A 56443-nucleotide genomic window follows, 5' to 3' on the forward strand; every position below is an offset into this window, starting at 1 on the left:
CCGTCCTCGGCCAGGATGCGTTCCAGCGAGCGGCCCCTGACCAACTCCATGACGATCCACAGGCGTTCGCCCTCGTCGACCACGTCGTAGACGCGGACCACGTTGGGGTGGTCGATGCGGGCCGTGGCCCTGGCCTCGCGCAGGGTGCGTTCGCGGCGGGTGCGCGTGTCCTCGGCGTCCATGCCGTCGATGCGGATCTCCTTGACGGCCACCGGGCGGTCGAGCATTTCGTCCGCCGCCCGCCACACCCGCCCCATTCCCCCCTGCCCGATACTTTCGACCAGCCGATAACGACCCGTCACCAGCAGCCCCTGAACACCACCGCTCCTCGCATTCCCCGGCAAATCCACGGCGCCCCCTCGACCAACTGAAACAACCCCTGAAACCCGAGACGACCTCGGTAGCACTGAGACCCGCCCCCACTGAAACACAATGGTCACACTTCATGCCGTACCAGCATAGTGCGGAGAAATCTTGTGGTAGCTCTTCAAGTACTGCGATTTCAGGCGCAGCCAGGGGGAGTCAAGGGGGATGCGAACATGAGTACTCGCCGCAGTACGGTCATCACGGGATCGCTGGTCACGGCATCTTTTTCGGCGGTGATGATCCTTTCCTGCACCGCCAGCGCGGACGACCAGGGCCCCGGGAGCAGCAAGGGGGGAAAGGTCATGGACAAGGCACCGGCGGGCGTTGAACTGACCACACTCCTTCCCTCGAAGATCTCGGTCGACAACAGCACGAAGAAAACGGCGATCACCGCCACGGTCAAGAATCAGGGGAACAAGGACAGCGGAAAGATCCAGCTTTTGGTCGTCGGTTTCGACGGCCTCACGGTGAAGAACGTCGACGGCTGCTCGGCGATCGACAAGAACAGTCTTCCGAAAGGCTCGAACAGCGGTTTCTCCTGCACCGTCGACAATCTGGCGGCCGGTAGGTCGAAGTCGTACGCCGTCGACGCGACGTACGACCTGGGCAAGACGGGGAAGATCTGTCTGCCCGTGCAGAGCGGCGACGGGAAGAAGACGTACTGGCAGCAGGGGCCGGTCCCGTTCGGCACCAACAACCCGTCTCCGAACGCGCCCGCCACCCCGCTGCTCCTCGGCACCGACAACAAGCCGGTGGCGCCGGGCGGCGAGACCGAACTGCCGAAGACCGGCGTCGGGCGGGACGTCCTGCCGCTGGGCGCGGCGGGCGCGACGCTGGTCGCGGCCGGGGCGGCCGGGCTGTGGTGGTCGACCCGGCGGCCGACCGGTCCGCTGCGGCCGCGCGGCTGAGCGGGTCACGGGACGGAAGGGCTTGGCGGGAGTGATCGCTCCCGCCGGGCCCGTCTCCCGAAAAGCTGACGGCGGCTGTCAGGTTATGCGGGGACAGTGCGGGTCATGGACCTCGCCGAGAACACCACCGACCCGCTCGTCCTGCGCCCGGGCGACCCGGGCTACGACGGCGAACTCTCCGGTTTCCAGACCGGGTTCGACCTGCGGCCGGACGCGGTCTTCGCCGTCTCCTCGGCCGACGACGTGAGCGCAGCCGTGCGCCACGCGGCCGGGCACGGCCTGCCGGTGCGTGTCCAGGCCACCGGTCACGGGCTGCCCGGGGCCTCGCGGGGCGGGGTGCTCGTCACGACGCAACGGATGGACGGCGTCGTCGTGGACGCCGGTGCCCGAACCGTCCGGGTGCAGGCGGGCGTGCGCTGGGGACAGGTCGTCGCGGCGGCCGAACCGTACGGGCTCGCACCGCTCAACGGCTCCGCGCCGGGCGTCGGCGCCGTCTCGTACACCCTCGGCGGCGGACTGGGCATCCTCGCGCGGGAGTTCGGGTACGCGGCCGACCATGTGCGCTCACTGGACGTGGTGACGGCGGACGGGCGGCCGAGGCACGTGACCTGCGAGTCCGACCCCGACCTGTACTGGGCGCTGCTGGGCGCCGGCCACGACTTCGGCGTCGTGACCGGTCTGGAGATCGGCCTCGTGCCGGTGCGCCGGCTCTACGGCGGCTCGCTCGCCTTCGACGGGCGCGAGGCCGACCCGACGGCCCTGCTGCGGGCCTACGAGGCGTGGACCCGGACCGTGCCGGACGGGCTGACCTCGTCCTTCGCCGCCGTACCATATCCGGACCTGCCGGCGCTCGAGCCGCATCTGCGCGGGCGGTACGTGATCTCGGTGCGGGTCGCGTACACCGGCGGCGACGGTGACGCGGTCGTGGCCGCGCTGCGGGAGTCGGGGCCCGTGCTCGCGGACTCGCTGCGCTGGATGCCGTACTCGGAGAGCCACACCATCCACAGCGACCCGGACTTCCCGCACGCCTACTACGGCGACAGCGCGGTGCTGGGCGAACCGGACCTCGCCGCGGCCGGCGAACTCCTCGCCCGCACCGGGCCGGACGCGGGCGGCCCGATGTGCGTGGTGCAGATCAACCATCTGGGCGGCGCCCTCGCGCGGCCCGCGCCGAACTCGGTGCCGTACCGCGAAGGACGGTTCCTGCTAAGGCTGTTGAGCGTCGGGGAGCGGGAGCAGGCGCGTGCGGTGGTGGACCCGGCGCTCGCACTGCTCGCGGACGCGACTCTCGGGCGGGCCCGCAACTTCTCGTTCGGGGCCGGCGACCGGAGCGAGGGACTGTACGACCCCGCGACGCACGCGAGGCTCGCCGGGCTGAAGTCGCTCCACGACCCGGCGAACCTCTTCGGTGGCCCCTACGAACTCAGCGCCGGCCGACGAACTTCCAGGCGGCCGGCATGAGGCCCATGGCCAGGGCGGCCTTGAGGGCGTCGCCGATCAGGAACGGGGTGAGGCCGGCGGCGATCGCGGCGGAGGCGGACAGGCCGGCGGCGTAGGCCAGGTACGGGACACCGACGGCGTAGATGAGGGCCTCGCCCAGCAGCATCGTGCCCGCCATGCGCCACACGGAGCGGTCGGCGCCGCGGCGGGCCAGGGCGCCGACGGCGGCGGACGCCAGCAGCATGCCCAGGATGTAGCCGAAGGAGACGGAGACACCGGAGGTGCCGCCCGCGAACCACGGCACACCGGCGAGACCGGCGAGCGCGTACAGGACGAGCGAGGCCAGGCCACGGCTCGCGCCGAGGCTCGTGCCGACCAGCAGCGCGGCGAAGGTCTGGCCGGTCACCGGCACCGGGGAGTGCGGGACGGGGACGGAGATCTGGGCCGCGAGGCCGGTGAGCACGGCACCGCCGACCACGAGGGCCACGTCCCGGACGCGGGAGGCGGGGAGGAGGTCGGCGAGGACCTGTCCGGGGCGGGCGGGGGTGACGGCAGCGGTGCTCATGGGGGCTCCGGGATCGGAACGGTCGGGGACACCGTGACGCTAACCCGGAGTGCTCGCCGCGATCACCGTCAGCGCTCGACAAAGGCTGCGGCCGGGCCTTCGTGGGCTCCGGACAAAGGATGCGAGTTACACGGGTCTCCGCGTGACACCGGTCACGGAGGCGGGGTGACCTGGGTTTCGTCGTCTCGCCCAGCGGTCGCCGTCTGGGCAGCGTCGGCCGGTTTTGCTAGCTTCGGCCGCATGGTCGCCCAGTCCCGGAACTTCTCGTCGCGTCGCCATGTCGACCTGCGACGAGTTGGCGCGTCCGCCTGTCGCCGCGGTTAGGGCCTGTCGTCGAATTGCCGCCGGGCAGGCGGGAATTCGACGACAGGCCCTCGTAGCGGGGCGCACGGACCGGATTCGGCACGCCCCGCCGCACGAGACGGCGCTGTGTCGGAACCGTTCTTCGAGGATGATCGCCATGCCCCGTACCGCGACCACCACTCTCACCTCCCCTGCTCCCCGTCATGACCGTCCCCGCGGCGACGACCGGCGCCGTACGAGCGCCAGCATCGTGCTGCGCTCCGTGCTGGAGCACGGGCCGGTGGCCCGCTCCACCATCGCCCGGCTGACCGGCCTGTCGCCGGCGTCGGTGACGGACTACTGCGCCCGGTTCACCGAACTCGGCCTGATCCGGGAGGCGTCCGAGCCCCGGCGCTCGGGCGGCGTCGGGCGCCCGCACGTCCCCCTGGACCTCGACGACTCGCGGTTCGTGGTCGCCGGCGTGCACGTGGCGGTGCCGTACACCACCGTGGCCCTGCTCGACCTGCGCGGACGGGTGCTGGTCAGCCGCGAGCTGAAGCACGGGAGCACCGAGCCGGGGCGGGTGCTGGCGCGGGCCGCCGAGGGGCTGACCCGCCTGCTCTCGAAGGCGCCGGGCTGTCGGCCGCTCGGCGTCGGCGTCGCCGTCGGCGGCTGGGTGGACCGGGAGTCGGGAACCGTCGTGGAGCACCCGCTGCTGGGCTGGCGGGAGGTCGCGGTGCGGGACGTGCTCGGCGAGCGCATGGGGCTTCCGGTCCATGTCGACGGGCACGCAAGGGCGTTGGTCAACGCGGAGCGGCTGTTCGGGCCGCCCCGGGACGGCGCCGGCATGCTGCATTTGTTCGTCGGCAATGTGGTCGACGCGGCGTTCGCCACCGGCGACGAGGTGCATCACGGGCCCCGGTCGCAGGCCGGGGCGATCGCCCATCTGCCGGTGCCGGGCGGCACGGAACCCTGCGACTGCGGGCGGACCGGCTGTCTGCAGGCCGAGTTGAGCGAGCGGACGCTGTGCCGGCGGGCGCGGGCGGCGGGCGTGCCCGCGGGTACGAACCCGATGCGGGTGGTCGCGGCCGCGGCCGCGGGCGATCACCGGGCGACGCGGTTGCTGGTGGAGCGGGCGGCTGCCGTCGGGCGGGCGGTGCGGCTGCTGCTGGACGTGCTCAACTCGGAGACGGTGGTCGTGACCGAGGTGGGGACCATTCACCGCGACGACTGTCTGAGCGCGTTGCGCGACGGGGTCGGCGTCGATCGCGCGGCACATGTGGTGCCGACGAGTTTCCCGGATTCGGTGCTCGCGGTGGCGGGTGGTTCGGTGGTTCTGGACGTGCTCTACCGGGATCCGCTGGCGATGTCACCTCGGGCTATTTAATTCAGAAACTCCGAATGTTGACAGCGGTGGGACCCGACCAGGAACATCCTGGTCATGAGCCTGTTCGTGAGCTGTCGCACCTCTTGTTGCTGACACGTTGCCGCGTGTGAAGCGCTCATTTCCCCCTGCGTGAAATCTGTGTGAATTCCTTTTCCCGGCGTCTGCCGACTGGAATTCCGCATGCGTTCTTTCCTTCTCGACCCACGGAGTTCTGCCATGCCTTCCTCGCCCGTGTCGGGTGTCGACCGACGGCTCTTCCTCACCTCAGTGCTCGGCGCCGCGGCCGGGGTCGCCGGCCTGAGCGGCTGCGCGAACGGCAGCGCCGCCGCCGACACCCGCGGCGCCACCTCGGCCCCGCTCGCCGACAAGGTCCCGGCTGGCACCAGCCTCAAGGTCGCTTCCTATCTGAACGCCCAACAACTCCAGTTCCTGCTGGCCGGGTTGGGCGGGCTGCCGTTCAAGGTGTCGAGCTGGGTGAACATCGGCGCGGGCCCCGACGTCATCAACGCCTTCCGCGCCAAGTCCCTGGACCTCGCCAACAACGCGGGCATACCTCCGATCCAGGCCCACTACCAGGGCTTCGACGCGAAGATCGTCGCGATCGACATCACCCGCAAGCCGAACTACCTCTTCGCCACCAGGCCCGGCAGCGACATCCACGCGGTCGCCGACTTCAAGGGCAGGAAGCTCGCCTTCTCCCAGGGGCAGGCGCAAGGAGTCGTCCTCCTGCGGGCGTTGAAGCAGGCGGGACTGAAGTACGACGACGTGCAGCTGGTGCCGCTGACCAGCAACCAGTTCCTGACCGCCCTGCAGTCCGGGCAGGTCGACATCGCGCCGCTCGCCAACAGCCAGGCGCCCGCCTATCTGCAGCAGTACAAGGCCAAGGGCGCCCGTGTGATCGCCACGGACGTCGTCGACCTGCTCAACCTGCTGTGGGCCCCGTCCTCGGTCCTCGCCGACTCCGCGAAGGCCGCCGCCGTCGCCGCGTACATCCCGTACTGGGCCAAGGGCCAGGTCTGGCAGTACGAGCATCCCGACACCTGGAACGAGGAGTTCTACGTCAAGACCCAGAACCTGACCCTCGCGCAGGCCAAGGGCATCTCCGACCTCGCCAACAAGCCGCTGTTCCCGCCGAGCTGGGACGAGGCGATCAGATGGGAGCAGGAGACCGCCGATCTGCTGGCGGAGGGCGGCTTCGTGAAGAAGTTCGACGTCTCCTCGCTCTTCGACCACCGGTTCGAGTCCATCGCCGCGAAGGCCGTACCGGCGGAGTACCGGAGGTGAGCGCCGTGACCACGACCACCGCCGCGCCGACGACGGCACAGCACGAGAGCCGTCCCGTACGACGGCGACGCCGGGGCCTCTCCCCGGGCAGGCGGCTGCCGGCCACCCGACTGGTCGGTCCCGCCGTCCTGATCGCCGTGTGGGCCGCCGCGTCCGCCGCCGGCCGGCTCGACCCCGGCGCGATCCCCGCGCCCTGGGCGGTGCTGCGGACCGCCGGACGCCTGTGGAGCGCCGGGACCCTGCGCACCGACATCGCCACCTCTCTGGAGCGGGCCGCCCTGGGCTTCGCGATCGGCCTCACTGCCGGGGTCGTGCTCGCGCTGGCGTCCGGGCTCAGCCGCGTCGGCGAGGTGCTGATCGACGGGACCGTGCAGCTCAACCGGGCGATCCCGACGCTCGGCCTGATCCCTTTGTTCATCCTCTGGCTGGGCATCGGCGAGGCCTTCAAGATCGCCATCATCGCCATCGTCGTCTATATCCCGATCTACCTGAACACGCACGCCGCCCTGTCCGGCATCGACAGCCGGTTCGTCGAACTGGCCGAGGTGCAGGGCCTGTCGAGGGTGCGGTTCGTCCGGCAGATCGTCATCCCCGGCGCCCTGCCCGGATTCTTCGTGGGACTCCGGCTCGGGGTGACCGGCTCCTGGCTGGGCCTGGTCGTGCTGGAGCAGATCAACGCCACCAGCGGACTCGGCTACATGATGTTCCAGGCCCAGAACTACGGCCAGTCCGACGTGATCCTCGTCGGGCTGCTCGTCTACGGGGTCTTCGGCCTGGCCTCCGACAGCGCTGTCCGCCTCGTCGAACGGAGGGTGCTGTCATGGCGCCGCACACTGAGCAGCTGACCCGGCCCGCCGTCCAACTCTGTAGCCTGACCCGGTCGTTCGAGGAACGGACCGTCCTCGACGGCATCGACCTCGACCTGCCGGCCGGACAGTTCACGGCGCTCCTCGGCCACAGCGGCTCCGGCAAGAGCACCCTGCTGCGGGCGATCGCGGGACTGGACCACGACGTCACCGGGAGCGGCCGGCTCACCGCGCCGGAACGGATGTCCGTGGTCTTCCAGGACTCACGCCTGCTGCCGTGGCGGCGGGTGCTGGACAACGTGGTTCTCGGCCTCGACGGCAGGGACGCCGAGCGCAAGGGGCGCGAGGCGCTCGCCGAGGTGGGGCTCGAAGGACGCGAGCGGGCCTGGCCCAATGAGCTGTCCGGCGGCGAGGCCCAGCGTGCCGCGCTCGCCCGGTCGCTGGTCCGCGAGCCCGAACTGCTGCTGGCCGACGAGCCGTTCGGCGCCCTGGACGCGCTGACCCGGATCAGGATGCACACCCTGCTGCGGGAGCTGTGGAAACGGCACCGGCCGTCCGTCCTGCTCGTCACCCACGACGTCGACGAGGCGATCGTCCTCGCCGACCGGGTCCTGGTCCTGGACGAGGGGCGCATCGGCCTCGACCTGACCGTCGACCGGCCCCATCCGCGCTCCTACCGGGACCCGTTGCTCGGCGAGTACCGGGAGCGGCTTCTCACGGCCCTCGGAGTCACCGAGGCCCCCGCATGACCACCGGCCTCGGAGTCACCGAGGCCCCCGCATGACCACCGGCCTCGGAGTCACCGAGCCACGCACGACCACCGACCTCGGCTCCCCGGAGGAACACCGATGACCCGCCGGCTCCACCTCAACGCCTTCCTCATGAACACCGGTCACCACGAGGCCTCGTGGCGGCTGCCCGAAAGCGATCCGTTCGCGCACGTCGAACTGGACCACTACGTACGCCTGGCCAGGATCGCCGAGCGCGGCACGTTCGACTCGCTCTTCCTCGCCGACGGCCCCCAGCTGTGGAGCAACCTCGCCCAGCGCCCGGCCGGCGCCCTGGAACCGCTGACGCTGCTCACCGCGCTGGCGACGGCGACCGAGCACATCGGGCTGATCGCCACCGCCTCGACCTCCTACAACTCGCCCTACAACCTGGCCCGCAAGTTCGCCTCGCTGGACATCATCAGCGGTGGCCGGGCGGGCTGGAACATCGTCACCACGGCGGGTGCGGAGGCCGCCCGGAACTTCGGCCTGGAGCACGAGCCCGCGCACGCGGAGCGGTACGCCCGGGCCGCCGAGTTCCTCGACGTGGCGCTGAAGCTCTGGGACAGCTGGGAGGACGACGCGGTCGTCGCCGACAAGGCGGCCGGCGTCTGGGGGGACGACGGCAAGATCCATCCGCCCCGTCACAAGGGGACGTACTTCAGTGTCGAGGGCGCGCTCAACGTCCCCCGCTCACCGCAGGGTTACCCGTTGCTCGTGCAGGCGGGGTCCAGCGAGGACGGCAGGGCGTTCGCGGCCCGGTACGCGGAGGCCGTGTTCACCGCGCAGCAGACCATCGAGGACGCGCAGGCCTTCTACGCCGACCTCAAGTCCCGTACGAGGGCGGCCGGCCGGGATCCCGAGCAGATCAAGGTGCTGCCCGGGATCGTGCCGGTCCTCGGGTCGACGCAGGCCGAGGCGCGGGCGAACGAGCAGCTGCTGCAGGACCACATCGTGCACCGGCACGGCGTAGCCAACCTGGAACGGCTGCTGCAACTTCCGGCGGGAACGCTGGAACTGGACGCCCGGCTCCCCGCCGATCTGCCGCCCGAGGAGGCCGTCGAGGGCGCCAAGAGCCGCTACACGCTCGTGGTCGAGCTGGCCCGGCGCGAGCGGCTCACCGTCCGGCAGCTGATCGGGCGGCTCGGCGGCGGGCGCGGGCACCTCACCTTCGCCGGCACGCCCGAGCAGGTCGCCGACCGGATCGAGAGCTGGTTCACCCGCGGCGCCGCCGACGGCTTCAACATCATGCCGGCCGTCCTGCCCTCCGGCCTCGACGCCTTCGTCGACCACGTCGTCCCGATCCTGCGCGCCCGCGGCCTGTTCCGCACGGAGTACGGCAGCCGCCGGACCCTGCGGGAGCGCTACGGCCTCCCCCGCCCCGCCAACCAGTACCTCCAGCCCGCACTCGTCTGAAAGGACCCCGCACACCATGTCCGAGATCGAGATCCAGAAGGTCACCGCGAACATCGGCGCCCGGGTGTCCGGCGTCGACATCTCCCAGCCTCTCGACGCGGAGACGGTCACCGTGATCCGTGAAGCCCTCAACGTCCACAAGGCGCTCGTCTTCGACGACGTGAACCTGGACGACGAGGGCCAGCAGGCCTTCGTCCGCCACTTCGGCGACGTCACCACCGCCCATCCGACGGTCTCGTCCGTCGACGGCGTCCCGAACGTCCTGCCGGTCGACAGCGAGCGCGGCCGGGCCGCCAACCACTGGCACACCGACGTCACCTTCGTCCTCAACCCGCCGCAGGCCAGCACCCTGCGCTCCCTGACGATCCCGCCGTACGGCGGCGAGACCCTGATCGCCAGTTCGGCCGCCGCCTACCGCCAACTGCCCGACGCACTGCGCGCTTTGGCGGACACGCTGTGGGCCGAACACACCAACGACTACGACTACGCCGTACCGGAGGAGGAGATCGACGAGCGGCAGGCCGCGCAGCGCGCCCAGTTCACGTCCATCAAGTACCGCACGGTCCATCCGGTGGTCCGCGTCCACCCGCTGACCGGTGAACGCGGGCTGTTCATCGGCGGGTTCGCCCAGCGGATCGTCGGGCTCTCCCCCGGCGAGTCCCGCAAGATCCTCGACCTGCTCCAGGCGTACGTGACCCGGCCGGAGAACGTCCTGCGGCACCGCTGGTCCGAGAAGCAGCTCGTCCTGTTCGACAACCGCATCACCCAGCACCACGCCGTCGACAACTACGACGGCCTGCCGCGCCGACTGCACCGGGTGACCGTCGCCGGTGACATCCCGGTCGGCGTCGAGGGCAAGGAGAGCTACGCGATCGAGGGCGACGCCTCGCACTACACGTCCGTGGCCGCGTAGTCACACCGGGCCTACGCCGCTCCGCGGTCACAGGGCACGTTCAGCGAGAGCAGACTCACCTGGTCGGGCTCCATGCGGAGTTCGGTGACGGCGGCGTTGCGCAGCTGCGGGAAGACGCGTCGGTACTCGCCGAGCGGGATGGACAGCAGGCGGCACAGCACCAGCCGCAGCAGGGTGTTGTGGGCGACGACGAGGACGCGTTCGCCGTCGTGGGCGGCGGCGATGCGGCGCAGGGCGGCGGCGCCCCGGACGGCGGCGGCGGCCGGGTCCTCGGCACCGGGGAAGGGGTGGGCCGCCGGGTCGGCGCCGAAGGCCGCCGCCGCGTCCGGGTCCTCCCGCGCGAACTGCGCGAGAGTGCGGCCCTCCACCACGCCGAAGTCGCATTCGCGCAGGTCGGGTTCGCGGCTCGGGGTGAGCCCGAGGGCCCGGCAGGCGGGCTCGGCGGTGACGACCGCCCGGGACAGGGGTGAGGTCCACACGGCGTCGACGGGGTGGGCGGCGGCCCACCGGCCGAGGGCTGCCGCCTGCGCGTGCCCGGTCTCGGTGAGCGGCACGTCGCTGATCCCCGCGTATCGGTTCTCGGCGTGCCAGACGGTCTGGCCGTGGCGGGCCAGGAGGAGGGTGGCGGTCATGAGTCCGCAGTATTCCGGGTGAGGCGGGCGTGCGCGTGCGCCGCGACAGGGGGCGGGAGCCAGCCGCGTGCCGTCAGTTCGTCGACCAGCCGGGCGTACGGCCCGGCGAACAGGGCGGTCCGGTCCGGGCGGGGTTCCACGACGGTACGGACACGGACCATACGCTCGGCGACGTCGGCGAGCCCGAGGGAGGCGTTCACACCGTGGGCGGCCAGTGCCGCCATGCCCAGCGCCGGTTCGGTCTGGTCCGGTACGCGGGCCGGGCGGCCCAGGATGTCGGCGCGCAGCTGGTTCCAGTACCGGCTGCGGGCGGCACCGCCGGTGAAGGTGAGCGGGCCGTCCAGCGGGGCGCCCAGGTGGTGCAGGTAGTCCAGGCAGAGCCGCTCGGTGAAGGCGACGCCCTGCAGCAGGGCGGCCCACAGATCGGCGTCGTCCTCCGGTTCGCCGAGGACGAGGGCGACGGCCTGCGGGGCGTGGAAGGGGAAGCGTTCACCGGGTGAGACCAGCGGGTAGGCCACCGCGCCGGACGGTTCGTGGGCGGCCGCCCGCTCGTCCATGACCGCCGGGTCGGCGCCCGCGAAGGCCGCCGTCAGCACCCCCGCGCCGACGCTGGAGGCTCCGCCGGGCAGCCAGGTCCGGTCGGGGGCTCGGTGGTTGTAGACCACTCCGGTGGGGTCGTGGACCGGTGCGGTGGAGGCGCCCTTGAGGACCAGGGTGGTGCCGAGCACCGAGTTCCAGGCGCCGGGGCGCAGGGCGCCGGACGCGATCTGGGCCGCGCAGCCGTCGGTCATTCCGGCGACGACGGGGGTGCCGGCGGGGATGCCGGTGGCCTCGGCGGCGGCCCGGCAGACCTCGCCGAGCCGTGTTCCGGGGCGTACGACGTCGGGCAACAGGCCGTCCGGGAGGCCGAGTTCGGTGAGGGCGGAGTGCGGCCAGGCGTCGTGTTCGAGGTCGTAGCCCGTCTTGAGGGCGTGGGAGGAGTCGGCGGGCGGGGGCTCGCCCGTGAGACGGGCGACGATCACGTCGGGCTGGTGGGCGAGCCGGAAGCGGGGCGCCCGGGCGACGCGGAGGTAGAGGTGGGTCCCGCGGGGTGTCTCGGAGAGGCCGCCGTGCTCCGCCACCAGCCACATCGCCTTCGGCAGCGCCCAGGTGTCCTGCACCGCGAGTCCAGCCGCCCGCGCCCGTGCCGCCTGCGCCGAGGCCCGCCGGTCGTCGTACATGAGCCCGGGGCTCAGCGGCCGCCCCGCCACGTCCGTCAGCAGGACCGTTCCGGACGTCCCGCACACCGCGAGCCCGCCGATCCGCACCCCGCGCGCCTCCCCCACCGCCTGCCGCGCTGCCGCGCACACCCCCTCCCACCACTGCTCCGGATCCTGCTCGTGCCGCTCCCCCTCGCGCCGCCCGCCGAGCGGGGCCGAACCCCGCCCCGCGACCGTCCCGTCACCGGTGACGGCCAGCACGCGGACACCCTGCGTGCCCAGGTCGATCCCCAGCCACGCCTCCTGCTCGTCCGGCATCCGGACCTCCCGGGCATCGCGATCCAGTCTGTGAACTTCACACCTACCCACGATATTGACCCGGGATTTTCGCTTGCGCGAGGGATTGACGCGCAACTTCCGCCGTTACACCCTCTGTTAGCGAGTCGACTCGACGTGTTACCCCACCCAGCGCACCGGGCCCGACCCCACTCGGAGGTCACGGATGGACACGCACGCGCACGACCGCCGGCACTTCCTCGCCCTGACCGCCGGGGCCGCCGCGACCCCGTTACTGGCGGCCTGCGGCGCCGGATTCGGCGGCGGTGACGACAAGGGCGGCGGTTCGGCCGCCGACGACGTCACCGGCTCCTTCGACTGGAAGCGGGAGAAGGGCAGGACGGTCAAGGCCCTGCTCAACAAGCACCCGTACACCGACGCCCTGATCGCCGACCTGAAGTCCTTCACCACGAAGACGGGCATCAAGGTCGAGTACGACGTCTTCCCCGAGGACAACTACTTCGACAAGCTCACCGTCGACCTGTCCAGCGGACGCGCCTCCTACGACGTCTTCATGCTCGGCGCGTACATGGTCTGGCAGTACGGCCCGCCGGGCTGGCTGGAGGACCTCGGCCCCTGGATGCGCAACTCCTCGGCCACCGGCGCCGAATGGGACCAGGCGGACTTCTTCCCCAACCTCCTCCAGGCCGACCAGTGGTCGCTGAAGGACGGCGCTCCGCTCGGCCGGGGCGGGCAGTACGCGCTGCCGTGGGGCTGGGAGACGAACGTGGTCGCCTACAACACCGAGGTGTTCACGAAACTGGGCCTGAAACCGGCCGAGTCCTTCGACGAACTGCGCGAGATCGCGGGCGCCGTCAAGCGGAAGGCGCCGGGCGCCGGTTACGACGGCATGTACGGGATCGCCGTGCGCGGCTCGCGCAGCTGGGCCACCATCCACCCGGGCTTCATGACCATGTACGCCCGCAACGGCCTGCACGACTTCACCGTGGACGGCGGGAAGCTGAAGCCCGCGATGAACACGCCGGAGGCCGTCGCCTTCACCCAGGACTGGGCGGGCATGGTCAAGCAGGGCGGGCCGCCGTCCTGGACGTCGTACACCTGGTACCAGTGCTCCAGCGACCTGGGTGCGAAGAAGGCCGGCATGCTCTTCGACGCGGACACGGCCGCCTACTTCCAGGCCGTGAAGGGCGCCAGCCCCGCCTCAGGGAAGATCGCGTTCCACCCCGGCCCCAAGGGCCCGGACGGCTCGCTCGCCACCAACATGTGGATCTGGTCGCTCGGCATGAACGCCAAGTCCAAGAAGAAGAGCGCCAGTTGGCTGTTCCTGCAGTGGGCGACCGGCAAGGAGCACCTGCGCCGGGCGGCCGTCACCGGCAACCACATCGACCCGGTGCGCAAGTCGATCAGCCAGGACGCCGCCTACAAGGACAAGATGCGGCACCTGCCCGGCTTCATCGAGACCTTCGAGACGGTCGTCGACCAGACGAAGATCCAGTTCACCCCGCAGGCGCAGTTCTTCGACGCCACCACCAGCTGGGCGGCGGCCCTGCAGGAGATCTACGGCGGCAAGAACGCGAAGTCGGTGCTGAACGCTCTGGCGGGCGACCTCGCCGCCAAGGTGGACTGAGCGGCCATGGGCCGGCGGCTCACCCTGCGCCCGTACGTCCTGATCGTGCCCGCACTGCTGCTGACCTGCGGGATCCTCTACCCCTTCGGACTCGGCCTCTACTACACCCTCTTCGACTTCTCGGCGAGCAAGCCGCAGCCCGACATGGTGCGGCTGCACAACTACGAGACCGTCTTCACCCAGGACGCCTTCTGGAACTCCGCATGGGTGACGGTGCTGTACGCGGTCGGGGCCGCGGCCGCCGAGACCGTGCTCGGGGTGTCCGTCGCCCTGCTGCTGCACCGCTCCTCGCTCGTCGGCCGGGTGCTGGAGAAGATCCTCATCCTGCCGCTGATGATCGCCCCGGTGATCGCGGCGATCATGTGGAAGCTGATGCTCCAGCCGTCGGTGGGGGTGGTGAACCATCTGCTGAAACCCTTCGGGCTGGGGGGAGTTCAGTGGACGGACACCCCGACCGGCGCGCTGCTCTCGTCGATCGCCGTGGACGTCTGGGTCTACACCCCGTTCGTGGCGATCCTCGCCCTCGCCGGTCTGCGGTCGCTGCCCACCTCCCCGTTCGAGGCGGCGGCCGTGGACGGCGCGGGTTGGTGGTACACCTTCCGACGGCTGACGCTGCCCATGCTGTGGCCGTACGTGCTGGTCGCGGTGATCTTCCGGTTCATGGACTCGCTGAAGGTCTTCGACATCATCTACGCCCTGACCGAGGGCGGCCCCGGCGACTCCACGGTGGTCCTGCAGATCCGCGCGTACCTGGAGGCCATCCGCTTCCAGCGCTACAGCTTCGGCATCAGCTACACGATCGTGCTGTGGGCCGTGGTGTACCTCGCAGCGATGGTGCTGGTGAAGCACCTGGGCCGGATCCAGCGAAAGGCGGCCGAGGCCAAATGACCACCAGGAAACGCCTGTCGGGCCTGCTCGCGGACGCGGCCCTCATCCTCTACTTCGTCTTCGCGCTGTTCCCGATCGCCTGGATGGTGATCCTGTCCCTCAAACCCGCGAATGAGCTCTTCAGCACGTACTTCTCCTTCACCCCCACCCTCGGCTCCTACCGGACGGTGCTCGGTGACAGCGAGGGCATCCCGTTCGTGCGGTTCTTCGTCAACAGCCTGGTGGTGTCGGTGGGCGCGGTCGCGCTGTCCCTGCTCGTCGGACTGCCCGCCGCCTACGCCTCTGCCCGCTGGCGGTTCAAGGGTTCCGAGAACCTGATGTTCACGCTGCTCTCATTCCGCTTCGCACCCGAACTGACGGTGATCATCCCGCTGTTCGTGCTCTACCAGAGGCTCGGACTGTTCGACACGTACGTCGGCATGATCTGGGTCCTGCAACTGGTCACGCTCCCCCTCATCGTGTGGATCATGCGGTCCTACTTCGCCGACCTGACACCGGAGCTGGAGCAGGCGGCCCTGCTGGACGGCTACACACGCAAGCAGGCCTTCTTCAAGGTGGCGCTGCCGCTGGTCAAGCCGGGCGTCGCGGCCGTGTCGCTGCTGGCCTTCATCTTCGCCTGGAACAACTTCGTCTTCCCGCTGATCCTCACTTCCAACGAGGCCCAGACGGTGACCGTCGGCGCGCTGTCCTTCCTGGGCGGTGACCGCCCCAAGTACAACCTCACGGCCGCGGCGGCCCTGGTCTCGGTCGTACCGCCGCTGCTGCTCGCCCTGACCATCCAGCGCTATCTGGTGCGGGGCCTGTCCTTCGGGGCGGTGAAGTCGTGATCGGGCTGCGCGGGATCAGCAAGGCGTACGGCCCGGTGACCGCCCTCGACGGACTCGAACTCGACGTCCGGGAAGGGGAGTTCTTCTGCCTCCTGGGTCCTTCCGGCGCCGGGAAGACCACCACCCTCAAGACGGTCGCCGGCCTCGAACACCCCGACTCCGGCACGGTCCTGATCGACGGCGAGGACATGGCGGGCGTCGAGCCCTACGACCGGGGCGTGGCGATGTGCTTCGAGAGCTACGCCCTCTACCCGCACAAGTCGGCCTACGACAACCTCGCCTCCCCGCTCCGCTCCCCCCGTCACCGCCTGCCCGCCGCCGAGGCCCGCGACCGCGTCCACGCCATCGCCGAACTCCTCGGCATCGGCGCCCTGCTGGACCGTCCCGTCGGCCTGCTCTCCAACGGCCAGCGGCAGCGGGTCGCCCTCGGCCGGGTCCTGGTCCGCCCCGCCCGCGCCTTCCTGCTCGACGAACCCCTCTCCCACCTGGACGCCAAGCTGCGCCAGCAGATGCGCGCCGAACTGAAGGCGATCGGGGCCGTCCAGCGCACCACCACCCTCTACGTCACCCACGACTCGGTCGAGGCCCTGGCCCTCGGCGACCGGACGGGAGTGATCCGAGACGGACGGATCGTCCAGACGGGGACCCGTGAGGAGATCTGGTACGAGCCCCACGACACCGAGGTGGCCCGGGCCTTCGGCCGGCCGCGGATCAACCTGCTGCCGGGGAAGGTCACCGAGGACGGCGGCTTCCGGTCGCCGGACGGGAAGGTGGAGCTGCCCGTCCGCGTGGCGGCCCCCGCAGGCACGCGGGTCCTGGTCGGCGTGCGCCCGCGCGACCTCTCCCTCACCGCGCCCGGCCACGAGCTCACCGGCACCGTGTACGTCACCGAGGTGCTCGGCCGGTCGGTCGAGGTCACCGTCCGGCTGGGCGGGCAGCACGTCTCGCTGGTCGCCCCGCGCGGCGACACGGCCGGCCTGCGGCCCGACGATCCGGTACGGCTGACGGTGCGGCCTGAGAACCTGCTGCTGTTCGAGGCCGACGGGCCCAAGGGCCCAGGACGACGGATCGGGAAACGATGAGCAGCAGCACCGGTGCACAGCAGGGCCCCGCCGCCCGCCAGGCCGCCATGGCCGAACAGGTCCTGGCCGAGGGCTCGGCGACGGCGGCCGAGCTCGCCGAGCGGTTCGGGGTGAGCCTGATGACCATCCACCGCGACCTCGACGAACTCGAACGGCAGGGAATCGTAAGGAAGTTCAGGGGCGGGGTGACGGCCCAGCCGTCCGGGGTGTTCGAGTCCAACGTCGAGTACCGCCTGAAGACCATGCGCGCCGAGAAGGCGGCGCTCGCCGACCGCGCGCTCGCCCTCATAGAGCCCGGCATGGCGATCATGCTGGACGACTCCACGACGACCCTGGAGATAGCCCGCCGCCTGCGCAACGGTGAGATCACCCCGCTCACGGTCGTCACCAACTTCCTCCAGGCGATCAACCTCCTGTCCGACCAGCGGGGCATCCATCTGATGGCCCTGGGCGGCGACTACGACCCCCTGCACTCCTCCTTCCTCGGCGTCTCCTGCGTGGAGGCGGTCGAGTCCCTGCGGGTGGACGTCTGCTTCGCCTCCACGTCGGCCGTGCACGGGGGTTACGCCTACCACCAGGAGCAGCACATCGTGTCGGTGAAGCGGGCGATGCTCGACTCGGCGGCCCGCAGCGTCCTGCTGATCGACCACACCAAGCTGGCCCGGACGGCCCTGCACCGGGTCGTTCCGCTGTCCCGCTTCGACCTGCTGCTGGTCGACGACGGGGCGTCGCCCGAGGCGCTGCGGGACCTGGACGAGCACAAGGTCACCTACGAAGTCTGCGCGACGGTTCCAGCGAGCGAGCCGCAGGGGCGCGCGAGCCACAAAGGAGGGGGCGGAGATGACCGAACTGGAACTACGTGATCTGCGCAAGACCTACCGCTCCCGGGGCCGGCCGCCCGTCACCGCCGTGCGCGGCCTCGACCTGACCCTGCGCTCCGGGGAACTCCTCGGCCTCCTCGGCCCCTCGGGCTGCGGCAAGTCGACGACCCTGCGCATGATCGCCGGCCTGGAGACGGTGACCGACGGGGACATCCTGGTGGCCGGGAAGTCCGTGACCACGATCCCCGCGCAGGCCCGCAACATCGGCGTCGCCTTCGAGAACTACGCCCTCTACCCGCCCCTCACCGTGGCGGAGAACCTGGCGTTCGGCCTGCGGGCCCGCCGGGGCAGCGACCGCGGTGAAGTGGCCCGCAAGGTCGCGGACATGGCCGCCCGGGTCGATCTCACGCCCCTCCTCGACGCCCACCCGGCGACCCTCTCCAGCGGCCAGAAGCAGCGCGTCTGTCTGGCCCGCGCCCTGATCCGCGAACCGGACGTCCTCCTCCTCGACGAGCCCCTCTCCCACCTGGACGCGGCCCAGCGCGACACCACGCGCCGCGAACTCAAACGCATCCAGCGGGACCTGGGCCACACCACCATCCTCGTCACCCACGACCAGGAGGAGGCGCTGTCCCTCGCCGACCGCATCGCGGTGATGAAGGACGGCGTGATCCAGCAGCTCGGCACCCCGTACGAGATCTACGACAGCCCCGCGAACGTCTTCGTGGCGGACTTCGTCGGCGAACCCGCGATCAACCTGCTGCCCGGCATCGCGGAGGAGGACGCCCGCGCCCGCCTGTCCGGCTCGGTGCGCGTGGCGCTCCCCGTGCTCGTCCCGCCCGGCCGCGAGATCGTCGTCGGGATCCGCCCCGAGGACCTGAGCCTGACCGGCGACGAGGGACTGCCCGCCCGGGTCGTGGCCCATGAGCCGCTGCTGGAGGCGGGGATCGCCACCCTCGCCCTGCCCGGCGTCGAACGCCCCCTGGTCGTCCTCACCGGCCCCGAGGTGCGGCTGGCCCACGACGAGTCCGTCCGGGTCACCGCCGACGCGCGCCTCACCCATGTCTTCGACGCCGAGACGGGAGACTCCCTGCGATGAGCGAACACGTACGTGTCCTGGCGGCCGGCGACCACTTCATCCTGCCGTCGCTGATCAGGACGGCGATCGGCGACGAACTGCCCTGCGAGGTGACCGAACTGACGCTCGGCTGGCCGCTGGAGCCCTTCGGCCCGGTGGCGGAGGTGACCGAGGCGAGCGACGCCGAGGACGAGCTGATCGAGGCGCTGGAGCACACCCAGGTGCTGGTCACCCAGATGGGGCCGGTGACCGAACGCGTCCTGGACGCCTGCCCCGACCTGCGCCTCGTCGTGGTCTGCCGGGGCGGGCCGGTGAACGTCAACCTGGACGCGGCCAAGCGGCACGACGTCCGCGTCTGTTTCTCCCCCGGCCGCAACGCCGCCGCAACCGCGGAGTTCACCGTCGGCCTGATGCTGTCGGCCCTGCGCCGCATCCCCCAGGCGCACAACCTGCTCGCCGGGCGGGGCAGTTGGCAGGGGGCGGCGTACTACACCTACGAGCACAGCGGCCTGGAACTGGAGGACCTGCCCGTCGGTCTCGTCGGCTACGGCGCCGTCGGCAGCCGGGTCGCCCGGGCGCTGTGCGCGTTCGGCGCGCAGGTGATGGTCCACGACCCCTATGTGCGGGGCGAGATCCACGGCCTGCGCGTGCACTCCCTCGACGAACTCCTGCGCCGCTCCCGGGTGATCACCCTGCACGCCCGGCTCACCCCCGAGACCCGGGGCCTGGTCGGCGCCCGTGAGCTGGCGCTGCTGCCCGAGGGCGCGGTGGTGGTGAACGTGGCGCGCGGGCCGCTGCTGGACGAGGACGCGCTGTGCGACGCGCTGGAGAGCGGACGGCTGTCGGCGGCGGCCCTGGACACGTACGCGACGGAGCCGCTGCCGGCGGACTCACGGCTGCACGCGCTGGCCGAGCGCGTCGTGCTGACCCCGCACCTGGGCGGTGCCTCGCGCGCCGTCGCGGAGAAGGCGGCGCGGATCGCCGCGGGGGAAGTGGGGCGCTGGGTGCGCGGGGAGCCGCTGGCGCACTGTCTGACCTGACCCGGGAGGCGAGATGTACGTCGGTATCGATGTGGGCACGTCCATGGTGAAGGCCGCCGCGTTCGACGACGAGGGGCGCCAACTGGAGGTGGCGGCCCGCCCGGTGGGGCTGGCACTGCACGGGGGCGTCGTCGAACAGGACATGGAGGAGGTGTACTCCGCGGTCCTGACCGTGCTCGCAGAACTCACCTCGCGTCTTCCCGGACCCGTCGTCCTGGCCGGCCTGACCGGTCAGGGCGACGGCGTCTGGCTGGTCGACGGCGACGGGCGGCCGGTGCGCGCCGCCGCCTCCTGGATGGACGGGCGGGCCCATGAACTGGTCGACCGGTGGCTGGCGGACGGCACCTTCGAGACGGTGTTCCGGCGTACCGGCAGCGCGATGTTCCCGGGCTGCCCGGGTCCGCTGCTGGCCTGGCTGGACAGCCACGAGCCGAAGGCACTGGACTCGGCGCGGGCGGCCGTCTACTGCAAGGACATGGTGTTCCAGCGGCTGACCGGCCGCTCCCGGCCCACGACGGACGTGTCGGACGCCTCGATGCCGTTCCTGGACCCGCGCACCCGTGCCTACGACAACCGGGTCGTCGAGCTCCTCGGTCTCACCCACCGCCGGGGTCTGCTCGCCCCCGTCAGCGACCCGATCGCCACCGCCGAGGCCCGCGAGGGGCTGCCGGCCGGCACCCGGCTGGCGAACGGCCCGTACGACCTGCCGTCCTGTGCGCTCGGCGCCGGGGTGACGTCCCCCGGCGACGGTCTGCTGATCGTCGGCACCTGTCTGGCCGGTCTGGTCGCGACGACCGATCTGGACCTGACGGGTGAGCCGGCCGGCCTGTACATCAGCACCGACCGTCCCGGCCACTGGCTGCGCGCGATGCCGGCGATGGTCGGTACGGCGGCGCTGGACTGGGTGCTGACCACGACCGGCGTCCGCCACGAGGAGGTCGACGCGCTGCTGGCCGAGACCCCGCCGGGGGCGCATGGGGTGCGGGTCCTGCCGTACTTCGCCCCGTCCGGCGAGCGGGCGCCGTTCGTGGAACCCCGGCTGCGCGCCGAGCTGACTGGAGTGTCACTGGAGTCGACGAAGGCCGACCTGATCCGCGCGACCTGCGAGGGCATCGGCTTCGCGGCCCGGCACTGCCTGCGGGCCGCCGGCCTGAAGGGCACGCTGGCCGTCTGCGGGGGCGGCACCCGCAGTCCGGCGTGGATGCGGCTGCTGGCGGACGTCCTGGGTCGCCCGCTGCGGGTGGTCGAGGGCGAAGTGGGCGCCCGCGGCGCGGTACTGGCGGCGGCCGCGCGGTACGGGGTGGAACTCGACAGCGCGGCGTGGACCGAACCGACGACGATCGTGAAACCGGACCCGGCACGGGCGGCGTACTACGCGAAGGAGTTCGAGGACCACCTGGCGAGGCTGGCGCAGGCGCGGAAACGGGCGCGAAGGGACTGATTCCGGGCGTACCCTACCGGCCCTGCGAGAACCTACGCTCGCAGGGCCGGAGGCGGTCACCGAGCCTTCATCGGGAACCGGAGGGGGACGCATGGAGTCCTGGCGATGCCACGACTGCGGGACCTACGAGGACTTCCGCCCGCCCACCGCGGCGGAACGGGAGTACGTCCGGCGGCACACACCGAACCACACCCGCCTGGGCTCCTACCTGGTCTGCACCCGCGAGGGCTGCCGCCGCTACCAGCGGCGGGGGGACTGGACCGACGGCGCCAAGTTCCCCGAGCCCGGCAAGAGCTAGGGCGAGGTCACAGGTTGCTGAAGTCCGGGCCCTTCGTGCGGGTGCGCTTGATCTCGTAGAAGCCGGGGACCGAGGCGACCGCGAGGGTGCCGTCCCAGAGGCGGGCGGCCTCCTCGCCCTTGGGGGCCGGGGTGACGACCGGGCCGAAGAAGGCGATCTGCTCGCCGTCGGCGCCGGGGACGGCGATGACGGGGGTGCCGACCTCCTGGCCGACCTTCTCGATGCCCTCCTTGTGGGAGGCGCGCAGTTCGGCGTCGAACTCGAAGTCCTCCTGGTCGGCGTAGTCGATGAGGTCGGCGGGCAGGCCGACGTCGGCGAGGGCGCCGGCGATCGCCTCGACGGTCGGGCCCTCGCCGTTGTTGTGGATGCGGGTGCCGAGCGCGGTGTAGAGCGGGCCGAGGACGTCCGCGCCATGCTTCTGCCACGCGGCGGTCACCACGCGCACCGGCTTCCACGCCTTGGTGGCCAGCATCTCCCGGTACTCCTCGGGCAGCTGGTCGAGCTTGTCCTCGTTGAGCACGGCGAGGCTCATGATGTTCCAGCGGACCTCTATGTCGCGGACCTTCTCCACCTCGAGCACCCACCGGGAGGTCATCCAGGCCCAGGGGCACAGCGGGTCGAACCAGAAGTCGACAGGGGTCTTCGCGGACGTGCTCGCGGTCTCGGACATGACTCTCCTAGGAAAAGTGTTCAGTTCAACCACCAACGACGGAACGTGCCGTCCCCATTCCCGGGTGCCCGCCGTCGAGGGCGCATGGCAGGATCAGCTGAACATCGTGTCCACATACCGAACACCTGTCGAGGGAGTACCGCCCGTGCCCGGTGAGAATCTGACCCGTGACGAGGCCCGGGAGCGGGCCGCCCTGCTGTCCGTCGACGGGTACGAGGTGTCCCTGGACCTGCGGTCGGCGGTGGGCGAGGCGGACGCGGAGCCGCGCACCTTCCGCTCGGTCACCACGATCCGGTTCCGCTGCAATGAGCCCGGCGCCACCACCTTCGCCGACCTGATCGCACCGAGTGTGACGTCCGTCTCACTCAACGGCAAGGACCTCGACCCGGGTCAGGTCTTCGACGGCTCCCGCGTCCTCCTGGAGGACCTCGCCGCGGAGAACGAGCTCGTCGTGGACGCGCGGTGCGCCTATTCCCGGACCGGCGAGGGCATGCACCGCTTCGTCGACCCCGAGGACGGCGAGGTCTACCTCTACACCCAGTACGAGCCGGCCGACTCGCGCCGCGTCTTCGCGGGCTTCGAGCAGCCGGACCTCAAGGCGCCGTTCCGCTTCGAGGTGCGGGCACCGGAGGGCTGGACGGTGTGGAGCAACGGCGCCGGCGAACTCACCGACGGCGTCTGGCGGTTCGCGGAGACGAAGCCGATCTCGACGTACATCACCTGCGTCGTGGCGGGGCCGTACCACTACGTCACGGACTCCTACTCGCGCACCCTCCCCGACGGCACGCGCCTGGACATCCCGCTCGGCGCGATGTGCCGCAAGGGTCTCGCCCCCTACTTCGACGCCGACGACGTCTTCCTCGTCACCAAGCAGGGCCTGGACTTCTTCCACGAGCACTTCGACTACCCGTACCCCTTCGGCAAGTACGACCAGGCGTTCGTGCCCGAGTACAACCTCGGCGCGATGGAGAACCCGGGGCTGGTGACCTTCCGCGAGGAGTACATCTTCCGCGGCAAGGTGACCCGGTCCTCCTACGAGGGCCGGGCCAACGTCATCCTGCACGAGATGGCACACATGTGGTTCGGCGACCTGGTCACCATGGTGTGGTGGGACGACCTGTGGCTGAAGGAGTCCTTCGCGGACTTCATGGGCACGTTGGCCAACGTGGGCGCGACCCGGTTCAAGGACGCCTGGATCACCTTCGCCAACCGCCGCAAGGCGTGGGCCTACCGCGCGGACCAGCTCCCCTCCACGCACCCGATCACCGCCGACATCCGCGACCTGCAGGACGCCAAGCTCAACTTCGACGGCATCACCTACGCCAAGGGCGCGTCGGTGCTCAAGCAGCTGGTGGCGTACGTCGGCCAGGACGCGTTCCTGGAGGGTGCGCGGCGCTACTTCAAGCGGCACGCGTACGGCAACACGCGCCTGGGCGACCTGCTGTCGGTGCTGGGCGAGACCAGCGGCCGGGACATGGGGGCGTGGGCGCGCTCGTGGCTGCAGACGGCCGGCGTCAACTCGCTGACGCCGCAGGTGCTGCTCGACGCGGAGGGCAGGGTCGACGAACTGGCCGTCGTCCAGGAGGCGGCGGAGTCGCACCCCGAGCTGCGGCCGCACCGGGTGGCGGTGGGCCTGTACCGGCGCGACACCGAGGGCGCGCTGGAGCGGTACGCGCGCGCCGAGGTGGACGTCGACGGCGCGCGGACGGTCGTGTCGGAGCTGGCGGGCGCCGAGGCGCCGGAGCTGGTGCTGGTCAACGACGACGACCTGACGTACTGCAAGATCCGCTTCGACGAGACCTCGCTGGCGACGCTGCGCGAGCACCTGGGCGCGATGACGGACCCGCTGGCCCGTGCCCTGTGCTGGTCGGCGCTGTGGAACATGACCCGGGACGCGCTGCTGCCGGCCCGCGAGTTCATCGGGATCGTGCTGCGTTTCTCGGGGCGCGAGTCGGACATCGGCGTGCTGCAGATGCTGCACGCGTGGGCGAACTCGGCGCTGGTCCACTACGTGGCCCCGGGGTGGCGCGAGACGGGTGGGCTGCTGCTGGCCGAGGGCGCGCTGCGGGAGCTGCGGGCGGCCGGACCGGGCGGCGAGCAGCAGCTGGCGTGGGCGCGGTTCCTGGCGACGGTGGCGTCGGCGCCGGAGGATCTGCGGCTGCTGCGGGCGCTGCTGGAGGGCACCGAGAAGATCGACGGGCTCGAGGTCGACCAGGAGCTGCGCTGGGCGTTCCTGGAGCCGCTGGCGGCGCACGGCGTCGCGGACGAGACGGTCCTGGCCGCCGAGCTGGCCCGCGACGACACCGCGTCCGGCAAGCGGCACCAGGTGCGCTGCCTTGCGGCGCGGCCCTCCAAGGCGGTGAAGGCGCAGGCGTGGGCGCAGGTGGTGGAGTCGGACGCGCTGTCCAACGCGCTGGTGGAGGCGACGATCACGGGCTTCGACCAGCCCTCGCAGCGGGAGCTGACCGCGCCGTACGCGTCGAAGTACTTCGAGGCGATCGAGCGGGTGTGGGGGGAGCGGTCGATCCAGATCGGCATGGACGTGGTGCGCGGTCTGTTCCCGGCGTTGCAGGACTCGCAGGCCACGCTGGACGCGACGGACGCCTGGCTCGCCGCCCACGAACAGGCCGCGCCCGCCCTGCGCAGGCTGGTGCTGGAGGCGCGGGACGACCTGGCGCGGTCGCTGCGCGGACAGGCATGCGACGCGGCGGCGGACGAGAGCTGACCGTTGGCCTGAGCTTGCCCACTTGGTGACCGTTACGGAATCCAGGCAATCACAGCCGTAACCCCTGGTCCGCACCCCAACGGACCAGGGGTTTCTCGTGCCTACTCGGCATCCGAACACCCGTCCTTTAGTGCGGCCTTGTCTGTATTTGTCGACGGGCGTGTAACAGCGGTTAAGGGGGGCGCCAGGCGCGGGAACCTGCTCGCCATGAACCACAACACGCCACTCCCCCCGGCTTCCCCCCGCACCCTCCGCAGCCTGTCCGAGGTGCACCACCGCGTACTGACCACGGCGCAGCTGCGCGCGCAGGGCGTGACGTCGGCGGAGATGAACGAGCAGTGCCGCGCCGGCGGCCCCTGGCAGCAGTTCCTTCCGGGTGTCTTCCTGCTCCACGCGGGACCGCCGACCAGCGAGGAGCGGCTGCACGCGGTGCTGACGTACGCGGCCCGGGAGTCGGCCCCCGGCGTGCCCGCCCAGCCGGGCGCGGACGACCAGCGCCGCTCGGTGTACGCGGAGGCGATGATCACGGGGCTCGCGGCCCTGACCCTGCACGGCTTCACGTCCGCGCCCCCGCTGCCGTCGATCGAGAAGATCGACGTCCTGGTGCCCCGGCTGCGCCGGCTGCACTCGACGGGCTGCGCGCGGATCGTGCGCACACCGGCCCTGCCGACTCCCCAGGCGGTGGCGGGAGTTCCCGTCGCACCGGTCCCGCGCGCGCTGGCCGACGCGGTGTCCGAGCTGGCGGACGCGGGCGATGTGCACCGGCTGCTGACCGAGGCGGTGCGCGGTCACTGCGAACCGGGCGCGGTGGTGAGGGAGTTGAAAAACGCCAAGGTGTTGAGCCGGCCGCATGTGCTGGACGCGGTGGACTCGTTGCTCGCGGAGGGGCGCGCCATCGCGGAGGACCGCCTGTACCGCATGGTCCGGGAGTACGGCCTGCCCGACCCGGTCTGGAACGTCGATCTGCGCCTGCCCGGCGGCCCGCACCTCGGGGGCCTGGACGCCTACTGGCCGGAGCAGGCGGTGGCCATGGAGCTGGACACCCGCGCCCCCCGCCAGGACGAGGAGGCGATGTGGTCGGAGTGCGCCCGCAAACGGGAGACCCTGGAGCGGCTCGGGATCACGGTCGTCCACATCACCCCGAAGAAGCTGCGGGACACCATGGAGCAGCAGGCGACGGTGGTCCGTACGGCCCTGATGGCGTCCGGCGACCGGGACCCGGCCGCGTATGTCGTGGTGCTGCCCCGCCAGTGACGGAGCGGGCCGGTACCAGGAGAGGAGGGGCCGCCGGCGGTGGCCGGGCGACCCCTCCTCGGATGCCGGCGTGGGCGATCCTCGGGTCAGCCCTTCTTGAGGACGAGTTCCGTGTTGCGGTCGCCGGCGGCGCCGCCGAGGGTCTTGTTGGCGCCCGGGGCGTTGTAGGACAGCTCCCGGTAGAGAGCCGCCAGACCGGTCTGGGTGAGGTCGGTGAAGTCGGTGCGGTGCGGGGCCGCGGACTCCACCAGGGTGGTGAACAGGGAGATCGTGCCGTCCTTGTTGTCGGCGATCTCGATCACGCGGGCGAGTTGCGGGAAGTCGACGTGCGAGGCGGTGGAGATCTCCCAGAAGGAGCGTCCGCCCGAGGCCGCGTGCGGGGTGATGTCGTTGCGGTGGATGTGGCCGTTGACCCAGGCCAGCACGTTGGCGTGGCGGGCGAGCAGGGCGAGGACCTCCTGGCCGTTGTGGCGGCGCTCGTCGGGCCGGGCGGGGTCGGCGTGGCCCGTGTTCGTCATCGTCTTGCTGGTGTGGTGGCTGAAGACGATCGCGTACGAGTCCTTGTTGTCCCGCAGTTGCCTGTCCAGCCAGTTCAACTGGGCCGTCCCGATGGACCCTTCGTAGTGGCCGCCGGGGTCGGTGGTGTCGATGCTGATGCCGATGACGTCGTCGGCGATGCGGAAGGTGTAGTACTGGGTGCCGGCCGCGAGGTTGGCGGAGGAGTAGCCGTGGCCGACCGGGCCCGGACCACGGTGGGCGGGGTCGAGGTGGGCCTTGAGGTAGTCGGCCGGGGTGTAGGGGGCGCGCCGGTCGTCCGCGGTGACCGGGCGCATGTCGCGGGCGTGGGCCTTCAGCAGGTCCCGGAAGGCGTGGCCCTTGGGGTCGTTGCCGTTCTTGATGTGGTCCTGGAGCTTCTTCGCCTCGGACGCGGACAGCGACATGAGCTTCCTGCCGCCGACGGCGTACTCGGCGAGCCAGGAGTCGCCGTGGCCGTAGCAGCCCAGCGGCATGGCGTCGTGGTTGCCGACGGTGGAGTACCACGGCAGGTTCAGGCCGGGGCTGCGCACCTCGCGGGTGGCGGCGGCGAGGAAGCCGGCGAGGTGCGGGAAGCCGAGCTGCTTGTCGCCGTCGCGGACCGCCGAGTCGGGCTGCCAGTACAGCTTGAGACCGCTGTTCTGGACGCCCTCGTAGTGGCGCGGGTCACCGGAGTTCGGGGTGATCCGGCCGCCGCTCATGATGGTGAGGAACCACTCCAGCTCGGTCCTGGAGTTGTTGTCGGTGTTGTCGCCGGTCGTCATGGCGAAGTGCAGCGGCGAGCCGGTGACCGGGGCGCCGCGCAGCGCGTTGATCCGCTCCACGAGGGAGACGGCGCCCTGCACGGTCAGCGCCTCGTGCGGGCGCCAGGCGTGCGGGTCGGTGGAGCGCAGGTACTCCAGCCGCATCGGGTGCTGGGCGTCGATCAGGTGCAGGTCGGTGAGCTGCACGAAGGCGGCGAGCGCGGTACGGCGGCCGGCCCGGCCGGACTTGGCGGCGGCGAGTTCCCCGCGCACCACGCGGCTCCAGCCGGGGCCGTCGCCGAGGCGGCGGTACGGCGTGCCGGTGCGCGGGGCGGCGACGCTCGCGAGGGTGGTGCCCCTGGTGTACGGGGCGAGGGGCGCGGCCGCGGCCCGGCGGGACTGTGCCACGACCGCCTGGTCGGCCTGGGTGGCGGCGGCAGCCTGGCTGCCGGTGGGCCGCAGGGCGAAGCCGACGCCCGCGGAGACGGCTGCCGCGCCGGTGGCGGCGAGGACGGTACGGCGGTTGAGCGCCGGAGTGCTGGCGGCGACAGAGCGTGTGCGCGACATGGCGCGATCTCCCCGAGTGCGGACGCGTCGGCAGTGGTCGCGGGTTTTCGCTCGCGCGAACGACCCGCTCGCTCTGGATGCTTGGCACCGGGGATGACCTGTGCGTGAACGAGACCGCAACGGGCAACGCCGATCACCGTACGTGGATCTTCGGGCACCCCGCGCGTTCACGGGTGCTCGTCGCACGGCCCGGGACCGGTCGCTCCGTGTTCATCTTCCGGGGTAGGGGAGGTGTTCCGCGGGTGTCACGGAGTGCTCGGCGTCGCGTGTCCCGTGACCGGCCGCTCCCGCCACAGCGTCAGTGCGACGTCCACCAGCCGGACCCGGTTCAGCCCGGTCACGTCGGCCAGCGGATGCCAGGCGGCCATGTCGGTGGAGCCGCCGATCTCGTGCCGCAGGTCGCCGCCGGTGACGCGGCCCTCGTAGACCAGGCGGAGGCCCTGGTGGTCGATGGTGCGGCCGAGGCGGCGGGGCATGCGGAAGCGGTTGGTGTGGACGCCGAGGAGACCGGTGACCTCGATCAGGTAGCCGGTCTCCTCCTCGACCTCCCGCAGGACGGTGTCGTAGGGGTCCTCCCCGTGTTCCATGCCGCCGCCCGGCATTGTCCACTCGGGGCGGCCGTCGTCACCGGTCCCGCGGGCCAGCAGGAGTCGGTCGTCGCGGACGCACACGGCGTAGGCCGCCACCCTCAATTTGTGTCGCACAGAGGGAAGTTAGCCCGATCGCGGCGGAATGGCAGGTGAGTATTCCGGCGCGGACCAGCGCAGCGGGAGCGCGGTCTCCGTCTCGACGGCCTCCTCCGTCGTGAAACGCACCCCGCGTTCCCCGTCGGGCCCGAACACCGTCCGTGCCTCGCCGGTCAGTTGCAGGGTGGTGCCCGTCGTCCAGTCGAGGAAGAGGAGTCCGGCCCGGGGGTCGGCCTCGATGTTGCCGAGGGTCAGGAACATGTTGTTGCCGGGGTAGTCCCGCCAGGTCAGTTCACTGGGCGAAGTGGCCCGGACGAAGCCCGGGTTGCCGCCGCGGTGGCTGACCTCCACGCCTCCCGGGCCGAGGGTGGCCAGGAAGAAGGTGTCCGCCGCGGCGATGAACTCCCGCTGGCGGTCGGTCAGTTCCGTTCCGACGCGGGGGCGTCCCGGCGCGCGGCCGTCCACCACCTCGTACGACCGTCGCCGCTGGATGTACTTGGGGCAGTTGGAGAAGACCCTCTCCGCCGTGACCGCGAACCCCCTCGCCGTCGGCCGGAGCCGGCCGTTGAGGCGCATACGGCGGCGGGTGCGCGGGTCCAGGGCGATGGTGCCCACGGGCGTGCCCGGGGTCGCGGACGCCAGGGCCAGCGGGTCGTCGGGGCGTACCGCGCCGGTCACCGACATCCGGTGGGGGTCCGTCGCCCGGACGAACCCGGGGGCGCCCGTCAGCGGCGAGGCCCAGACGCGGCCCGTGGCCGGGTCCGCCGCGCCCAGCACCAGCAGCGGTTGCAGCTCCAGGAAGGCCGCCGCCACCGGCTTGACGCCCTCCCCCACCATCCGGCCCACGTGGTCGGCGGTGTCCCTGACGCCGAGCCGGTCCTGCAGCGCCCGCGCGCCCTCGTGATACACGTCCATGAGCGCCGTCACCGCCTAGAAGAAACCGCAGGTCGGGGCCGATTCCACGGGTGCCGGCGCCCCTTCGGCCCCGCTCGGCACCGAGATCTCCAGCCGGGTTCCGTCGGGGTCGTGGAAGAAGATGCCGCCCGACGCGGCGCCCTCGCGGTGGGCCACCACGCCCTCGTACGCGAAGTCGGCGCCGTACGCCTTCAGCGCCGCCTCGTACTCCCTGACCCGCTCGACCGAGTCCGCCTGGAAGGCGAGGTGGTGCAGGCCGGCGCGGACGCCGTCGTAGGCCTGGTCAGCCTGCTGCCAGAGCGTGAGGACCAGGTTCTCGCCGTCGCCGAGGAAGGCGTACCGCCTGCCGTCCTCCTTGCCCTCGGCGACGAGTGCGAAGCCCAGGACGTCCCGGTAGAAGGCGAGCGAGCGGTCGAGGTCGGTGACGTTGAGGCCGATGTGGCCGGTGCGCAGAGTCGTCATGGCTCTCCCTGTGTCGGTCCCTCTTGGATCTAACCCCTGTAAGCGAGATTAAAGGTTAGGCGCGCGAGCGTCAACCGGTCACGTACCCTTGAGTGGTTAGTTCGGAAGGAGCCCCCATGTCCGCCGCCCGCGATCCGCGGCCCCTCACCGGCGAGCCCCTCGCGCTCGACCTGCTCAACACGCGGTGGAACCGGGAGGGCGTCCTTCAGGACCTGCTCACCGGGACCGACGGGCTCGCGGTGTGGCTCGCGTCCAACGCCCTGGACGACCGCTTCACCGCCGACGCCACGACCCTGCGGCACCTGCTGCGGGCCCGCGACGCGCTGAAGAAGGCCGTCGACGGGTCAATGGAGGAGGGCGCGGAGGCCGTGGACGCGGTGCTCGCGCACGGCAGGATCCGGGCCACGCTCACCCCCGAAGGCCCCGGCGAGCTGCCCGAGTTCGCCGACCCGGCCTGGGGGCCCGCCTGGCTCGCCGCCCGCAACTACCTGGAACTGCTGGCCACCGCCCCCGACCGCATCCGCGGCTGCGCCCACGACGCGTGCGTCCTGCACTTCTTCGACACCTCGCGCAACGGCACCCGGCGGTGGTGCTCGATGGCGGCCTGCGGCAACCGGGCCAAGGCGTCCCGGCATTACGCGCGCTCGAAGGAGTCCTGAAGGTCCAGGCGGTTTGGCCGGGTTGACGCCGTATGCCGGTAAAGGGCATCGGGGGTTTTCCCCATACATCCATATCGTTTCGGTCAACATCTGCCAAACAACTGTCCCTTGCGTAAAGCTTTGCGGTCGTTCGCACGTTCCTTTACGTACAAGGGATGCCGATGACCCTCACCCCCCAGAGACGCGTGGCCCGCACAGCCGTGGTCGCCGGTCTCGCCGCCGCGCTCTCCGCGGCCGGGCCCATACCCCTGGCCTTCTCCGCCGACGGCCCGCCCGCCGCCACCGCTCCCGCGGACGGCACCGTCAAGTCCGCGCAGAAGAAGCTCGGTTCCGACGACGCGGACCTGCTCGCCGAGGCCAAGGCCGACGGCGCCAAGAACGTCACGATGATGATCGCCACCGCGCCCGGGCAGACCGAGCAGGTCGCCGCGGAGCTCGACGCGGTCAAGGGCGGCACGGTCGGAAGGACGTACGACAAGCTCGGCTACGTCCGCGCCACCGTCCCGACCGGCAAGGCCGACTCGGCCATCGCCGCCGCCGCGAAGCTCCCCTCCGTGCACGGCATCGACCTGCGCGAGGAGATACCGCTGGACGACCCCGCCGTGGCCGGCGGCGCCAAGTCGGCCTCGCACCAGACCACTTACCCGGCGCCGAGCAAGAAGACGCCGGCTCGCAACCCGTACAACCCGTCCTTCGAGACGGGTGCCGTCGACTTCGTGAAGGACCACCCGAAGGCGGACGGCCGCGGCATCACCATCGGCATCCTCGACTCCGGCGTCGACCTCGGCCACCCCGCGCTGCAGAAGACCACCACCGGCGAGCGCAAGATCGTCGACTGGGTGACGGCGACGGACCCGGTGAGCGACGGCGACGGCACCTGGCGGCGGATGACCGCCGCGGTCTCCGGCCCGGTGTTCACCCTGGGCGGCGAGACCTTCAAGGCGCCCGAGGGCTCGTACAAGTTCAACTACATGTACGAGTCCGCCACGACCGGCGGCGACATGAAGGGCGACCTGAACCGCGACGGCGACACGACCGACGCGTGGGGCGTGCTCTACGACGCGGCCTCCGGCACCGTGCGGGTCGACACCAACGACAACCTGGACTTCACCGACGACGTGCCGATGAAGCCGTACAAGGACGGCTTCCAGATCGGCTACTTCGGCACCGACGACCCGTCCACGGACGTGGCCGAGCGCATCCCGTTCGTCGTGGAGATCCGCAAGGACGTCGTCTACAACTCCTCCGGCTCGAAGGCCGACTACGTCAACATCGGCGTCATCGAGTCCGAGCACGGCACCCACGTGGCCGGCATCACCGCCGCCAACGGCCTGTTCGGCGGCCGGATGAACGGCGCCGCCCCCGGCGCGAAGATCGTCTCCTCCCGCGCCTGCACCTGGAGCGGCGGCTGCACCAACGTCGCGCTCACCGAGGGCATGATCGACCTCGTCGTCAACCGCGGCGTCGACATCGTCAACATGTCGATCGGCGGCCTGCCGGCGCTCAACGACGGCAACAACGCCCGCTCCGAGCTGTACACGCGGCTCATCGACACCTACGGCGTGCAGCTGGTGATCTCGGCCGGCAACTCCGGCCCCGGCGCCAACACCATCGGCGACCCGGGCCTGGCCGACAAGGTGATCTCCGTCGGTGCCGCCATCTCGAAGGAGACCTGGGCCGCCAACTACGGCTCCGCCGTGGAGAAGAAGTACGCGATGATGCCCTTCTCCTCCCGCGGCCCGCGCGAGGACGGCGGCTTCACGCCCACCCTCGTCGCCCCCGGCGCCGCGATCAACACCACCCAGACCTGGCTGCCGGGCTCCCCGGTCGCCGAGGCGGGCTACACGCTGCCGGCCGGCTACTCGATGCTGCAGGGCACCTCGATGGCGTCCCCGCAGGCCACCGGCGCCACCGCGCTGCTGCTGAGCGCGGCCAAGCAGAAGGGCATCGCCCTCTCCCCCGCCGACCTGCGCACGGCCCTGACCTCGACGGCCGGTCACATCAAGGGTGTTCAGGCGTACGAGGAAGGCGCGGGCCGCATCGACATCGTCGACGCCTGGGACGCCATCCGGCACGGCGCCACCGCCCACGACTACACCGTCAAGGCGCCGGTCGACACCGCGATCGACTCCGCCCTGAAGACGCCCGGCTTCGGCACCGGTCTCTACGACCGCGAGGGCGGCCTGAAGACCGGCGAGAAGAAGACGTACGACGTCACCGTCACCCGGACCTCCGGCCCGGACAAGGCGATCCGTCACGAGCTGCACATCGCCAACAACGCCGGTGACACCTTCCGGATCGTCGGCGACGACGAGGTGCGGCTGCCGCTGAACCAGCCGGTGACCGTCAAGGTGCAGGCCAAGCCGCGCTCCGCCGGTCTCAAGAGCGCGATCCTCGAGGTCGACGACCCGCGGACCGAGGGCGTCGACAAGCAGATCCTGGCCACGGTCGTGGTCTCGACGCCGGTGAAGTACACCTTCTCCGCCTCGAACACCGTGCAGCGCAACAGCACGCGGTCGTACTTCGTGACCGTGCCCGAGGGCGCCAAGTCCCTGGAGGTCGCGATCGGCGGGCTGAAGGGCAAGAGCCAGACCCGGTTCATCGCGATCCACCCCTACGGCGTCCCGGTCGACAACACCAGCACGCCGTACTGCTACAACAACTACCTGGACGGCAACGGCTGCAAGCCCGACGTACGCGCGTACGCGGACCCGCAGGCCGGCGTCTGGGAGATCGAGGTCGAGTCCCGCCGCACCTCGCCGCTGCTCGACAACCCGTACAAGCTGGACGTCGCCGTCTACGGCGCCGCCTTCGACCCGGCGACGGTGACCGTGCCCGAGGCGAAGGTCGGCACGCCGGCCCCCGTCTCCTGGAAGGTGACGAACACGCTCGCCGCGATCGACGGCCACCTGGCCGGCGGTCCGCTGGGCTCCGCCAAGACGGCCCGCCCGACCATCAAGGAGGGCGAGACGCAGACCACGACGGTGGAGGTGCCCGCGGGTGCCAAGTCCCTGGACGTGGCCATCGGCAAGGTCTCCGACGCCTCCGCCGACCTCGACCTGACGGTGAAGAACGCCGCGGGCACGGTCGTCGGCCAGTCCGCCGACGGTGACTCGGAGGAGGCGGTCTCCATCGCCTCGCCGGCCGCCGGCACGTACACCATCGAGGTCGCGGGCTACTCCGTCCCGGCCGGCTCGACCGCCTACGACTACCAGGACGTCTTCTTCTCCCCGTCCCTGGGCACCGTCACCGTCGACGAGTCGGCGCCGGTGAAGCTCGGCACGGGCGCCTCGGCGACCGTCTCCGGCGCGGTCACCGCGGCGGCCGCCGCCCCGGAGGGCCGTGCGTTCTTCGGCCAGGTGCAGCTGGTCAACGCCCGTGGCACGGTCGCGGGCACCGGCAGCGTGAAGATCGAGAAGGTCACGCAGTAGCCGTCAGGGCACAGATGAGGGCGGGCGTCCGTACGGGCGCCCGCCCTTCGCCGTCCCGGCCCGTCAGCAGGTGAGGTCGGCCGACTCCGGCAGGGAGCTCAGCAGACCGGGGCGTTCGCGGGCGATGTCCTTCTCCCCGACGAGGACATAGTCCGCGGTGGCCGCCTGCCGTGGGACGGCGACCAGGACGCGGTCACCCTTGCGCAGGTCCTTGCGGACGGCCTCCTCGTCGACCAGCAGGCTCAGCTCCCGCTTTCCCTTCTCCGGCTTGTACGACCGGGTCACGCGCAGGGTGATCCGCTCCTGCTCGGCCGTGCCGGGCACCGGTTCCACCCGGGTCACCTCGCCCTCGGCGACCAGGCCCGCGCAGGCCAGGTAGCCGGGACTGGAGAACGGCGAGCGGGGGGCGGCGGAGTCGGCGGCCTTGGCGCCGGACGCGCTGCTGGAGTCGGCGCTCATACCGCCGCCGACGCCGCTCTGCCCGAGCAGCCAGACCATGCCCGACAGCACGCCTGTGACGGCGGCGACGGCGAGGCCCGCGAAGGCGAACCTGCGCACCGGACGCCGGTCGCGGGGCGCCCGTACCGCCGCGGGCCGCCGTTGCGGCCGCGGTTGGGCCGCCAGCGCGTCCCCGATCAGCCCGAGCTGCTCGCGCAGCAGCGCCACATCGGCCTCGGCCCGCCGGTGCTCGGCGAGGAAGGCCGCGTCGGCGCCGTCCGGGGGCCGCTCTCCGGTGATCGCGGCCATCAGCGCATCGGCGCCGTCGGCCATCCCGTGGGTCTCGTGTTCGGCGGTCATCTCACACCACCTCGTCCTCGTGCAGGCGGGCGCGCAGGGCCCGGACCGCCGTGTGCAGCCTGCTCTTGACCGTGCCCTCCGGGACGCCCAGTTCCTGGGCGATCGAGCGGACGGGCAGGTCGGCGTAGAAGCGCAGAACGAGGACCTGACGCTGGGCGTCGGGCAGCTCGTCCAGTCCCTGGGCGACGGCCACGGACAGCACGCTGGTGTCCTCACCGGAGGGCTGCTCGTGCTGACGCAGGGAGGACAGCCGCTCCCCCAGCCGCTCCTGGCGCTTCTTGGCCCGGTGCCAGTCCATGGCCAGGTTGGAGGCGACGACCGCCGCCCACGCGGAGACGTCCCGTGGGGCCTCGTACCCCTTCGCCGCCCGCTCCAGCAGCCGCAGGCGTACCTGCTGTACCCCGTCCGGCAGGTCCGCCTGCGGCACCCCGCCCAGCGCGAGCACCGCCCGCACCCGGCGTTCCTGAGCCGCGTCCAGGGGATCGCCGTGATCGTCCTCCTGGGCACGGCGGGCCTTTCTGCGCAGCACAAGCCACCCCCCTCACCGCGTTTCCTCTACGACGCAGCAGCGCACGGAAACGTTCGACCGGATGTCGCCCCGCGCGTCGAGGCGTACGTCACACCCGCGCGCGGAGCTGCACGGCTTGCGGCGAAGGGGGATCGTAGGACGAACTTCTCCAGCTCAGCAGGGGCGCGGCGGGAGTTTGGCAGCCGCGGCTCCGGTGGCGCCGTCCCGCTCCTCGGGCATGGCACGCAAAGAATTGGACAGGTAGCACCGGGTCGGCCGCATGATGGAAAAGCCGCAGACACCGAGAACAGCCAGAAGGAGTCACCGTGAGGGTCGGAATCGTCGGAGCCACCGGTCAGGTCGGCACGGTCATGCGCAGGATCCTCAAGGAACGGAACTTCCCCGTCACCGAGCTGCGCCTGTTCGCCTCGGCCCGCTCGGCCGGGACGGAGCTGGACGGCGTGACGGTGGAGGACGCGGCGACCGCGGACTACTCCGGTCTGGACATCGTGCTCTTCTCGGCGGGCGGCGCGACCTCGAAGGCGCTGGCCGAGAAGGTCGCCTCGCAGGGCGCGGTCGTGATCGACAACTCCTCCGCCTGGCGCAAGGACCCCGAGGTCCCGCTGGTCGTCTCCGAGGTGAACCCGCACGCGATCGCGGACCGCCCCAAGGGCATCATCGCCAACCCGAACTGCACGACGATGGCCGCCATGCCGGTCCTGAAGCCGCTGCACGCCGAGGCGGGCCTGGAGGCGCTGGTCGTCGCCACCTACCAGGCGGTGTCCGGTTCCGGTCTCGCGGGCGTGGCCGAGCTGCACGGCCAGACCCAGAAGGTCGTGGCCGACGCCGACAAGCTCACCCACGACGGCGCGGCGGTCGACTTCCCCGAGCCCGGCGTCTACAAGCGGCCCATCGCCTTCAACGTGCTGCCCTTCGCCGGCAACCTCGTCGACGACGGCCTGAACGAGACCGACGAGGAGCAGAAGCTCCGCAACGAGTCCCGCAAGATCCTGGAGATCCCCGCACTGAAGGTCTCCGGCACCTGCGTCCGCGTCCCCGTCTTCTCGGGCCACTCCCTGCAGGTCAACGCCCGTTTCGCCCGCCCGATCAGCCCCGAGCGCGCCACCGAGCTGCTCGCCGGTGCCCCGGGTGTCGCGCTCTCCGACATCCCGACCCCGCTGCAGGCCGCCGGCCAGGACCCGTCCTTCGTCGGCCGCATCCGCCAGGACGAGACCGTCGACAACGGCCTCGCCCTGTTCATCTCCAACGACAACCTCCGCAAGGGCGCGGCCCTGAACGCGGTGCAGATCGCGGAACTGGTGGCGGCGGAGCTCAAGGGCTAGGGTCTGCGCACCTCGTAGAGGAAGCAGCCGTACTCGACGGCCCGGACGTGGACGAGTGCCACGGCCGGGTCGTCGAACGCTTTGTGGAAGGCGTCGTCGTCCGGGGCGTCGACCAGTTCCCCGCCCAGGATGTGCCCGTCGGCGGAGTAGCGGCGCAGGACGCGGCGCGCGTTCGCGAACGGGTGGCCGTCGAGGTCGGGGCCCGCGCACCCCCCGGCGTGGACGAAGACGGGGCCATGCTCGTCGTAGGCCCCAGGTCGGGCGCCGGTTTCGGCCGCCCAGCGGCGCAGCGGCGCGTACGACACCAGGGCGATCCGCTCTCCCGGCTCGCTGCGGCGCAGACAGCAGCGCAGGGGCGCGCCGCCCTCGTCGTCGGTGAACGGGGCCGTCGGGCGGCCCGCGTCGTCCTCGGTGCGCAGCTCCTTCAGGACGGAGGGGTCGAGGGGTCGTGCGGTGTAGGTCGTCATGTGTTCACGGTCGCGCGCGGCCGCCGCGCTCACCGGCGGTTATTGGACATCGCCTTCCCCCCACCGGCGTGGAAGGATGGCCGGACCGCCGAACCGACACATACCGAGGAGATGACCGCGTGCCTGGCACAAACCTGACTCGCGAAGAGGCTCAGCAGCGGGCGAAGCTGCTCACCGTCGAGTCGTACGAGATCGACCTCGACCTCTCCGGCGCGCAGGAGGGCGGTACGTACCGGTCCGTGACGACGGTGCGCTTCGACGTCGCAGAGAACGGTGCCGAGTCCTTCATCGACCTGGTGGCCCCCACGGTCCACGAGGTCACGCTGAACGGCGACGCGCTCGACCCCGCGGAGGTCTTCGCGGACTCCCGCATCGCCCTTCCCGGCCTGCTGGAGGGCCGCAACATCCTGCGCGTGGTGGCCGACTGCGCGTACACCAACACCGGTGAGGGCCTGCACCGCTTCGTCGACCCCGTCGACCAGCAGGCGTATCTCTACACCCAGTTCGAGGTGCCCGACGCCCGCCGGGTCTTCGCCTCCTTCGAGCAGCCGGACCTCAAGGCCACGTTCCAGTTCACGGTGAAGGCGCCGGCCGGCTGGACCGTCATCTCCAACTCGCCGACGCCCGAGCCCAAGGACGACGTCTGGGTGTTCGAGCCGACGCCGCGGATCTCGACGTACATCACGGCCCTGATCGTCGGCCCGTACCACTCCGTGCACAGCGTGTACGAGAAGGACGGCCAGTCCGTGCCGCTGGGCATCTACTGCCGGCCCTCGCTCGCCGAGTTCCTCGACTCCGACGCGATCTTCGAGGTCACGCGGCAGGGCTTCGAGTGGTTCCAGGAGAAGTTCGACTACGCCTACCCGTTCCAGAAGTACGACCAGCTGTTCGTGCCGGAGTTCAACGCGGGCGCGATGGAGAACGCGGGCGCGGTGACCATCCGCGACCAGTACGTCTTCCGGTCCAAGGTGACCGACGCCGCCTACGAGGTGCGCGCGGAGACGATCCTGCACGAGCTGGCCCACATGTGGTTCGGCGACCTGGTCACCATGGAGTGGTGGAACGACCTGTGGCTGAACGAGTCGTTCGCCACCTACACCTCCATCGCCTGTCAGGCGCACCACCCCGCCTCGCGCTGGCCGCACTCGTGGACGACGTTCGCCAACTCCATGAAGACGTGGGCCTACCGGCAGGACCAGCTGCCCTCCACCCACCCGATCATGGCCGAGATCCGTGACCTGGACGACGTCCTGGTCAACTTCGACGGCATCACCTACGCCAAGGGTGCCTCCGTCCTGAAGCAGCTCGTCGCCTACGTCGGCATGGACGAGTTCTTCCGCGGCGTGCAGGCGTACTTCAAGCGGCACGCCTTCGGCAACACGCGCCTGTCCGACCTGCTCGGCGCGCTGGAGGAGACCTCCGGCCGCGACCTGGGGAACTGGTCGGAGAAGTGGCTGCAGACGGCCGGCATCAACGTCCTGCGCCCGGAGATCGAGACCGACGCCGACGGTGTCGTCACCTCCTTCGCCATCCGCCAGGAGGCCCCGGCGCTCCCGGCGGGCGCCAAGGGAGAGCCGACGCTGCGGCCGCACCGCATCGCGATCGGCCTGTACGAGCTCGACGAGGCGAGCGGCAAGCTGGTCCGCGAGGAGCGCGTCGAGCTGGACGTCGACGGCGAGCTGACCGCCGTACCGCAGCTGGTCGGCAAGCGCCGCCCGGCCGTGGTGCTGCTCAACGACGACGACCTGTCGTACGCCAAGGTCCGTCTGGACGAGCACTCGCTGGCGTTCGTCACCGAGCACCTGGGCGACTTCGAGTCCTCGCTGCCGCGCGCCCTGTGCTGGGCGTCGGCCTGGGACATGACCCGGGACGCCGAGCTCGCCACCCGCGACTACCTGTCGCTCGTCCTGTCGGGCATCGGCAAGGAGTCCGACATCGGTGTCGTGCAGTCGCTGCACCGCCAGGTGAAGCTGGCGATCGAGATGTACGCCGACCCGACCGCCCGTGAGGCGCTGCTGACCCGCTGGACCGACGCCACGCTCGCGCACCTGCGTTCCGCCGAGCCGGGTGGCGACCACCAGCTGGCCTGGGCGCGTGCGTTCGCGGCCACGGCCCGTACGCCGGAACAGCTGGACCTGCTGGAGGCGCTGCTCGACGGTTCGCAGACGGTCGAGGGGCTGACCGTCGACACCGATCTGCGCTGGGCGTTCGTGCAGCGGCTCGCGGCGGTCGGCCGGTTCGACGAGGCGGAGATCGCCGCCGAGTACGAGCGGGACAGGACGGCGGCGGGCGAGCGGCACGCGGCCAGCGCCCGCGCCGCCCGTCCGACGGCCGAGGCGAAGGCGGAGGCCTGGGCGTCGGTCGTGGAGTCCGACAAGCTGCCGAACGCCGTGCAGGAGGCGGTCATCGGCGGGTTCGTGCAGGCCGACCAGCGCGAGCTGCTGGCGCCGTACACGGAGAAGTACTTCGAGGTGGTCAAGGACATCTGGGGGTCCCGTTCGCACGAGATGGCCCAGCAGATCGCCGTGGGTCTGTACCCGGCGTTCCAGGTCTCGCAGGAGATCCTGGACCGCACGGACGCCTGGATGGCCGACGCGGAGCCGAACGCGGCCCTGCGCCGCCTGGTCTCGGAGTCCCGCTCGGGCGTGGAGCGCGCGCTGAAGGCGCAGGCGGCGGACGCGGCCGTCTAGTCCCCGCTACGACGACGAAGGGCGCCCGGCGATCCGCCGGGCGCCCTTTGCCGTACGTGTCCTCAGCGGGCCACCATGCCGCCGGTGACGTTGACGAAGGTGCCGGTGAGGCCGGCCGCGTGGTCGGAGGCGAGGAAGACGGCGGTGGCGGCGACCTCGGCGAGGGTGGGGTTGCGGCGCGTCATGCGCATCTGGGCGAGGCCCTCGACGATGCCCTGGACGGCGGCGGCGTCGATGGCCGGGTTGACCGCGGACAGCTTCTCGACCGAGAACGTCTCCGGCACGCCGGCCGCCCACATCCCGACGGCCCGCACCCCGCGCGGTCCCAGCTCGATCGCCAGGTTCCGCACGAGCGTGTCGATGGCGGCGTCGGCGGGCCCGGTCCCGCCCATCATCGGACTGCCGTGCGCGGAGCCGCTGTTCAGGGTGAGGATGACTCCGGAACCGCGTTCGGCCATGCGGCGGCCGGCCGCGCGGGCGGTGAGGAAGTTGGCGCGCAGGCCGTCGGTCACGGGCCGCAGGAAGTCGTCCACGGGCATCTCGGTGAGCGGGGCGCCCTGGACGTCGCCGCGCGTGACCAGGTTGAAGGAGACGTCGACGTCACCGACGCGCGCGAGGTGCTCCTCCACGGCCCGCTCGTCGAGCGCGTCCACCACGGCGACCTCGGCGTCCTTGATGCCGGCGGCCACCGCCTCCAGCGTCTCGCGGGTGCGGCCCACCAGGTGCAGGCGGGCTCCCTCGGCGGCGAAGGCGCGGGCGACCGCACCGCCGATCGAGCCGCCGGCGCCGTAGACGATCGCGGTCTTGTCGGTGAGCAGCATGGTGATCTCCTGAGGAAAGGTGGTCCGTGTCGGTCGGACATACAGACGCACGGGACCGCGAACGCTCATCGGTCGGACGGGATCACAGGCGCAGCGGCAGGCCGAAGGCCGGGAACAGGTGCGGCTCGAAGGAGGTGATCTCCACGATCCGGTCGTCGGCGTCGAAGCGCAGGACGTCGAGGACCTGGGCGCGGTAGACGTTGGTGCCGGGCCGGCGGACGTAACCGCCCGCCGCGAGCTGGCCGTTGGCGCGGGCGGGCAGGTGGCGCCAGTGGCCGAAGAACATGGGGGACGCCGGGTCGAGGGTGGGCCGCAGGAACTCCACGAGGGCGTCCCGGCCGGTGAACCAGAAGGGGTTGGGCGGCATCGTCAGCGTGACGTCCTTGCTGAGCAGGTCGGTCATCGCGGTGAAGTCGAGCGTCCGGGCCGCGGTCATGTACTGGTGCAGGACGGTGCGCTGGGACTTTGTGGGCTCGGCGGTGCGCCAGTCGGCGCGCCGGCCGGGCAGGTGGTCGCGGAGGGTGGGGCGGGCGCGCTGCAGGGCGCTGTTGGCGGAGGCGACGGTCAGGCCGAGGGCCTGGGCGGTCTCGGCGGCGGACAGGCCGAGGACGTCCCGCAGGATCAGCACGGCGCGCTGGCGGGGCGGCAGGTGCTGGATCGCGGCGAGGAAGACCAGCTCCAGGGTTTCCCGGGAGACCGCGGCGGCCTCGGGCTGTTCCTCGGCGGAGGGCAGTTCGTCGTCGGGGTAGGGCTGGAGCCAGGTGAGACGTGCGGGGGGTTCGCCGGTGCCGTGGTTCATGCCGGGGATGGGCTCGTAGCACTGGGGGCGGCGGGCGGTGCGGCGCTGGAAGTCCAGGCAGGCGTTGGTGGCGATGCGGTACAGCCAGGTGCGGGCGCCGGCCCGCCCCTGGAACGCGTCCCGGGCCCGCCAGGCCCGCAGGAAGGTCTCCTGTACGAGGTCCTCGGCGTCGTCGTAGGAGCCGGTCATGCGGTAGCAGTGGACCTGGATCTCGCGGCGGTGGGCCTCGGTGAGGGCGGCGAAGTCGGTCTCGGTGAGGGGGGAGGGTTCCGTCACGGGGGCCGGCGTGACGCCTTCCTCGGCGGTGGCCGGCGTGACGTCTTCCGTCACGGCAGTCGGCGTGACGGAATCGTTCGCGGTGTCCCGTGCGACCCGGGCGACGCGCCTGAGCCGGGCGACGGACGCCGACAGCTCGGTCACCCCGGAGTACAGGACGGACGCCGGCTGCGGCACCAGCTCCGTCACCCGGCGCCCGATGTCGTCGATCAGCCCCTGCACGCCGGTCGCGGCGCCGGCCGCGTTGCCCTGCCGCTCCCGGTAGGCCTTCTGCCGGCAGGCGGCCGAGCAGTACACGGAGCTGCGGCCGGTGCGGCCCGCCCGCGCGGGCAGCGGTTTGCCGCAGCTGGCACAGACGTCGGCGACCATGGGCACCTCCGGGCCGGGCGCGTTGCGTCACGTGGGGACGGAGTGACGCTATCGCGGTACGCGGCCGCGGGGGAGTCTCCCTCACACCGGTTCGGCCGGCCCGGTGAGGTGGGTGCGGGCGACCTTGCGGAACGCGGTCGTCAGACGGCCGCGGTCGCCGGCCCGGGTGGCGAGGGCGACCTGGCTGGGCTCCACTCCGTGCAGCGGGACGGCGGCGAGGTCGGGGCGCAGCCGGATGCCCGTCGGCTAGGCCGTGCTGACGAGGGCCTCCCCGGCGGCGACGACCTCGAACTTGTCCTCCAGGTCCTGGATCTCGGGGCCCTCGGGCACCGGGCGGCCGTCCGGTCGCGGTTCCAGCCGCCAGAAGGCCGCCCAGGCGGGGTCGGCGCCGGTGATCCGGGGCATCGGCTCGTCCGCGATGTCGTCGACGGTCACGGACTCCTTGCCGGCCAGCCGGTGATCGACGGGGACCACCACGGCTCTGGGCTCGTCGTAGAGGACGGTCACGTCCAACTGGTCGGTGGCGAAGGGCAGCCGGGTCACCGCGACGTCCACCCGGTGTTCGAGCAGCGGTCCGCCGCCGTGCGGTTCCCGCCGACCGTGCACGGCCGCGGCGACCACGGCTTCATCGCGATGCTGGTCGCACTCGCCCGGGAGAAGGGCTTTTCCGGTCACGTCGGTGACGGCGCCAACCTCTGGCCCGCCGTGCACCGCTCGGACGCCGGCCGCCTGGTCCGGCTCACCCTGGAGTCGGCACCCGCGGGCAGCCGCCTGCACGCCGTGGGCGAGGAGGGCGTCCCGTTCCGTGACATCGCCGCCGCCATCGGCCGCCACCTGGACCTGCCGGTGCGGTCCGTCCCCCCCGAGGAGGCGGAGTCCCACTTCGGCTGGCTCGGCCACATCGTCCCCCTCGACGTACCGGCGTCGAACACGCTGACCCGCAAGTGGCTGGCCTGGGAGCCGGCGGGCCCGGGCCTGCTGGAGGACATGGACGAGGGGCACTACTTCAGCGCGTGGGCCTCGGTGTGGACGCGGGCGAGGGCGCAGGGACGGGCGGCGGCGTAGGCGCGGGCGGCCGCGTGGGCGCGGGGCGGGGCGCTTCCTTCGCGGCGTTTCCTCCGGCGACGCGGGAGGCGCGCCGGCCGGCCCCGAGCTGTCCCGTCACCGTCGCCCCGAACGCCAGCGCCATCCCCGCCAGTTGAACCGGCGTGAGGGTCTGGCCGAGGGCCGCCCAGCCGACGATCGCGGCGGTGAGCGGGGAGAGCGGGCCGAGGAAGGTGACCTGCGTGGCGGTCAGGCGGCCGATGCCGCGGAACCAGAGCCAATAGGCGACGGCCGTGTTGGCCAGGGCGAGGTAGAGGTAGCCGCCGATCGCGCGGGCGTCCAGGGCGGGCGGGGCGCCCTCGACGAGGAGGGCGAGCGGGGCGATGAGCAGCCCTCCGGCGGTCAGCTGCCAGCCGGTGAGCGCGAGCGGGCCCACACCCTCGGGGCGCCCCCACTTCTTGGTCAGCACCGTGCCGGTGGACATCGACACGGTCGAGGCGAGGGCGGCCAGGACGCCGACGGGGTCGAGCGCCCCGGCCGCCCTCAGGACGACGAGACTGACGCCGAACGCCGCCGCGGTCCCGGCGAGCAGGGCCCGCCGCGTCGGCCGCTGCCCCAGCAGCAGCGCCGACAGCCCGACCACGAACAGCGGCCCGACCGAGCCGACGACGGCCGCCATGCCGCCGGGCAGGCGGTAGGCGGACAGGAACAGCAGCGGGAAGAACGCGCCGATGTTCAGCGCGCCGAGCACACCCGCCCGCCACCACCAGGTGCCGCGCGGCAGCACCCGGCCGACGGCCAGCAGCACCAGCCCCGCGGGAAGGGCGCGCGCGAGCGCCGTGAACAGCGGCCGGTCCGCCGGGAGGAACTGGGTGGTGACGGCGTAGGTGGTGCCCCACGAGACGGGCGCGAGGGCGGTGACCAGGACGGCGGCGGAGCGTTTCATGACCGGATTCCTTCGGCAGAATCAGCTTGGCTCTAATTAGCTTAGCGCTAAGCAACTTTCCGTCAAGCTACTTTCTTGCGGCTGACCGGACCGGTGCGGATACTCGGGACATGAGTGCAGAGCGCAAGGACGCCGTCGACGCGATCATCGACCAGTGGGCGCGGGCACGGCCCGACCTCGACACCAGGGCGATGGAGGTCTTCGGGCGGATCTACCGGCTCTCGCGCACCATGGGCGACCGCATGGAGAAGGCGTACGCCCCGTACGGCATCTCACGCGGCGAGTTCGACGTCCTGGCGACCCTGCGCCGCTCCGGGGAGCCGTACACGCTCTCGCCGCGCGAGCTGTCGGCGACCCTGATGCTCACCACGGGCGGCATGACCGGCCGCCTCGACAAGCTGGAACGCGCCGGCCTCCTGCGCCGCTCCCCCGACCCGCACGACCGCCGGGCCCTGCAAGTGACGCTGACGGACAAGGGGTTGGAGGTCATCGACCAGGCGGTCGGCGCGGGGCTGGCCGTCCAGACGGAGGCGCTGTCCACGATGAACGACGAACAGGTCGGCCAACTGGCCGACCTGTTGCGGGAGTTGCTGGCGGGAACACAGGGGACGGAGCGCTAGACCCGTCCTCAGCCGACGTGGCGGGCGAGCGCGTCCTCGATCGTCGCCGCGTCCGCCGAGTCCGCCGCCCAGGCCACGTATCCGTCGGGCCGCACCAGCAGGGTCGTACGGCGGTCGCTCGCCCAGCGTTCCACCGTCAGCCGGTCCTTGCGGGCTCCCTGGCCGGCGTACGGCTCCGGGGTGATCAGGACGAACCGGCCGCCCCGCAGGGCCTCGTGGAGGCGGCCGCTCTCCAGGGCCACGTCGGGGACGCGGGTGCCGGTGAGGCGGTGGGCACCCCGGGGTGCCGGGTACCGGTAGCCGATCCCGGTGATCTGGAGGGCCGCCCTGCGCCGGGCCGGCGTGACGGTGTTGAGGAAGGTCGTGAGCGCGCTGCGCAGCCCCAGCTCCCACCGGCCCTTGGCCATCGCCAGCCGCACGATGCCGCCGCTGCTGCGCAGGACCGCCTTGCCGACGGGGTGCCGCTCGGCCTGGTAGGTGTCGAGCAGCGCCGGTTCCGCGTGGCCGTTCACGACCTGGGCGAGCTTCCAGCCGAGGTTGGCCGCGTCCTGCAGACCGGTGTTCATGCCCTGGCCGCCGGCCGGGGTGTGGACGTGCGCGGCGTCGCCGGCGAGGAAGACGCGGCCCACGCGGTACGCGGGCGCCTGGCGTTCGTCGCTGTGGAAGCGGGACATCCAGCGGGCGTCGTGCATGCCGTAGTCGCGGCCGAGGGCGAGCCGGGTGACCTCCTTGACCTCGTCGAGGCCGAGGGGCTCGCTGTCGGCGACGTCGCGGGCGCGGTTCCAGGCGATCACGCGGTAGTAGCCGTCACCGAAAGGCGCGAGGAAGGCGAAGGCGTCGCCGACGGCGTTGACGGTGAGCAGGGTGTCCGGCTCCTCGGCCAGCCGCACGTCCGCGAGGACGACGGACCGGATCACCGAACGGCCGGGGAAGGGCAGCCCGACGGCGTCCCGTACGGCGCTGCGCATGCCGTCGGTGCCGACGACGTACTCGGCCCGCAGCGACTCCGTGGCGCCGCCGGGGCCGCGGACCTCGACCGTCACGCCGTCCGCGTCCTGGGCGAGCCCGGTCAGCTCGGTCTCGTGCCGGAACTCCACCCCCGCCTCGACGGCCCGGCGGTACAGGGCCTTCTCCACCTCGTACTGCGGGATGACGAGGAGGTGGTTGAAGCGGGAGGGGAGGGTGTCGAGCTCCACGGTGAGGCGGCCGAAGAGGCGGAGGCGGTCGAGGGGGCGGCCGGCCCGCTCCAGCTCGTCGGCGAGGCCGCGGGCGTCGAGCTGCTCCAGGGTGCGGGCGTGCAGGACGAAGGCCCGGGACAGGTTGCTGATCCTGTGGGGGCGCTTCTCGACGAGGGTGACGGGGACACCGGCCTCGGCGAGGTCCGCGGCGAGCAGGAGCCCCGCGGGGCCGGCGCCGACGACGAGCACGGAGCGGTGGGGTGCGGTGCCGTTCACGGGGGCCTCCTGGTGCCAACGCTTGTTTGCCAACACTTGTTTGCCAACGACTGTTTGCCAACGCTTGTTGACGACAGTAGAAGCATCCGACCCAACAAGTCAACACTTGTTGGCCAACACGTGTTGGCCTACGCTCGTCGGTATGCACGCCAGTGACAGCAGCACCGAGGCCGGCCCCGCCGCCGCCGGCCGCCGCTCCGACGCCACCCGCGGCGCGATCCTCGCCGCGGCCCGCGAGCGCTTCGCCTCCGACGGGTACGACCGGGCGACCATCCGGGCCATCGCCAGGGACGCAAAGATCGATCCCTCGATGGTCATGCGCTACTACGGCTCCAAGGACGGCCTGTTCGCGGCCGCCGTCGCTGTCGATCTGGAGCTGCCGGACCTCGCCGCACTGCCCCGGCACGACGTCGGCCGGGTCCTGACCCGGCACTTCCTGCGCATGTGGGAGGAGAACGAGGAGCTCACGGCCCTGCTGAGGGTGGCGGCGGCCAGTCGGGCCGGGGCCGACCGCATGCAGGGCATCTTCCGGGACCAGCTGCTGCCGGTCACCCGCCAGGTGTGCCCGGACCCGGAACAGGTGCCGACGCGTGCCGCGCTGTGCGCGACGCAGCTGCTCGGGCTGGCACTGACCCGCTACGTCCTGCGGATCCCGCCGGCCGTGGCGCTGCACCGCACGGAGATCGAGGCGTGGCTGGCGCCCACGCTGCAGCGGTACCTGACCGCGCCGAGCCCCTGAACGCACGAGGGCGCCGACCTCGCCGCACGCGGGTGGATACGCGTGCGTGCGGCGAGGTCGGCGCCCTCGGGGAAAGCCGTCGGATCAGGCCTTGACGTCGACGTTGCGGCTGGTCCGGTCCTGCCTGTCGTGGGACCTGTCCAGCACCATGACCAGGCCCGCGATGACCGCGAACAGGGCGATCGGCAGGGCCACGTAGAGGCCCAGCGTCTCGATGACGCTCAGGCCCTTGCCGGGGTCGTCGCCGTCGTCGCGGTTGAGCGCGAGCGCGGGGGACGACATGAGCAGCATCATCAGCGTCGTGCCGGAGGCCAGGGCGCCGGCGCGCAGGGCGTTCTTCTTGTCCACGGGCCAAAAGTATCCAACGCCGTTCGGAGCCGCGCGTCCGGGGTGCCGTACGGGGACCTCGGGGGCCGCCCGGTCATCCGGACGCGCGCCGGCCCCGCCCGCCGGAACCCGCGTCCCGCACCACCTCCAGCAGGGCGTGCAGGCGCCCGCTGCCCGCCAGCTCCTCCAGCGTCACCGGCCTGCCCTCGGCGTCCGCGATCGGCAGCCGCCAGTTCGGGTACTGGTCCCACGTGCCGGGCAGGTTCTGCGGCCGGCGGTCGCCGACGCAGTCCGGCAGCCAGACCCCCACCATCCGGGCGGGCGTGCGCAGCAGGAACCGGTGGACGGCCTGGATACGGGCCTCCTCCTCGGAGGCTCCGTGGGCGCCTCCCGTGCCGTCGAGCAGGCCGAGCCGGGCGAGGAACGCCAGCCACTCCCCCGCGTCGGCCGCGGCCTCGGCCCGCTCCTCCGCCACAGGCCGGGTCAACAGCCCCAGCCGGTCGCGGAGTTCGACGTGGTCGCCGGTGAGGCGGGAGGCGGTCGGCGGCAGGTCGTGGGTGGTGGCGGTGGCCAGGCAGTCGGCGCGCCAGGCCTCGGGCGGCAGGGGGCGGCCGTCGCCCTCCCAGTCGCGCTCGAACCACAGCACGGACGTGCCGAGCACGCCCCGTTCACGCAGCCGGTCGCGTACGCCGGGCTCGACCGTGCCCAGGTCCTCCCCGATGACGACCGAGCCCGCCCGGGAGGCCTCCAGCACCAGGACGGCGAGCATGGCCTCGGCGTCGTAGCGGACGTAGGTGCCCTCGGTGGGCGGATGCCCCTGGGGCACCCACCAGAGGCGGAACAGGCCCATGACGTGGTCGATGCGCAGGGCGCCCGCGTAGCGGAAGAGCGCCTGGAGCAGGCGCCGGTACGGCTGGTAACCGGACTCGGCCAGGCGGTCCGGGCGCCAGGGCGGCAGGCCCCAGTCCTGGCCGCGCGCGTTGAACGCGTCAGGGGGTGCGCCGACCGACATCCCGGCGGCAAAATGGTCCTGCTGCGCCCAGGCGTCGGCGCCGCCGGGATGCACGCCGACCGCCAGGTCGTGCACGATCCCGACCGGCATCCCGGCCTCACGGGCCGTGCGCTGGGCGGCGGTGAGCTGGGAGTCGGTGAGCCAGGCGAGACGGCAGTGGAAGTCGACCCGGTCCATCAGCTCGGTGCGGGCGCGGGCGGTCTCGGGCGAGCGCGGGTCGCGCAGCCCCTCGGGCCAGCCGCTCCAGTCCGGCCCGTGCACCTCGGCCAGGGCGTACCAGGTGGCGTGGTCCTCCAGGGCCTCGCCCTCCCGGGCGAGGAAGTCGGCGTAGGCGGCGCGCCGCCCCGGTCCGAGCGGCACGGCGTGGACCAGTTCCAGTGCCTCGCGCTTGAGCTCCCAGACGGCGTCCCGGTCGATCAACGCGCCCTTGTCCAGCACCGATTCGCGCAGCCGCCCGGCCCGCTCCAGCAGCCCTCGCACCCGCTCGGGGTCCTGGACGTGGGCGAACTCGGGCACGTCCTCGACGCGCAGGTGCACGGGGTCGGGGAAGCGGCGGGAGGAGGGGCGGTAGGGCGAGGGGTCGGTGGGGGCGCCGGGCACGGCCGCGTGCAGGGGGTTGACCTGGACGAAGCCGGCGCCGAGCGCGCGCCCGGCCCAGGCGGTGAGCTCGGCGAGGTCGCCGAGGTCGCCCATGCCCCAGGAGCGCCGGGAGAGCAGGGAGTAGAGCTGGACGAGCAGGCCGTACGAGCGTGACGTGGGCGTGGGCAGCCGGGGCGGGGCGACGACCAGGTGGGCCTCTGCGGTGCGGCCGTCGGGCGCGGTGGCCGTCAGACGGTGGACGCCGGGCGGGAGCCGGTCGGCGGAGGAACGCGTCTCGCCCTGTTCGGTCTCGATGTGCAGCCGGGTGCCGGCCGGGAGGGCGGCGAGCGCGGGGGACTCGGCGTCCGCCCAGCGCACCACGGTCGGCGGCAGCAGCCGTGCGGCCAGTTCGCGCTCGCGGGCGGCGAGCGCGGCACCGGTCGCCTCCTCGGTGCTCGCGTCGACGCCGAGCGCGGCGAGGGCGAGGGTGACGGCGGTGGCAGAGGCGGGGACCGTACGGTCGGGGGACGGGCTGTAGGAGGTGGCGACGCCGTGCAGCTCGGCGAGGCGGGACAGCTCGTGGGAGGGCGGTTCGGCCGGCCCCTGCGTCGTCATCTAGGGCCTCGCGGCTTCCAGCTCGACGGCCGCCGACTCGCTGGTCAGGGGCGGCGCGTCGGAGAGCGGGGGTTCGCTGGTCAGGGGCTCGGCGTCGGGCAGCGGCGGCTCACTGGTGAGGGGGATCTCGGCGCGGGCACCCTCGGCGCTGAACACGCAGAAGTGCGGTTCGTGTGCCGGGGACGGCAGCTGCGCCACGGGTTTGGAGAGGGGGTGTGCCGGTGCGGCCACGAGGGGCCTCCTTGTCGGGTACGACGACCTTTCGGATTACCGCAGCCCTACCCAGTGCACGCGGTGGCAGACGTACGGGAAGGAACTAGGTGCCTCTTGTCACATTCTGCGCCACTTGGACACCGACGACTGCCCGTCCACTCGCTATTCACTCAGTACATGTATCGAGTGCATAATGATCGGCATGAGCACCCGCCACATCCTGCTGGGGCTGCTCGCCTCGGGGCCGAGCCATGGCTACGACCTGAAGCGACGGCACGACGAACGTTTCCCGCAGGCCCGTCCGCTGGCCTACGGGCAGGTCTACACGACCCTGCAGCGCCTGGTCCGCGACGGACTCGCGGAAGTGGAGGGCACCGGCGCGGACGGCGGGCCGGAGCGGACGACGTACCGCTCGACCGAGGACGGGTCGCGTGAACTGGCGCGCTGGGCCGGGGAGATCGCTCCGCCCGCGCCCTTCGTGACGAACGAGATCTTCGCCAAGGTCGTCGTGTCGATCCTGTCGGGCGGCGACGCGGAGGCCTATCTGCAGGCCCAGCGTGCCGCGCACCTGCAGCGGATGCGGGAGCTCACGGCGGTGAAGACCGCCAAGGGCGCCGATCTGGCGACCGTGCTCTCGGCGGACTACGCCCTCAACCACCTCGACGCCGACCTCCGCTGGATGATCACGACGGCGGCCCGGCTCACCACTTTGACCGCGGAGGTCGACGCAGCATGAGCAAGGGGGACAGCGCGGTGCCGCTTCTGGCGGCCCGCGAACTGACCAAGGCGTACGGCAGGACCCAGGCCCTGCACGGCGCCTCGGTGGAGCTGGGCGCCGGCGAGATCCTCGCCGTGACCGGCACCAGCGGCAGCGGGAAGTCCACGCTGCTGCACTGCCTCGCCGGGATCGTCCGGCCCGACGCGGGCTCCGTGACGTATGCCGGGCAGCGTCTGGACGGGCTGCCGGAGAAGCGGCTGAGCGAACTGCGGCGGTCCGACTTCGGGGTGGTGTTCCAGTTCGGTCAGCTGATCCCGGAGCTGACGGCGCTGGACAACGTGGCCCTGCCGCTGATGCTGGCGGGCACCGCCCGCGGGGACGCCCGGGCGAGGGCCGGCGAATGGCTGGAACGGTTCGGCGTACGCGGCCAGGGGGAGCTGCGCCCGGGCGAGATGAGCGGCGGCCAGGCCCAGCGCACGGCCCTGGCGCGGGCCCTGGTCACCGGCCCGCGCGTCGTCTTCGCGGACGAGCCGACGGGGGCGCTGGACTCCCTGGCGACCGAACAGGTCATGACGGCCCTGGCCCACACCGCCCGCGAGGCGGGCACGGCCGTCCTGCTGGTCACGCACGACGACCAGGTGGCGGCGTACGCGGACCGCGAGGTCCGGCTGACCGACGGCGCCGTCGCGGTCGCGGGGGTGACGGCATGAGCACCGACCTGCGCCTGGCCTGGCTCCTCACCCGGGGCTCGGACCGACGGGAGTGGTGGCGAGTGCTGCTCACGGCCGTGGGGGCGGCCCTGGTGACGGGCATCGGGTGCGCGATCGTCGTGCTCACCTCGCTGGAGGGGTACTACTCCGTGTCCGTGGGGTCGGGGCTGCTCGACTCCGCGAGCGACCGGGGGAACGTGAGCGTCGCGCTGGGCCTGCTGCTCATCCCGGTGCTGGGGTTCCTCGGCCAGTGCGCGCGCATCGGCGCGGTGCACCGTGACCGGCGGCTGGCGGCGCTGCGCCTGGCGGGGGCCACGCCCTGGCAGACGCGGCGGATCGCGGCGCTGGAGTCGGGGCTCGCCTGCCTGGCCGGTTCGGTGCCGGCAGCCGTCGTCGCCGTACCGCTGCTGTCGCGCCTGTGGCGGCATCCGGACCCCGCCGCCTGGACCGGCATCGCCGCGGTCGCCGTGGCCGTACCCGTCCTGGGGGCCGCCGTGAGCGCGTTGGCCCTGCGCCGGGTGGTGGACTCGCCGTTGGGCCGGGTGCGGCGGACGCGGCCCACGCGGGCTCCGGGGCGGCTGTTCCGGACGGTGACCTGCCTGCTCGCCGCGACCACCCTGGTCATCCTCGTGGCCCCGGTCTTCAGCGACTCCTCCCTCTTCGACTTCGGTCCGGTGGCGGTGTTCGTCCTGGCGCTGCTGCTCAGCTGCACCGCGGTGTGGCTGACCGGCTCCTCCTCCCGGCAGCTGGGCGAGGGGCTGGCCGCACGCACCCGGCGCCCGGCGGTCCTGATCGCGGCGGAGCGGCTGCGCGAGGACCCCTGGGCGGCCGCCCGGACGCATGCGGGGGTACTGCTCGTGACGATCCTCGGTTCCGGCTTCGCGGGGGTCCGGCAGGTCCTGCTCAGGGAGCTGCACCGCAGGACCGGCGAGGGTTCCCTGGCGGCTCCCCTGTCCTACTACACGACGGGCCTGGATCTGACGGCCGCCGCGATCCTCGTCGGCCTCGCGCTCGTCCTGACGGCGCTCGCCGTCGGCACCGCCGAGTCCCTGGCCACCCGGCGCCGGGGCATGGCCGCACAGGTAGCGGCCGGCGTGCCGCGGGCGGTGCTGGCCCGGGCCCTGCTCCTGGAGACCGCGCTGCCACTGGCGCCCGCGGTCGCGGTGGCCGGCGTCGGCGGCTTCGGGATCGGCGCCTGGTACGCCTCGCTCGCCTCCGACACCGTCGTGGCGCCGATGCCGTACCTGCCCCTGCTGATCCCCGTCGCCGTCTACGCGGCCTGTCTGCTGGCGGCGGCGTGCTCACTGCCCCTGCTGCGCCGCTCCCTCCACCCCGCCGAGCTGCGCTACGCGTGAGCGCGTGACGGTGCGGCCCGGGAGCACGGGGGGCTCCCGGGCCGGACACCACACGCTGCCGCGGTCCCTGTGGGCAGGGTGTGCGAAGGCCCGGAACTCAGGCGGAGATGCCGTCGATCCGGGCCAGGGCGTCGTCCGCGCCGAACGGTTGCAGGTACGGCAGCCAGCGCGGGTCCCGGTGACCGGTCCCGATGATGCGCCAGGCCAGGCCGCTGGGCGGTGCGGGTTTGTGGCGCAGCCGCCACCCGATCTCGAACAGGTGCCGGTCGGCCTTGACGTGGTTGCAGCGGCGGCACGAGGCCACCACGTTGTCCCAGACGTGCTTGCCCCCGCGGCTGCGCGGGATGACGTGGTCGACGCTGGTTGCGACGCCACCGCAGTACATGCACCGGCCTCCGTCGCGTGCGAAGAGCGCGCGGCGGGTGAGAGGAACGGGCCCCCGATAGGGAACCCGGACGAATCGCTTGAGCCGGACCACGCTGGGTGCGGGGACTGTGACGGTTGCGCTGTGCATGAAGGCGCCGGATTCCTCGAGGGAGACGGCCTTGTTCTCCAGGACGAGGACGAGCGCGCGGCGGAGCGGTACGACGCCGAGTGGCTCGTACGACGCGTTGAGGACCAGGACATGCGGCACGGATGCCTCCTTGGGCGTCGGCGGCGCGTGGCTCGCGCCGGGACGATCTGTGGTCAGTGTCCCCTCATGCCTGGTGGAAGCGCCACCATGTCCCGGTAACGGGCTGGGAGTGTTTTCGACCACATCTCATTCATCCCCCGGACCGGGATCGGTTTATCCCGCCTGCTCAACCGGGGGTGTGCACGGACTCTCCTCAGAAGATGGCAGGGATTCGCACACCGTGCCCCGATAGTGTGGTGGGCCTGCCCTTCCGGTGACCTTTTCGTGACCTTGACCGCGTCGCGTGCCGGAGGGCGGACCGCTGCACCTGGAGGTACCCGCCGTGTCCTTGCCCGCCGTCCTACTGGCCGCCGGTTCGTCGCCGTCCCCGTCTCCCTCGGGGTCGACCGACGTGCCGGTCCCCACGCTCCAGGACGCCCAGCAGAGCGCGACCAACGCCGCCAGCTGGGTCGAGCAGAACTGGTCGACGTGGCTCGCGATCGGCCTCAGGGTCCTGCTCATCCTGGTGATAGCGGGAGTGCTCAGAGCGGTCGTGCAGCGGGCGATCACCAAGCTGATAGACCGGATGACCCGCACCGCGGAGGCGGTCGACGGCACCTCGCTGGGCGGCCTGCTGGTCAACAACGAGCGGCGCCGCCAGCGCTCGCAGGCGATCGGCTCGGTCCTGCGCTCGGTGGCGTCCTTCGTGATCCTGGGCACCGCGGCGCTGATGGTCCTGGGCGCCTTCCAGATCAACCTGGCCCCGCTGCTGGCCTCAGCCGGTGTCGCGGGTGTGGCGATCGGTTTCGGCGCCCGCAACCTGGTCACCGACTTCCTCTCCGGTGTCTTCATGATCCTGGAGGACCAGTACGGCGTCGGCGACACGATCGACGCGGGCGTCGCCTCCGGCGAGGTCATAGAGGTCGGCCTGCGGGTGACCAAGCTGCGCGGCGCGAGCGGCGAGATCTGGTACGTCCGCAACGGCGAGGTCAAGCGCATCGGCAACCTCTCCCAGGGCTGGGCGACGGCCGGCGTCGACGTGACCGTGAAGGCCGACGAGGACCTGGACCGGCTCAAGGCCACGCTCGACGAGGTCGCCGAGAAGATGAGCGCGGAGGAGCCCTGGAACGAGCTCCTGTGGAGCCCGATCGAGGTCCTCGGCCTGGACAGCGTCCTGCTGGACTCGATGGTCGTCCGCGTCTCCGCCAAGACCATGCCCGGCAAGTCCCTCACGGTCGAACGCGAGCTGCGCTGGCGCATCAAGCGGGCCTTCGACGCGGCGAACATCCGCATCGTGGGCGGCGCGACGGCCGCCGAGGACGAGGAGGCCGCCGACCCGACGGCGGTGGTCGCGGCCCCGTCGGCCCTGGCCAACCCGGACTCGGCCCAGTCGGCGGCGGCTTCGCCGATAGGGGCGCAGCGGTCGGCGCCGAAGTAACGGCCGAGGACCAGCCCCACCCGTACCGCACCGCCCCCGAGGTAACGACTCTGTTGCCTCGGGGGCGGTTTCTCTTGACGCCCCCTTCGCCCCGGGCTTACGTTCCTTTCCAGCCAATAGGAAACTTTCCTAACAGTGATCTCCGGCCGCTGATCGAACGATGATCACCGGATGGACTTCCGTCCCGGGTCACTGAGAAGCTGGGCAGTCGAGAGGCAGGTGTCGACCCATGGCAGGAACCGCCGGTACGCCGGGCACCCCGCGCGTCCTGCGCGCCATGAACGACCGCGCCGCGCTGGACCTCCTCCTGGAGCACGGCCCGCTGTCCCGCACCCGGATCGGCAAGCTCACCGGCCTGTCCAAGCCGACCGCCTCCCAGCTCCTGGCCCGCCTGGAGGCGGCCGGGCTCGTGCTCGCCACCGGCACCACCGAGGGCAGGCCCGGCCCCAACGCCCAGCTGTACGAGGTCAACCCGGCCGCCGCGTACGCCGCCGGGCTCGACGTCACCCCCGAGCGCATCCTGGCCGCCGTCGCCGACGTCACCGGCCGCACCGTCGGGTCGTACGAGCTCCCCACCCCGGGACGCCGTCCGGCCCAGCCCGTCGTCCGGCAGGTCACCGACGCCCTCGACGGCGCCGTGAAGGCGGCGGGACTGGCCCGGGACGATGTCCACCGGATCGTCATCGGCACCCCCGGCGCCTTCGACCCCAACACCGGCCGGCTGCGCTACGCCTCCCACCTCCCCGGCTGGCACACCCCGGCCCTGCTCGACGAACTCGCCGCCGCACTGCCGATGCCGGTGGAGTACGAGAACGACGTCAACCTCGCCGCCGTCGCCGAGCAGCGGCTCGGGGCGGCCCGCGGGCACGAGGACTTCGTGCTGCTGTGGAACGAGGGCGGCCTCGGCGCCGCGCTCGTCCTCGGTGGCCGGCTGCACCGCGGCTGGACCGGCGGCGCGGGAGAGGTGGGATTCCTTCCCGTTCCCGGCGTGCCGCTGGTCCGGCAGGTGACCAGGGCCAACAGCGGTGGCTACCAGGAGCTGGCCGGCTCCCAGGCCATCCCGCAGCTGGCCCGCGAGCTCGGCATCGCCGCCATCCCCTCCGGCCCGTACGCCGAGGCCGCGGCCGCGCTCGTGGAGCGGGCGGTGGCCGAGGACACCGGCCCGCACCGACTGCTGCTGGAGACGTACGCGACAAGGCTGGCCACCGGTCTCGCCTCCCTCGTCTCCGTCCTCGACCCCGAACTCGTCGTCCTCAGCGGCGCCTCTTTGACCGCCGGCGGCGAGGTCCTGCGCGCCCTCATCCAGGCCGAGCTGGAGGAGCTGGCCGCCGCCCGGCCCCGGCTCGTGGTCGGCGACGTCCGTGAACACCCCGTACTGCGGGGCGCGTTGGAGAGCGCCCTCGCGACCACCCGCGACGAGGTCTTCGACACCTCGCGCTGACCCCTCTGCTCCACCCCCTTCCCCGCCCTAGCCCCTTGCGCCTCTGGGAGACCTCGCCATGCCCGAAAAGTCCTGGAAAGTCATACCCGAAGTATCCCGGAGGGCGGCCGTCGCGCTGGCCGCCTCCGCCTCCCTCGCCCTCCTCGCCACCGCCTGCACCGGGCAGTCGAGTTCCGGTGCGAGTGATGACGCCTCCAAGGACACGACCATCAACTTCTGGCACGCCTGGAGCGCGCCGAACGAGGTGAAGGCCGTGAAGTCCCTGGTCGCCGGCTTCGAGAAGGCACACCCCAACATCCACGTCAACGTCGTCGGCAACATGACGGACGACAAGATCAACCAGGCGCTGCGCACCGGCGGCGACAAGGCCCCGGACGTCATCTCCTCCTTCACCACCAACAACGTCGGCAAGTTCTGCTCCTCGGGCGCACTGGTCGACCTCAACCCGTTCTTCAAGAAGGCGGACATCGACCCCGAGACGACGTTCCCGAAGGCGATGAACGAGTACACCCGGTTCGAAGGCGACCGCTGCACGGCA

The 56443-nt window shown here is 71.9% G+C and carries 52 protein-coding genes and 1 pseudogene (2 of these 53 running past the window's edge); 32 read left to right on the plus strand and 21 right to left on the minus strand.

From position 1 onward, the window contains the following. Positions 1-257, minus strand: the 5' portion of a protein-coding gene (locus FBY22_RS34960; protein WP_399212361.1) for a protein kinase domain-containing protein. Its footprint begins 1783 nt before the window's first position; 257 of the gene's 2040 nt are visible here — the first part of the coding sequence; its start codon is at positions 255-257; its stop codon lies off the left edge, out of view. 282 nt (positions 258-539) lie between these two features. Here FBY22_RS34960 and FBY22_RS34965 point away from each other — a divergent pair, with 282 nt between their 5' ends. Then, positions 540-1274, plus strand: a complete 735-nt coding sequence (locus FBY22_RS34965) for a hypothetical protein (protein WP_142151970.1) — start codon at positions 540-542, stop codon at positions 1272-1274. A gap of 105 nt (positions 1275-1379) precedes the next feature. Next, positions 1380-2735, plus strand: a complete 1356-nt coding sequence (locus FBY22_RS34970; RefSeq protein ID WP_142151971.1) for an FAD-binding oxidoreductase — start codon at positions 1380-1382, stop codon at positions 2733-2735. On the opposite strand, the gene FBY22_RS34975 is transcribed toward FBY22_RS34970, so the two are convergent. Next, entirely contained in the window at positions 2698-3279 is a 582-nt protein-coding gene (locus FBY22_RS34975; protein ID WP_142151972.1) for a biotin transporter BioY, read from the minus strand. The genes FBY22_RS34970 and FBY22_RS34975 overlap by 38 nt on opposite strands. A gap of 460 nt (positions 3280-3739) precedes the next feature. Between FBY22_RS34975 and FBY22_RS34980 the strand changes: the two genes are divergently transcribed. The 6 genes from FBY22_RS34980 to FBY22_RS35005 all read left to right on the plus strand — a co-directional run bounded on the left by FBY22_RS34980 (position 3740) and on the right by FBY22_RS35005 (position 10134). Continuing rightward, positions 3740-4948 carry an ROK family protein gene (locus FBY22_RS34980; RefSeq protein ID WP_142151973.1) on the plus strand — a complete coding sequence of 403 codons (1209 nt, stop codon included), beginning with the start codon at positions 3740-3742 and terminating at the stop codon, positions 4946-4948. Positions 4949-5164: 216 nt separating this feature from the next. Further along, positions 5165-6232 carry an ABC transporter substrate-binding protein gene (locus FBY22_RS34985; RefSeq protein WP_142151974.1) on the plus strand — a complete coding sequence of 356 codons (1068 nt, stop codon included), beginning with the start codon at positions 5165-5167 and terminating at the stop codon, positions 6230-6232. Next, positions 6229-7077, plus strand: coding sequence for an ABC transporter permease (locus tag FBY22_RS34990; RefSeq protein WP_142151975.1), 849 nt, complete (start codon positions 6229-6231; stop codon positions 7075-7077). The genes FBY22_RS34985 and FBY22_RS34990 overlap by 4 nt, the downstream gene beginning before the upstream one ends. After that, positions 7053-7787 carry an ABC transporter ATP-binding protein gene (locus tag FBY22_RS34995; protein WP_142151976.1) on the plus strand — a complete coding sequence of 245 codons (735 nt, stop codon included), beginning with the start codon at positions 7053-7055 and terminating at the stop codon, positions 7785-7787. The genes FBY22_RS34990 and FBY22_RS34995 overlap by 25 nt, the downstream gene beginning before the upstream one ends. Before the next feature lie 99 nt (positions 7788-7886). After that, complete coding sequence (locus FBY22_RS35000; protein WP_142151977.1) at positions 7887-9221, plus strand: LLM class flavin-dependent oxidoreductase; 1335 nt, start codon at positions 7887-7889, stop codon at positions 9219-9221. A 16-nt stretch (positions 9222-9237) separates the two neighbouring features. After that, on the plus strand, positions 9238-10134 hold the full coding sequence (locus tag FBY22_RS35005) for a TauD/TfdA family dioxygenase (RefSeq protein WP_142151978.1): 897 nt from the start codon (positions 9238-9240) through the stop codon (positions 10132-10134). Positions 10135-10145: 11 nt separating this feature from the next. Here the strand turns inward: FBY22_RS35005 and FBY22_RS35010 are convergent, their stop codons facing one another. Both FBY22_RS35010 and FBY22_RS35015 read right to left on the minus strand, forming a co-directional pair. Next, positions 10146-10766 carry a histidine phosphatase family protein gene (locus FBY22_RS35010; protein ID WP_142151979.1) on the minus strand — a complete coding sequence of 207 codons (621 nt, stop codon included), beginning with the start codon at positions 10764-10766 and terminating at the stop codon, positions 10146-10148. Continuing rightward, positions 10763-12283, minus strand: coding sequence for an FGGY-family carbohydrate kinase (locus tag FBY22_RS35015; RefSeq protein ID WP_142151980.1), 1521 nt, complete (start codon positions 12281-12283; stop codon positions 10763-10765). Before FBY22_RS35015 ends, FBY22_RS35010 begins: the two co-directional genes overlap by 4 nt. 184 nt (positions 12284-12467) lie before the next feature. Here FBY22_RS35015 and FBY22_RS35020 point away from each other — a divergent pair, with 184 nt between their 5' ends. From FBY22_RS35020 to FBY22_RS35060, 9 genes are all read left to right on the plus strand, one after another. Next, a complete protein-coding gene (locus FBY22_RS35020; RefSeq protein ID WP_142151981.1) occupies positions 12468-13889 on the plus strand; it encodes a sugar ABC transporter substrate-binding protein in 1422 nt (473 codons plus the stop codon). Between the two features lie 6 nt (positions 13890-13895). Further along, positions 13896-14777, plus strand: a complete 882-nt coding sequence (locus FBY22_RS35025) for a carbohydrate ABC transporter permease (RefSeq protein ID WP_142151982.1) — start codon at positions 13896-13898, stop codon at positions 14775-14777. Beyond that, the gene (locus FBY22_RS35030) at positions 14774-15604 is read left to right on the plus strand and encodes a carbohydrate ABC transporter permease (RefSeq protein WP_142151983.1); all 831 of its coding nucleotides are present in this window, start codon (positions 14774-14776) and stop codon (positions 15602-15604) included. The genes FBY22_RS35025 and FBY22_RS35030 overlap by 4 nt, the downstream gene beginning before the upstream one ends. Further along, positions 15601-16686, plus strand: coding sequence for an ABC transporter ATP-binding protein (locus FBY22_RS35035; RefSeq protein ID WP_142151984.1), 1086 nt, complete (start codon positions 15601-15603; stop codon positions 16684-16686). Before FBY22_RS35030 ends, FBY22_RS35035 begins: the two co-directional genes overlap by 4 nt. Continuing rightward, positions 16683-17549 carry a DeoR/GlpR family DNA-binding transcription regulator gene (locus tag FBY22_RS35040; protein ID WP_260845258.1) on the plus strand — a complete coding sequence of 289 codons (867 nt, stop codon included), beginning with the start codon at positions 16683-16685 and terminating at the stop codon, positions 17547-17549. Before FBY22_RS35035 ends, FBY22_RS35040 begins: the two co-directional genes overlap by 4 nt. Then, positions 17527-18606 carry an ABC transporter ATP-binding protein gene (locus FBY22_RS35045; RefSeq protein WP_142151985.1) on the plus strand — a complete coding sequence of 360 codons (1080 nt, stop codon included), beginning with the start codon at positions 17527-17529 and terminating at the stop codon, positions 18604-18606. Before FBY22_RS35040 ends, FBY22_RS35045 begins: the two co-directional genes overlap by 23 nt. Next, positions 18603-19625, plus strand: coding sequence for a 2-hydroxyacid dehydrogenase (locus FBY22_RS35050; RefSeq protein ID WP_142151986.1), 1023 nt, complete (start codon positions 18603-18605; stop codon positions 19623-19625). The genes FBY22_RS35045 and FBY22_RS35050 overlap by 4 nt, the downstream gene beginning before the upstream one ends. 13 nt (positions 19626-19638) lie before the next feature. Beyond that, positions 19639-21066 (plus strand): FGGY-family carbohydrate kinase, encoded by a 1428-nt coding sequence (locus tag FBY22_RS35055; RefSeq protein WP_142151987.1) that lies wholly within the window; start codon positions 19639-19641, stop codon positions 21064-21066. A gap of 91 nt (positions 21067-21157) precedes the next feature. Further along, a complete protein-coding gene (locus tag FBY22_RS35060) occupies positions 21158-21364 on the plus strand; it encodes a hypothetical protein (RefSeq protein WP_142151988.1) in 207 nt (68 codons plus the stop codon). 7 nt (positions 21365-21371) lie between these two features. Here the strand turns inward: FBY22_RS35060 and FBY22_RS35065 are convergent, their stop codons facing one another. Then, on the minus strand, positions 21372-22034 hold the full coding sequence (locus FBY22_RS35065) for a DsbA family protein (protein WP_142151989.1): 663 nt from the start codon (positions 22032-22034) through the stop codon (positions 21372-21374). Between the two features lie 145 nt (positions 22035-22179). Between FBY22_RS35065 and pepN (FBY22_RS35070) the strand changes: the two genes are divergently transcribed. Then, positions 22180-24759: an aminopeptidase N gene (gene pepN / locus FBY22_RS35070; protein ID WP_142151990.1), complete on the plus strand. Its 2580-nt coding sequence runs from the start codon at positions 22180-22182 to the stop codon at positions 24757-24759. 207 nt (positions 24760-24966) lie between these two features. Continuing rightward, positions 24967-26013 (plus strand): hypothetical protein, encoded by a 1047-nt coding sequence (locus tag FBY22_RS35075; RefSeq protein WP_142151991.1) that lies wholly within the window; start codon positions 24967-24969, stop codon positions 26011-26013. An 86-nt stretch (positions 26014-26099) separates the two neighbouring features. Here the strand turns inward: FBY22_RS35075 and FBY22_RS35080 are convergent, their stop codons facing one another. The 4 genes from FBY22_RS35080 to FBY22_RS35095 form a co-directional block, all read right to left on the minus strand. Next, the gene (locus tag FBY22_RS35080; protein WP_142151992.1) at positions 26100-27857 is read right to left on the minus strand and encodes a TIGR03767 family metallophosphoesterase; all 1758 of its coding nucleotides are present in this window, start codon (positions 27855-27857) and stop codon (positions 26100-26102) included. A gap of 245 nt (positions 27858-28102) precedes the next feature. After that, entirely contained in the window at positions 28103-28561 is a 459-nt protein-coding gene (locus tag FBY22_RS35085; RefSeq protein ID WP_142151993.1) for an NUDIX hydrolase, read from the minus strand. A gap of 9 nt (positions 28562-28570) precedes the next feature. Beyond that, on the minus strand, positions 28571-29458 hold the full coding sequence (locus FBY22_RS35090; protein WP_142151994.1) for a pyridoxamine 5'-phosphate oxidase family protein: 888 nt from the start codon (positions 29456-29458) through the stop codon (positions 28571-28573). A 15-nt stretch (positions 29459-29473) separates the two neighbouring features. After that, positions 29474-29920 (minus strand): VOC family protein, encoded by a 447-nt coding sequence (locus FBY22_RS35095; RefSeq protein ID WP_142151995.1) that lies wholly within the window; start codon positions 29918-29920, stop codon positions 29474-29476. A gap of 116 nt (positions 29921-30036) precedes the next feature. Here FBY22_RS35095 and FBY22_RS35100 point away from each other — a divergent pair, with 116 nt between their 5' ends. Both FBY22_RS35100 and FBY22_RS35105 read left to right on the plus strand, forming a co-directional pair. After that, positions 30037-30579: a CGNR zinc finger domain-containing protein gene (locus FBY22_RS35100; RefSeq protein WP_142151996.1), complete on the plus strand. Its 543-nt coding sequence runs from the start codon at positions 30037-30039 to the stop codon at positions 30577-30579. Between the two features lie 161 nt (positions 30580-30740). Then, positions 30741-34010 carry a S8 family serine peptidase gene (locus FBY22_RS35105; protein WP_142151997.1) on the plus strand — a complete coding sequence of 1090 codons (3270 nt, stop codon included), beginning with the start codon at positions 30741-30743 and terminating at the stop codon, positions 34008-34010. 63 nt (positions 34011-34073) lie between these two features. Here the strand turns inward: FBY22_RS35105 and FBY22_RS35110 are convergent, their stop codons facing one another. Both FBY22_RS35110 and FBY22_RS35115 read right to left on the minus strand, forming a co-directional pair. Continuing rightward, positions 34074-34808, minus strand: a complete 735-nt coding sequence (locus FBY22_RS35110; protein ID WP_142151998.1) for a hypothetical protein — start codon at positions 34806-34808, stop codon at positions 34074-34076. A gap of 1 nt (position 34809) precedes the next feature. Continuing rightward, positions 34810-35337 (minus strand): RNA polymerase sigma factor, encoded by a 528-nt coding sequence (locus FBY22_RS35115; protein ID WP_142151999.1) that lies wholly within the window; start codon positions 35335-35337, stop codon positions 34810-34812. A gap of 305 nt (positions 35338-35642) precedes the next feature. Here FBY22_RS35115 and FBY22_RS35120 point away from each other — a divergent pair, with 305 nt between their 5' ends. Continuing rightward, positions 35643-36659, plus strand: a complete 1017-nt coding sequence (locus FBY22_RS35120; RefSeq protein WP_142152000.1) for an aspartate-semialdehyde dehydrogenase — start codon at positions 35643-35645, stop codon at positions 36657-36659. On the opposite strand, the gene FBY22_RS35125 is transcribed toward FBY22_RS35120, so the two are convergent. After that, positions 36656-37126 carry a DUF1203 domain-containing protein gene (locus tag FBY22_RS35125; protein WP_142152001.1) on the minus strand — a complete coding sequence of 157 codons (471 nt, stop codon included), beginning with the start codon at positions 37124-37126 and terminating at the stop codon, positions 36656-36658. The genes FBY22_RS35120 and FBY22_RS35125 overlap by 4 nt on opposite strands. Before the next feature lie 119 nt (positions 37127-37245). On the opposite strand from FBY22_RS35125, the gene pepN (FBY22_RS35130) reads away from it, so the two are divergent. Further along, positions 37246-39816, plus strand: a complete 2571-nt coding sequence (gene pepN, locus FBY22_RS35130; RefSeq protein WP_142152002.1) for an aminopeptidase N — start codon at positions 37246-37248, stop codon at positions 39814-39816. Positions 39817-39878: 62 nt separating this feature from the next. Here pepN (FBY22_RS35130) and FBY22_RS35135 read toward each other — a convergent pair whose 3' ends face one another. From FBY22_RS35135 to FBY22_RS45485, 3 genes and pseudogenes are all read right to left on the minus strand, one after another. Next, a complete protein-coding gene (locus FBY22_RS35135) occupies positions 39879-40637 on the minus strand; it encodes an SDR family NAD(P)-dependent oxidoreductase (protein ID WP_142152003.1) in 759 nt (252 codons plus the stop codon). A gap of 82 nt (positions 40638-40719) precedes the next feature. Continuing rightward, a complete protein-coding gene (locus FBY22_RS35140) occupies positions 40720-42081 on the minus strand; it encodes a sigma-70 family RNA polymerase sigma factor (protein ID WP_142152004.1) in 1362 nt (453 codons plus the stop codon). An 81-nt stretch (positions 42082-42162) separates the two neighbouring features. Beyond that, positions 42163-42651: pseudogene (locus FBY22_RS45485) on the minus strand (LysR substrate-binding domain-containing protein); the annotation flags it as partial. On the opposite strand from FBY22_RS45485, the gene FBY22_RS45490 reads away from it, so the two are divergent. Then, positions 42640-43146 (plus strand): hypothetical protein, encoded by a 507-nt coding sequence (locus tag FBY22_RS45490; protein WP_399212593.1) that lies wholly within the window; start codon positions 42640-42642, stop codon positions 43144-43146. The pseudogene FBY22_RS45485 and the gene FBY22_RS45490 overlap by 12 nt on opposite strands. Here the strand turns inward: FBY22_RS45490 and FBY22_RS35150 are convergent. Next, positions 43088-44071 (minus strand): EamA family transporter, encoded by a 984-nt coding sequence (locus FBY22_RS35150; RefSeq protein ID WP_142152005.1) that lies wholly within the window; start codon positions 44069-44071, stop codon positions 43088-43090. The two genes, FBY22_RS45490 and FBY22_RS35150, sit on opposite strands and share 59 nt — an antisense overlap. Positions 44072-44181: 110 nt before the next feature. Here FBY22_RS35150 and FBY22_RS35155 point away from each other — a divergent pair, with 110 nt between their 5' ends. Further along, complete coding sequence (locus FBY22_RS35155; protein WP_142152006.1) at positions 44182-44691, plus strand: MarR family winged helix-turn-helix transcriptional regulator; 510 nt, start codon at positions 44182-44184, stop codon at positions 44689-44691. 8 nt (positions 44692-44699) lie between these two features. On the opposite strand, the gene FBY22_RS35160 is transcribed toward FBY22_RS35155, so the two are convergent. Beyond that, on the minus strand, positions 44700-46145 hold the full coding sequence (locus FBY22_RS35160) for an FAD-dependent monooxygenase (protein ID WP_142152007.1): 1446 nt from the start codon (positions 46143-46145) through the stop codon (positions 44700-44702). A gap of 142 nt (positions 46146-46287) precedes the next feature. Between FBY22_RS35160 and FBY22_RS35165 the strand changes: the two genes are divergently transcribed. Then, on the plus strand, positions 46288-46884 hold the full coding sequence (locus FBY22_RS35165; protein WP_142152008.1) for a TetR family transcriptional regulator: 597 nt from the start codon (positions 46288-46290) through the stop codon (positions 46882-46884). Between the two features lie 84 nt (positions 46885-46968). On the opposite strand, the gene FBY22_RS35170 is transcribed toward FBY22_RS35165, so the two are convergent. The 3 genes from FBY22_RS35170 to FBY22_RS35180 all read right to left on the minus strand — a co-directional run bounded on the left by FBY22_RS35170 (position 46969) and on the right by FBY22_RS35180 (position 49648). Then, a complete protein-coding gene (locus FBY22_RS35170; RefSeq protein ID WP_142152009.1) occupies positions 46969-47232 on the minus strand; it encodes a hypothetical protein in 264 nt (87 codons plus the stop codon). Positions 47233-47305: 73 nt separating this feature from the next. Then, positions 47306-49417 (minus strand): 4-alpha-glucanotransferase, encoded by a 2112-nt coding sequence (gene malQ / locus FBY22_RS35175; protein WP_142152010.1) that lies wholly within the window; start codon positions 49415-49417, stop codon positions 47306-47308. Then, a complete protein-coding gene (locus FBY22_RS35180; protein ID WP_142152011.1) occupies positions 49418-49648 on the minus strand; it encodes a hypothetical protein in 231 nt (76 codons plus the stop codon). 184 nt (positions 49649-49832) lie between these two features. Between FBY22_RS35180 and FBY22_RS35185 the strand changes: the two genes are divergently transcribed. From FBY22_RS35185 to FBY22_RS35195, 3 genes are read left to right on the plus strand one after another with little or no spacing between them, the layout of a single operon-like run. Next, entirely contained in the window at positions 49833-50366 is a 534-nt protein-coding gene (locus FBY22_RS35185; protein WP_142152012.1) for a PadR family transcriptional regulator, read from the plus strand. Beyond that, positions 50363-51058, plus strand: coding sequence for an ABC transporter ATP-binding protein (locus tag FBY22_RS35190; RefSeq protein WP_142152013.1), 696 nt, complete (start codon positions 50363-50365; stop codon positions 51056-51058). Before FBY22_RS35185 ends, FBY22_RS35190 begins: the two co-directional genes overlap by 4 nt. Then, positions 51055-52413 (plus strand): FtsX-like permease family protein, encoded by a 1359-nt coding sequence (locus FBY22_RS35195; protein ID WP_142152014.1) that lies wholly within the window; start codon positions 51055-51057, stop codon positions 52411-52413. Before FBY22_RS35190 ends, FBY22_RS35195 begins: the two co-directional genes overlap by 4 nt. A 97-nt stretch (positions 52414-52510) precedes the next feature. Here the strand turns inward: FBY22_RS35195 and FBY22_RS35200 are convergent, their stop codons facing one another. After that, positions 52511-53047, minus strand: coding sequence for an HNH endonuclease (locus FBY22_RS35200; protein WP_142152015.1), 537 nt, complete (start codon positions 53045-53047; stop codon positions 52511-52513). A 322-nt stretch (positions 53048-53369) separates the two neighbouring features. Between FBY22_RS35200 and FBY22_RS35205 the strand changes: the two genes are divergently transcribed. From FBY22_RS35205 to FBY22_RS35215, 3 genes are all read left to right on the plus strand, one after another. Then, entirely contained in the window at positions 53370-54464 is a 1095-nt protein-coding gene (locus FBY22_RS35205) for a mechanosensitive ion channel family protein (RefSeq protein WP_142152016.1), read from the plus strand. Between the two features lie 229 nt (positions 54465-54693). Next, positions 54694-55905, plus strand: coding sequence for an ROK family transcriptional regulator (locus FBY22_RS35210; RefSeq protein ID WP_142152017.1), 1212 nt, complete (start codon positions 54694-54696; stop codon positions 55903-55905). A 58-nt stretch (positions 55906-55963) separates the two neighbouring features. Beyond that, on the plus strand, positions 55964-56443 hold the 5' end (the start) of the coding sequence (locus FBY22_RS35215; RefSeq protein ID WP_174267338.1) for an ABC transporter substrate-binding protein. Its footprint extends 882 nt past the window's final position; only the first 480 of its 1362 coding nucleotides appear in the window; its start codon is at positions 55964-55966; the stop codon falls past the right edge of the window.

The sequence above is a fragment of the Streptomyces sp. SLBN-31 genome (genome assembly GCF_006715395.1).
Lineage (GTDB): Bacteria > Actinomycetota > Actinomycetes > Streptomycetales > Streptomycetaceae > Streptomyces.

Coding starts and splice junctions, on each gene's coding strand:
- FBY22_RS34965 (WP_142151970.1), top strand. CDS start 540: ATGAGTACTCGCCGCAGTACGGTCATCACGGGATCGCTGGTCACGGCA.
- FBY22_RS34970 (WP_142151971.1), top strand. CDS start 1,380: ATGGACCTCGCCGAGAACACCACCGACCCGCTCGTCCTGCGCCCGGGC.
- FBY22_RS34975 (WP_142151972.1), bottom strand. CDS start 3,279: ATGAGCACCGCTGCCGTCACCCCCGCCCGCCCCGGACAGGTCCTCGCC.
- FBY22_RS34980 (WP_142151973.1), top strand. CDS start 3,740: ATGCCCCGTACCGCGACCACCACTCTCACCTCCCCTGCTCCCCGTCAT.
- FBY22_RS34985 (WP_142151974.1), top strand. CDS start 5,165: ATGCCTTCCTCGCCCGTGTCGGGTGTCGACCGACGGCTCTTCCTCACC.
- FBY22_RS34995 (WP_142151976.1), top strand. CDS start 7,053: ATGGCGCCGCACACTGAGCAGCTGACCCGGCCCGCCGTCCAACTCTGT.
- FBY22_RS35000 (WP_142151977.1), top strand. CDS start 7,887: ATGACCCGCCGGCTCCACCTCAACGCCTTCCTCATGAACACCGGTCAC.
- FBY22_RS35005 (WP_142151978.1), top strand. CDS start 9,238: ATGTCCGAGATCGAGATCCAGAAGGTCACCGCGAACATCGGCGCCCGG.
- FBY22_RS35010 (WP_142151979.1), bottom strand. CDS start 10,766: ATGACCGCCACCCTCCTCCTGGCCCGCCACGGCCAGACCGTCTGGCAC.
- FBY22_RS35015 (WP_142151980.1), bottom strand. CDS start 12,283: ATGCCGGACGAGCAGGAGGCGTGGCTGGGGATCGACCTGGGCACGCAG.
- FBY22_RS35020 (WP_142151981.1), top strand. CDS start 12,468: ATGGACACGCACGCGCACGACCGCCGGCACTTCCTCGCCCTGACCGCC.
- FBY22_RS35025 (WP_142151982.1), top strand. CDS start 13,896: ATGGGCCGGCGGCTCACCCTGCGCCCGTACGTCCTGATCGTGCCCGCA.
- FBY22_RS35030 (WP_142151983.1), top strand. CDS start 14,774: ATGACCACCAGGAAACGCCTGTCGGGCCTGCTCGCGGACGCGGCCCTC.
- FBY22_RS35040 (WP_260845258.1), top strand. CDS start 16,683: ATGAGCAGCAGCACCGGTGCACAGCAGGGCCCCGCCGCCCGCCAGGCC.
- FBY22_RS35045 (WP_142151985.1), top strand. CDS start 17,527: ATGACCGAACTGGAACTACGTGATCTGCGCAAGACCTACCGCTCCCGG.
- FBY22_RS35050 (WP_142151986.1), top strand. CDS start 18,603: ATGAGCGAACACGTACGTGTCCTGGCGGCCGGCGACCACTTCATCCTG.
- FBY22_RS35055 (WP_142151987.1), top strand. CDS start 19,639: ATGTACGTCGGTATCGATGTGGGCACGTCCATGGTGAAGGCCGCCGCG.
- FBY22_RS35060 (WP_142151988.1), top strand. CDS start 21,158: ATGGAGTCCTGGCGATGCCACGACTGCGGGACCTACGAGGACTTCCGC.
- FBY22_RS35065 (WP_142151989.1), bottom strand. CDS start 22,034: ATGTCCGAGACCGCGAGCACGTCCGCGAAGACCCCTGTCGACTTCTGG.
- FBY22_RS35075 (WP_142151991.1), top strand. CDS start 24,967: ATGAACCACAACACGCCACTCCCCCCGGCTTCCCCCCGCACCCTCCGC.
- FBY22_RS35080 (WP_142151992.1), bottom strand. CDS start 27,857: ATGTCGCGCACACGCTCTGTCGCCGCCAGCACTCCGGCGCTCAACCGC.
- FBY22_RS35090 (WP_142151994.1), bottom strand. CDS start 29,458: ATGGACGTGTATCACGAGGGCGCGCGGGCGCTGCAGGACCGGCTCGGC.
- FBY22_RS35095 (WP_142151995.1), bottom strand. CDS start 29,920: ATGACGACTCTGCGCACCGGCCACATCGGCCTCAACGTCACCGACCTC.
- FBY22_RS35100 (WP_142151996.1), top strand. CDS start 30,037: ATGTCCGCCGCCCGCGATCCGCGGCCCCTCACCGGCGAGCCCCTCGCG.
- FBY22_RS35105 (WP_142151997.1), top strand. CDS start 30,741: ATGACCCTCACCCCCCAGAGACGCGTGGCCCGCACAGCCGTGGTCGCC.
- FBY22_RS35110 (WP_142151998.1), bottom strand. CDS start 34,808: ATGACCGCCGAACACGAGACCCACGGGATGGCCGACGGCGCCGATGCG.
- FBY22_RS35125 (WP_142152001.1), bottom strand. CDS start 37,126: ATGACGACCTACACCGCACGACCCCTCGACCCCTCCGTCCTGAAGGAG.
- FBY22_RS35135 (WP_142152003.1), bottom strand. CDS start 40,637: ATGCTGCTCACCGACAAGACCGCGATCGTCTACGGCGCCGGCGGCTCG.
- FBY22_RS35140 (WP_142152004.1), bottom strand. CDS start 42,081: ATGGTCGCCGACGTCTGTGCCAGCTGCGGCAAACCGCTGCCCGCGCGG.
- FBY22_RS35150 (WP_142152005.1), bottom strand. CDS start 44,071: ATGAAACGCTCCGCCGCCGTCCTGGTCACCGCCCTCGCGCCCGTCTCG.
- FBY22_RS35155 (WP_142152006.1), top strand. CDS start 44,182: ATGAGTGCAGAGCGCAAGGACGCCGTCGACGCGATCATCGACCAGTGG.
- FBY22_RS35165 (WP_142152008.1), top strand. CDS start 46,288: ATGCACGCCAGTGACAGCAGCACCGAGGCCGGCCCCGCCGCCGCCGGC.
- malQ (WP_142152010.1), bottom strand. CDS start 49,417: ATGACGACGCAGGGGCCGGCCGAACCGCCCTCCCACGAGCTGTCCCGC.
- FBY22_RS35185 (WP_142152012.1), top strand. CDS start 49,833: ATGAGCACCCGCCACATCCTGCTGGGGCTGCTCGCCTCGGGGCCGAGC.
- FBY22_RS35190 (WP_142152013.1), top strand. CDS start 50,363: ATGAGCAAGGGGGACAGCGCGGTGCCGCTTCTGGCGGCCCGCGAACTG.
- FBY22_RS35195 (WP_142152014.1), top strand. CDS start 51,055: ATGAGCACCGACCTGCGCCTGGCCTGGCTCCTCACCCGGGGCTCGGAC.
- FBY22_RS35210 (WP_142152017.1), top strand. CDS start 54,694: ATGGCAGGAACCGCCGGTACGCCGGGCACCCCGCGCGTCCTGCGCGCC.